The sequence below is a fragment of the Pseudomonas sp. FW305-25 genome, assembly GCF_017351415.1.
GTDB lineage: Bacteria > Pseudomonadota > Gammaproteobacteria > Pseudomonadales > Pseudomonadaceae > Aquipseudomonas > Aquipseudomonas chlororaphis.
Genome location: NZ_JACNDE010000002.1, coordinates 56,810 through 114,266, shown reverse-complemented (window position 1 = coordinate 114,266; position 57,457 = coordinate 56,810). Strand labels below are relative to the sequence as shown.

Annotated in this window: 45 protein-coding genes and 1 pseudogene (2 of these 46 cut by a window edge); 20 read left to right on the top strand and 26 right to left on the bottom strand. The window is 63.9% G+C overall.

All coding sequences use genetic code 11. The features are described from left to right. The 13 genes from J4E58_RS02870 to J4E58_RS02810 all read right to left on the bottom strand — a co-directional run. On the bottom strand, positions 1-558 hold the start of the coding sequence (locus J4E58_RS02870; RefSeq protein WP_087089800.1) for a sodium:proton antiporter. It extends 618 nt beyond the left edge of the window; the window shows 558 of its 1,176 coding nt (coding positions 1-558); it begins with the start codon at positions 556-558; its stop codon lies beyond the left edge, outside the window. Beyond that, entirely contained in the window at positions 555-2,894 is a 2,340-nt protein-coding gene (locus J4E58_RS02865; RefSeq protein WP_087089802.1) for an MMPL family transporter, read from the bottom strand. The genes J4E58_RS02870 and J4E58_RS02865 overlap by 4 nt, the downstream gene beginning before the upstream one ends. After that, positions 2,878-3,570 carry an outer membrane lipoprotein carrier protein LolA gene (locus J4E58_RS02860; protein ID WP_087089804.1) on the bottom strand — a complete coding sequence of 231 codons (693 nt, stop codon included), beginning with the start codon at positions 3,568-3,570 and terminating at the stop codon, positions 2,878-2,880. The genes J4E58_RS02865 and J4E58_RS02860 overlap by 17 nt, the downstream gene beginning before the upstream one ends. Beyond that, positions 3,567-3,992 (bottom strand): thioesterase family protein, encoded by a 426-nt coding sequence (locus J4E58_RS02855; protein WP_087089806.1) that lies wholly within the window; start codon positions 3,990-3,992, stop codon positions 3,567-3,569. Before J4E58_RS02855 ends, J4E58_RS02860 begins: the two co-directional genes overlap by 4 nt. Continuing rightward, positions 3,985-5,529 carry a histidine ammonia-lyase gene (hutH, locus tag J4E58_RS02850; protein ID WP_087089808.1) on the bottom strand — a complete coding sequence of 515 codons (1,545 nt, stop codon included), beginning with the start codon at positions 5,527-5,529 and terminating at the stop codon, positions 3,985-3,987. The genes J4E58_RS02855 and hutH overlap by 8 nt, the downstream gene beginning before the upstream one ends. Next, positions 5,510-6,463, bottom strand: a complete 954-nt coding sequence (locus J4E58_RS02845; RefSeq protein ID WP_009041845.1) for a glycosyl transferase — start codon at positions 6,461-6,463, stop codon at positions 5,510-5,512. Before J4E58_RS02845 ends, hutH begins: the two co-directional genes overlap by 20 nt. Then, positions 6,460-7,194, bottom strand: a complete 735-nt coding sequence (locus tag J4E58_RS02840; protein WP_087089810.1) for a glycosyltransferase family 2 protein — start codon at positions 7,192-7,194, stop codon at positions 6,460-6,462. Before J4E58_RS02840 ends, J4E58_RS02845 begins: the two co-directional genes overlap by 4 nt. 98 nt (positions 7,195-7,292) lie before the next feature. Continuing rightward, on the bottom strand, positions 7,293-8,972 hold the full coding sequence (locus J4E58_RS02835; RefSeq protein WP_087089812.1) for an acyl-CoA synthetase family protein: 1,680 nt from the start codon (positions 8,970-8,972) through the stop codon (positions 7,293-7,295). Next, on the bottom strand, positions 8,969-9,514 hold the full coding sequence (locus J4E58_RS02830) for a hypothetical protein (protein ID WP_007926837.1): 546 nt from the start codon (positions 9,512-9,514) through the stop codon (positions 8,969-8,971). The genes J4E58_RS02835 and J4E58_RS02830 overlap by 4 nt, the downstream gene beginning before the upstream one ends. Further along, positions 9,511-9,765 (bottom strand): acyl carrier protein, encoded by a 255-nt coding sequence (locus tag J4E58_RS02825; protein ID WP_007926835.1) that lies wholly within the window; start codon positions 9,763-9,765, stop codon positions 9,511-9,513. The genes J4E58_RS02830 and J4E58_RS02825 overlap by 4 nt, the downstream gene beginning before the upstream one ends. Before the next feature lie 9 nt (positions 9,766-9,774). Beyond that, positions 9,775-10,035, bottom strand: a complete 261-nt coding sequence (locus J4E58_RS02820; protein WP_007926834.1) for a phosphopantetheine-binding protein — start codon at positions 10,033-10,035, stop codon at positions 9,775-9,777. Further along, positions 10,010-10,825, bottom strand: coding sequence for a 1-acyl-sn-glycerol-3-phosphate acyltransferase (locus tag J4E58_RS02815; protein WP_087089814.1), 816 nt, complete (start codon positions 10,823-10,825; stop codon positions 10,010-10,012). Before J4E58_RS02815 ends, J4E58_RS02820 begins: the two co-directional genes overlap by 26 nt. Further along, positions 10,801-11,532, bottom strand: a complete 732-nt coding sequence (locus J4E58_RS02810; RefSeq protein ID WP_087089817.1) for a beta-ketoacyl synthase chain length factor — start codon at positions 11,530-11,532, stop codon at positions 10,801-10,803. The genes J4E58_RS02815 and J4E58_RS02810 overlap by 25 nt, the downstream gene beginning before the upstream one ends. A 334-nt stretch (positions 11,533-11,866) precedes the next feature. Between J4E58_RS02810 and J4E58_RS02805 the strand changes: the two genes are divergently transcribed. Beyond that, positions 11,867-12,637: a ParA family protein gene (locus tag J4E58_RS02805; RefSeq protein ID WP_007926828.1), complete on the top strand. Its 771-nt coding sequence runs from the start codon at positions 11,867-11,869 to the stop codon at positions 12,635-12,637. A 125-nt stretch (positions 12,638-12,762) separates the two neighbouring features. Here J4E58_RS02805 and trxC read toward each other — a convergent pair whose 3' ends face one another. Further along, the gene (gene trxC / locus J4E58_RS02800) at positions 12,763-13,197 is read right to left on the bottom strand and encodes a thioredoxin TrxC (protein WP_007926827.1); all 435 of its coding nucleotides are present in this window, start codon (positions 13,195-13,197) and stop codon (positions 12,763-12,765) included. Between the two features lie 227 nt (positions 13,198-13,424). Here trxC and J4E58_RS02795 point away from each other — a divergent pair, with 227 nt between their 5' ends. After that, on the top strand, positions 13,425-13,721 hold the full coding sequence (locus J4E58_RS02795; protein ID WP_023970158.1) for a type II toxin-antitoxin system HigB family toxin: 297 nt from the start codon (positions 13,425-13,427) through the stop codon (positions 13,719-13,721). Next, positions 13,718-14,119, top strand: coding sequence for a type II toxin-antitoxin system HigA family antitoxin (locus tag J4E58_RS02790; RefSeq protein ID WP_007926825.1), 402 nt, complete (start codon positions 13,718-13,720; stop codon positions 14,117-14,119). The genes J4E58_RS02795 and J4E58_RS02790 overlap by 4 nt, the downstream gene beginning before the upstream one ends. Before the next feature lie 4 nt (positions 14,120-14,123). Here the strand turns inward: J4E58_RS02790 and selO are convergent, their stop codons facing one another. The 5 genes and pseudogenes from selO to J4E58_RS32165 form a co-directional block, all read right to left on the bottom strand. Beyond that, positions 14,124-15,587 (bottom strand): protein adenylyltransferase SelO, encoded by a 1,464-nt coding sequence (gene selO, locus J4E58_RS02785; RefSeq protein WP_087089819.1) that lies wholly within the window; start codon positions 15,585-15,587, stop codon positions 14,124-14,126. 48 nt (positions 15,588-15,635) lie between these two features. Beyond that, entirely contained in the window at positions 15,636-18,983 is a 3,348-nt protein-coding gene (mscK, locus tag J4E58_RS02780) for a mechanosensitive channel MscK (RefSeq protein WP_007926823.1), read from the bottom strand. Between the two features lie 35 nt (positions 18,984-19,018). Beyond that, positions 19,019-20,761, bottom strand: a complete 1,743-nt coding sequence (locus tag J4E58_RS02775) for a potassium/proton antiporter (protein WP_007926822.1) — start codon at positions 20,759-20,761, stop codon at positions 19,019-19,021. A gap of 211 nt (positions 20,762-20,972) precedes the next feature. Beyond that, complete coding sequence (locus J4E58_RS32170) at positions 20,973-21,836, bottom strand: methyl-accepting chemotaxis protein (RefSeq protein ID WP_371925236.1); 864 nt, start codon at positions 21,834-21,836, stop codon at positions 20,973-20,975. Beyond that, a pseudogene (locus tag J4E58_RS32165) lies at positions 21,828-22,583 on the bottom strand (MCP four helix bundle domain-containing protein); the annotation flags it as partial. The pseudogene J4E58_RS32165 and the gene J4E58_RS32170, both read right to left, overlap by 9 nt. A 295-nt stretch (positions 22,584-22,878) precedes the next feature. On the opposite strand from J4E58_RS32165, the gene J4E58_RS02765 reads away from it, so the two are divergent. Both J4E58_RS02765 and J4E58_RS02760 read left to right on the top strand, forming a co-directional pair. Further along, entirely contained in the window at positions 22,879-23,109 is a 231-nt protein-coding gene (locus J4E58_RS02765; RefSeq protein WP_007926810.1) for a hypothetical protein, read from the top strand. Beyond that, a complete protein-coding gene (locus tag J4E58_RS02760) occupies positions 23,106-23,408 on the top strand; it encodes a cell division protein ZapA (RefSeq protein ID WP_009041856.1) in 303 nt (100 codons plus the stop codon). Before J4E58_RS02765 ends, J4E58_RS02760 begins: the two co-directional genes overlap by 4 nt. Positions 23,409-23,509: 101 nt before the next feature. Here the strand turns inward: J4E58_RS02760 and J4E58_RS02755 are convergent, their stop codons facing one another. The 3 genes from J4E58_RS02755 to putA are packed head-to-tail and all read right to left on the bottom strand — an operon-like array spanning position 23,510 to position 29,541. Then, a complete protein-coding gene (locus J4E58_RS02755; protein WP_087089823.1) occupies positions 23,510-25,312 on the bottom strand; it encodes an acyl-CoA dehydrogenase in 1,803 nt (600 codons plus the stop codon). A gap of 15 nt (positions 25,313-25,327) precedes the next feature. Continuing rightward, on the bottom strand, positions 25,328-25,570 hold the full coding sequence (locus tag J4E58_RS02750; protein ID WP_087089825.1) for a hypothetical protein: 243 nt from the start codon (positions 25,568-25,570) through the stop codon (positions 25,328-25,330). A gap of 17 nt (positions 25,571-25,587) precedes the next feature. Then, on the bottom strand, positions 25,588-29,541 hold the full coding sequence (gene putA, locus J4E58_RS02745; protein ID WP_087089827.1) for a trifunctional transcriptional regulator/proline dehydrogenase/L-glutamate gamma-semialdehyde dehydrogenase: 3,954 nt from the start codon (positions 29,539-29,541) through the stop codon (positions 25,588-25,590). Between the two features lie 461 nt (positions 29,542-30,002). Here putA and putP point away from each other — a divergent pair, with 461 nt between their 5' ends. Beyond that, positions 30,003-31,487: a sodium/proline symporter PutP gene (putP, locus tag J4E58_RS02740; protein ID WP_009041859.1), complete on the top strand. Its 1,485-nt coding sequence runs from the start codon at positions 30,003-30,005 to the stop codon at positions 31,485-31,487. Between the two features lie 160 nt (positions 31,488-31,647). Then, positions 31,648-32,484 (top strand): 23S rRNA (adenine(2030)-N(6))-methyltransferase RlmJ, encoded by an 837-nt coding sequence (locus J4E58_RS02735; RefSeq protein ID WP_007926805.1) that lies wholly within the window; start codon positions 31,648-31,650, stop codon positions 32,482-32,484. Positions 32,485-32,555: 71 nt separating this feature from the next. On the opposite strand, the gene msrA is transcribed toward J4E58_RS02735, so the two are convergent. The 4 genes from msrA to aceE form a co-directional block, all read right to left on the bottom strand. After that, on the bottom strand, positions 32,556-33,203 hold the full coding sequence (gene msrA / locus J4E58_RS02730; protein ID WP_087089829.1) for a peptide-methionine (S)-S-oxide reductase MsrA: 648 nt from the start codon (positions 33,201-33,203) through the stop codon (positions 32,556-32,558). Positions 33,204-33,276: 73 nt separating this feature from the next. After that, positions 33,277-35,970, bottom strand: coding sequence for a bifunctional diguanylate cyclase/phosphodiesterase (locus tag J4E58_RS02725; protein ID WP_087089831.1), 2,694 nt, complete (start codon positions 35,968-35,970; stop codon positions 33,277-33,279). Positions 35,971-36,280: 310 nt separating this feature from the next. Continuing rightward, positions 36,281-38,227, bottom strand: a complete 1,947-nt coding sequence (gene aceF, locus J4E58_RS02720; RefSeq protein WP_087089833.1) for a dihydrolipoyllysine-residue acetyltransferase — start codon at positions 38,225-38,227, stop codon at positions 36,281-36,283. 11 nt (positions 38,228-38,238) lie between these two features. Beyond that, a complete protein-coding gene (gene aceE / locus J4E58_RS02715; protein WP_007926801.1) occupies positions 38,239-40,884 on the bottom strand; it encodes a pyruvate dehydrogenase (acetyl-transferring), homodimeric type in 2,646 nt (881 codons plus the stop codon). Positions 40,885-41,265: 381 nt separating this feature from the next. Here aceE and glnE point away from each other — a divergent pair, with 381 nt between their 5' ends. The 13 genes from glnE to J4E58_RS02650 all read left to right on the top strand — a co-directional run. Further along, entirely contained in the window at positions 41,266-44,205 is a 2,940-nt protein-coding gene (glnE, locus tag J4E58_RS02710) for a bifunctional [glutamate--ammonia ligase]-adenylyl-L-tyrosine phosphorylase/[glutamate--ammonia-ligase] adenylyltransferase (protein WP_087089835.1), read from the top strand. 140 nt (positions 44,206-44,345) lie between these two features. Then, positions 44,346-45,380, top strand: coding sequence for a lipopolysaccharide heptosyltransferase II (gene waaF, locus J4E58_RS02705; protein ID WP_007926799.1), 1,035 nt, complete (start codon positions 44,346-44,348; stop codon positions 45,378-45,380). Continuing rightward, positions 45,381-46,442, top strand: a complete 1,062-nt coding sequence (gene waaC, locus J4E58_RS02700) for a lipopolysaccharide heptosyltransferase I (RefSeq protein ID WP_053259389.1) — start codon at positions 45,381-45,383, stop codon at positions 46,440-46,442. Continuing rightward, on the top strand, positions 46,442-47,563 hold the full coding sequence (locus J4E58_RS02695; RefSeq protein WP_009041865.1) for a glycosyltransferase family 4 protein: 1,122 nt from the start codon (positions 46,442-46,444) through the stop codon (positions 47,561-47,563). Before waaC ends, J4E58_RS02695 begins: the two co-directional genes overlap by 1 nt. Then, positions 47,563-48,369 carry a lipopolysaccharide core heptose(I) kinase RfaP gene (gene rfaP, locus J4E58_RS02690; protein WP_053259391.1) on the top strand — a complete coding sequence of 269 codons (807 nt, stop codon included), beginning with the start codon at positions 47,563-47,565 and terminating at the stop codon, positions 48,367-48,369. The genes J4E58_RS02695 and rfaP overlap by 1 nt, the downstream gene beginning before the upstream one ends. Next, positions 48,369-49,103 carry a lipopolysaccharide kinase InaA family protein gene (locus tag J4E58_RS02685; protein ID WP_007926795.1) on the top strand — a complete coding sequence of 245 codons (735 nt, stop codon included), beginning with the start codon at positions 48,369-48,371 and terminating at the stop codon, positions 49,101-49,103. The genes rfaP and J4E58_RS02685 overlap by 1 nt, the downstream gene beginning before the upstream one ends. Then, complete coding sequence (locus J4E58_RS02680) at positions 49,100-49,852, top strand: lipopolysaccharide kinase InaA family protein (RefSeq protein WP_007926794.1); 753 nt, start codon at positions 49,100-49,102, stop codon at positions 49,850-49,852. The genes J4E58_RS02685 and J4E58_RS02680 overlap by 4 nt, the downstream gene beginning before the upstream one ends. Further along, a complete protein-coding gene (locus tag J4E58_RS02675) occupies positions 49,852-51,306 on the top strand; it encodes a lipopolysaccharide kinase InaA family protein (RefSeq protein WP_087089837.1) in 1,455 nt (484 codons plus the stop codon). Before J4E58_RS02680 ends, J4E58_RS02675 begins: the two co-directional genes overlap by 1 nt. A gap of 169 nt (positions 51,307-51,475) precedes the next feature. Beyond that, positions 51,476-53,233 carry a carbamoyltransferase gene (locus J4E58_RS02670; protein ID WP_007922192.1) on the top strand — a complete coding sequence of 586 codons (1,758 nt, stop codon included), beginning with the start codon at positions 51,476-51,478 and terminating at the stop codon, positions 53,231-53,233. Further along, positions 53,217-54,347 carry a glycosyltransferase gene (locus J4E58_RS02665; RefSeq protein WP_087089839.1) on the top strand — a complete coding sequence of 377 codons (1,131 nt, stop codon included), beginning with the start codon at positions 53,217-53,219 and terminating at the stop codon, positions 54,345-54,347. The genes J4E58_RS02670 and J4E58_RS02665 overlap by 17 nt, the downstream gene beginning before the upstream one ends. Continuing rightward, complete coding sequence (locus J4E58_RS02660) at positions 54,347-55,243, top strand: antimicrobial resistance protein Mig-14 (protein WP_087089841.1); 897 nt, start codon at positions 54,347-54,349, stop codon at positions 55,241-55,243. Before J4E58_RS02665 ends, J4E58_RS02660 begins: the two co-directional genes overlap by 1 nt. Further along, positions 55,240-56,646: a PIG-L deacetylase family protein gene (locus J4E58_RS02655; protein WP_087089843.1), complete on the top strand. Its 1,407-nt coding sequence runs from the start codon at positions 55,240-55,242 to the stop codon at positions 56,644-56,646. The genes J4E58_RS02660 and J4E58_RS02655 overlap by 4 nt, the downstream gene beginning before the upstream one ends. Positions 56,647-56,730: 84 nt before the next feature. Continuing rightward, positions 56,731-57,457 carry the 5' portion of a glycosyltransferase gene (locus tag J4E58_RS02650; RefSeq protein WP_087089845.1) on the top strand. It continues 230 nt past the right edge of the window, so the window shows 727 of its 957 coding nt (coding positions 1-727); the start codon lies at positions 56,731-56,733; the stop codon falls past the right edge of the window.

The following is a 57,457-nucleotide window of genomic DNA, read 5'->3' as shown; positions in this document are numbered from 1 at the left end:
TGGTAGCAGCAGGCTGCTCAGGTGCAGGCTGCCCTGGGCGATGCCGAACAGGGTCCAGCAACTGAGGTCGATGAGGATCGCGGTCTGTACCAGGCGCCGGGTGGCCAGTGGCGGGTAGTCGATGTGCCGCAGGTACAGGTACAGCACCGGAATCGCAGTAATGGCGAACAGCAGGCCGACCGCCAGGGAGCTCAGCCAGGGTTGCGCCGGCAACAGCCAGACCGCCGTGGCCAGGCCGCAGGCGAAGGGAATGGCGAAGCTCGGCAGGGCGATCTTCAGGCTCTGGCGGTCCAGGCGCAGGTCGATCACGTCGCTGAGGATATGCCCCAGCAGCAGGGCGAAACTCAAGCCGTAGAGGTTCTTCAGCCAGGTCGGCGAGACCAGTTGGGCGCCACTCAGCTGCCAGTGCGGTTCGATCCAGAACAGCATCAGCAGCGGCAGGCCGAAGGTCGCCAGCAGCAACTGGCTGACGATCGGGATCAGGCCAAAACGGCTGCCGATACGGGTGGCGAGCGCGAACAGCAGCAGCGCCATGAGCCAGAACAGGGAGGTCATCACAGGACGGGCTCCGTAACGGGCTGGCGATGGCGCTGGCGACCGGCCCAGGGCGCCAGGATAAAACTGAAGGCCAGGCCCAGGCTCACCGACAAGCCGAAGTTGCTGACCGCCGGGGTGCTGGAAATCGCCAGCAGGCCGAACGACAGCCAGGTGGTCAGCGCTGCAAGTAAGGTGCCGAGCAGGCTCACGGCGGCCCCGCCGACCTGTTCACGCATGAGGATGGCGTAGTCGACGCTGATGGCGGTCACCAGCAACAGGCCGAACAGGCTGAACAGGGTCAGCGGTTGCCCCAGCCAGCCCAGGCTGGCGAGGCTGCACAGGGCCGCCAGCAGCGGCAGGGCGACCAGGCGCAGGGCGCCGCCGAGGCCGAACGGCAGGATCAGCAGCAAGACGATCAGCCCGCAGGAAGCGAGCTTGAGCTCGGCGGCGCTGACCTGGGTGGCGGCGAACACTTGGTTCAGGTCGCCCAGGCGGTCTACCAGTTGTACCCCCGGCAGATCCTGCGCCTGTATCCGCAGCAACTGCGGGTTGTTCAGCCCCTGCAGGCTGACCATCGCCGCCACGCCGTTATCGGTGGGGCCTAGCCACAGGGTGCGGTAAGGCTCGGCCAGCGGGCCTTGCAGGGCCGCGTCGATGTCTTCGCTGGGCAGCGCGCGCAATTGCGCGAGTTCCGCGTTCAGGGCCGCCACCGGGACTCCGAGATCCAGCAGCGGCTGCCAGTGTCGCGGCAGCGCGTCCAGGGCCTGGCGCAGGCGCTGTTGCTCGCTGGGCAGGCTCACCAGCTGGTTGAGCGACAGGTAGCCCTGGAGTTTCTCCAGGTTGACCAGTTGCTCCAGGCGCTCGCTCAGGGCGCCGAGGCGTTCGAACAGCTGTGGCTGATCGGCGCCGCGCACCAGGAAGAACTGGCTGGTGGGCTGGTAGCCGGTGATCCGCGCGATGGCCTGGGCTTCGCTCTGCAGTTGTGGCGGCGCGCCGATCCACTGGCGGATATCGTTTTTGCTCTCGAGCTGCCACAGGCCGCCGGCGCAGAAGGCGATCACCAGCGCCAGCAGCCAGGGGCTGGACACGCGCTTGAGCAACTGGGTGCGCAGGTTCAGCAGCCACTCGGCCACGCGCAGCGGCCATTGCGCCGGTTGCAGCTCGACGCCGCGCAGCAGCGCCGGCAACAGGCACACCGCGCTCAGGTAAGCACCCAGCAGCCCGGCGGCGGAGAACACGGCGATCTGGGTCAGGGCCGGGAACGGTGTCCAGGCCAATGCCAGGTAGCCGATGCAACTGGTGGCCAGGCTCAGGCTCAGCCCTGGCAGGGTCAGGCGCAGCGCCGGCCAGCTGTGCCAGGGACGCAGGCTCCAGCTCTTGGACAGGTAGTGCAGCGGGTAGTCGACGGCGACGCCGATCAGGCTCGAGCCCAGCACCAGGGTCATCACGTGCATATGGCCGAAGAGGGCGACGCAGGCCACCGCGCCGAACAGCATGCCCACCAGCACCGGCACGAACGCCAGCAACACCCGCCAGCGCCGGAAGGCCAGCAACAGCAGCAGGAGGATGCCGACGGTAGCACCGCCGCCGACCCAGGTGATCTCGCGGGAGGCCTGTTGCTGGCCGTTGGCGGCGTAGAGCAGGCCGCTGGCGGCCAGCAACTGGACGTCGGCCTCGGCGGCCTGTTCGCGGCTGTGCTGGAGCAGGGTCGCCACCTGCAGCGGCAGTTGCATGTCGAAGGCGTTGCCGGTGGTGCGCGCCCGCAGCAGCACCCAGTTCTTGCCGTCGGCCTCGGCGACCAGGGTGCCGCTGCCGATGTCCAGTTGTACCGAGCCACGTTGCGGCTGGCTGTTCTGGATGCGTCCGGTCAGGCCCAGCCAGTCGTCCTGGCTCGGGACCAGGCTGAAACTGCTGAAGGGGTCGAACAGCGCCTGGACGCGTTGCTGGATAAAGGCGTCGGGGTGCTCGATCAACTGCTGGCGGTCGGCGGCGCCAAGCATTGCCAGGCGCCCTTGCAGCAATTGCGTGCGCAGCGCCGGCAGGTCGGCCTGCAGGTTCCACTGGACCTTCTCGAACAGCCCGCTGGCCTGCCATTGCTCACCCAGGCGCTGGGCCATGGCGATGGCCTGCTGGCGCTCGGCGTGACCCACCAGCACCAGCATTTCGCGGTTCAGCGGCTCCTGCATGCGCTGCTCGGCCTTGAGCTCCAGGGCATCGGGGTCGGTGCCCGGCACCAGCTCCATGAGGTTGGCCGACAGCGGCGCGCCATGACGCCATTGCCAGCCGGCCAGGGCCAGCACGGCCACCAGCAGGAGCAGGAACAGCCGCGGCCACCAGCGTTCACTCGGCAAAGTCATGTTGCTCCGCGTCGCTCAAAGGCTGGTTGCTGATGCTGTCGTGCATTTTCAGCACGGTGCTGTCGCCCTGGGTTTCCAGCAGCTCGATGCGCTGCACCAGTTCGCCACCGTCGATGTTGATCTGGTTGAACACCTGCTTGAGCAGCAGCGAACGTGGGGTCAGGGTCAGTTTCCAGGCCTTGGCGTCGCCGGCCAGGGCCAGCTCGAAGTCCCGTTGCAGGCCGCTGCTGTCGCCTTGCAGCACGGCGAGGAACAGGCGGTTCTGTTCGGCCCCGGCGCTCTTGTTCGGCAACATTTGCCAGCCGCTGCCGTCCCGGCGGGCGATGCCTTGGCCGGTGATGCGGTAGTCCTGTTGCAGCGGTGTTTTCAGCAGCCACAGCAGGCCATGGTTTTTCGCCAGGACGAAGCTGCCCCTGCTGGTCAGCGGTTGGGGCAGGGCGCGCAGGTGTTTCTCCTGGACGAAGCTGCCGTGGATCACCTCGGGCTTGGCCAGCTGGTCGCTGAGCTGTTGCAGGTCGAAGGCATTGGCCAGGCCCGGCATCCCCAACAGCACGAACACTGTAGGAGCGAGCTTGCTCGCGAAAGAACGCAGAGCACCGCGGGGTGACAGGTAACGTGCGTAATGATTGACGATTTTCGCGAGCAAGCTCGCTCCTACAGGAAGTGGACGCGTCATGGCAGCGATCTCTCGACGGCATCGGTGAACACCTTGGGCGAGGCCAGTTGCATCTCGCGGCTGGCGATCTCCACCGCCACCTGCACCGAGCTGGCGCGGGTCAGGCGTTCGCCGGTTTCCAGGTCGCTGATCAGGTAGTTGATCTTCAGGCGGTTTTCCCACTCCACCAGGCTGGCGCGGACATTGAGCTTCTGCCCGAACACCGCGCCGCGCACATAACGCAGTTGCAGGTCGATCACCGGCCAGGCGTAGCCGGAATCGCGCATCTGCTGGTAGTTGTGGCCGAGCTTGTCGAGCAGGGCGCAGCGCGCCACTTCCAGGTACTTCACGTAATGCCCGTGCCAGACCACATGCATGGTGTCGACGTCGAAAAACGGCACCTGGATCTCAGTGTCCGCGTGCAGCACGCCCCGACTACGCATGCAGCCTCCAGTGTTGCTCGGCAATGCGTTGCAGGCACAGGCGCAGTTCGCCTTCCAGGGCGCGGTCCTCGATCACCGGCGGGAAGTCCTTGGCCAGCTCTTGGTGCATGGCGGCCAGGGCCGGCGGCAATGGCCGTGCATCCTCGGCCCGGCCACGCAGCCAGACGCCCTGGTTGGCGGCCAGCAGGGTAGCGGCGGCGACCTGTTCGGTCAGCTCCAGCACGCGGATCGCATCGCGGGCGGCGATGGTGCCCATGCTCACCTTGTCCTGGTTATGGCATTCGGTGGAGCGCGAGAACACGCTGGCCGGCATGGTGTTTTTCAGCGCTTCGGCGGTCCAGGCGCTGGTGCCGATCTGCACCGCCTTGAAGCCGTGGTTGATCATGGCGCGGTCCGCCGGGGCGCCGGACAGGTTGCTCGGCAGGCCGTGGTTGTAGCGCTCGTCCACCAGCAGCGCGAGCTGGCGGTCCAGCAGGTCGGCGACGTTGGCCACCAGGTTCTTCAGGCTGTCCATGGCGAAGGCGATATGCCCGCCGTAGAAGTGCCCGCCGTGCAGCACGCGTTCGGCTTCGGCGTCGATGATCGGGTTGTCGTTGGCGCTGTTCAGCTCGGTTTCGATGAAGCCGCGCAGCCAGCCCAGGCTGTCGGCCAGCACGCCCAGCACATGGGGCGCGCAACGCAGCGAGTAGCGGTCCTGCAGGCGGTGCAACGGCGCGGTCGGCGCGTCGATGGCCAGGTCCTGGCGCAGCCAGGCGGCGACTTGCATCTGCCCCGGGTGCGGCTTGGCGGCGAACAGGCGCTCGTCGAAGTGCTCCGGGTTGCCCTGCAGGGCGACCACGTTCAGCGCGGTGATGCGCGTGGCCAGTCGCAGCAGGTAGTCGGCGCGGGCGAAGGCCAGGCAGGCCAGGCCGGTCATCACCGCGGTGCCGTTCATCAGCGCCAGGGCTTCTTTCGGGCGCAGCACCAGCGGCTCCCAGCCCAGCTCGCGGTGCACCTCGGCCGAGGTCCGGCGCTCGCCGCGGAACATCACCTCACGCTCGCCGGACAGGGTCGCGGCCACGTAGGACAACGGCGTCAGGTCGCCGCTGGCGCCCACCGAGCCCTCTTCGGGGATCAGCGGCAGGATGTCGTGTTCGAGGAACGCCTGCAGGCGCTCCAGCAGTTCCACGCGCACTCCGGACACGCCATGGCACAGCGACTGCAAGCGCGCCGCCAGTACCGCGCGGGTGGCTTGCGCGTCCAGCAGCTTGCCCAGGCCACAACCGTGGAAGGTGTACAGATGACGGGGCAGCGCCTCGACGTGCTGCAGCGGCACCGCGACCACACAGGAGTCGCCGTAGCCGGTGGTCACGCCGTAGATCACGCCTTCCTTGTCCAGCAGCGAATCGAGGAATTGCGCGCCCTTGGCGATGCGCTGGCGGAATGCGCTGTCGCCTTGCAGTCGGGTCGGCGCCTGACGGTTGGCCAGGGCCAGCACGTCTTCGATGCGCAAAGGGAGTTCGCCGAAGGTTACCGGCTCAAGCGGATGCGTCGTCATCGGTCTTCCAGAAAGGGTAAAAGTTGAACCATTGTTGGGGCGCTTCGAGGCAGTACTGGCCCAGGCGCTCGGCGTAGCGGGCAGTCCACTGGGCGATGACCTGTTCGCGGTCGCTGCGCTTCCACGCCACGGCCTCGGTGAAGGGTTCGAGGAACACTCGATAGCGGCCATTGTTCTTCAGGCACAGCAGCAGGTTGACCGGGCATTTCAGCAGGCCCGCCAGCAGCCACGGCCCTTGTGGGAAAGGGGCCGGATGGCCGAGGAAATCCACCCGCACGTTGCGCCCGCCATGCAGCGGTACACGGTCGCCGGCAATCGCCAGCCATTCGCCGCGATCCAGGCGCTGGCTCAGTTGCAGCATGACCGCCGGATCCAGCTCGCTGACCTGGACCAGCCGCAGGTTGGTGGCCCCGGCCTCGCCCAGCAGGCGATTGAAACGCTCGGCGTGCTTGGTGTGCACCAGCACGTTCATGGTGACCTTTTCGCCCAGCTCGGCCAGGGCGCGGCAGACTTCCAGGTTGCCCAGGTGCGCGCCCACCAGCATCTGTCCGCGGGTGCCGCGCAACTGGTCGCGCAGCCGGGCCGGGTCGACGATCTCGATCTGTTCCAGGCGCAGCTTGCCGTTCCACACGTCGAGCTTGTCCAGCAGGGAGTCGGCGAATGCCATGAACTGGCCGAATACCCGCCAGTGGCTGGGACGCAGTTCGGCCTTGCCGCTCCAGTCGGCCAGGCGCTGCTGGTACAACCAGGCGCTGCGGCGGGCACCGCGGCCGAACAGGAAGAAATAGAACACGATGATGTACAGCACCGGGCTCAACACCCGGCGGCCGAGCACGCGCACGCCGAAGGCGGTGAGTTTCATCAGCCAGAAGCTGCCGCGCTCTTTGTGCTCGGCCCAATGTTGCTTGTCCTGCTTGTCGTGTAGCGCCGTCATGCTTGCCACCGTCGCCAGAGGATCAGCGGCGCGCGCAGCAACATGCCGAAGAACAGCCGGGCGTGCATGCTGGAAATCAGCAGGTTGTCGTGGAACAGGCGAAAGTGCGACAGGCCATCCGCCGGGTAACGGACCTGGGTCGGCAACCAGCGCATCGGCTGGTTGCGCCAGGACAGGCGCACCAGGATATCGGTGTCGAAATCCATGCGCTGGCCGATCTTCACCGAGTCGATCAGCGCCAGGACGGGCGGCAGGGGGTAGACCCGGAAGCCGCACATGGAGTCGGGGATCTGCAACGACAGGGTATTGATCCAGACCCAGACGTGGGTCAGGTAGCGCGCGTAAAAACGGCCCTTGGGCACGCTGGCGTCGTACTGTGGATAACCGCAGACCAGCGCTTCGGGGTGGGTGCGGGAGGTGGCGATAAAGTTATCCACATCGCGCAGGTCGTGCTGGCCGTCGGCGTCCACTTGCAGGGCGTGGCTGAAACCCAGGCGCGAGGCTTCGCGCAGCCCGGCCATGACCGCGCCGCCCTTGCCCTGGTTGACCGCGAGCTTGACCAGGAACACCTGTTCGCGCTCGGCCAGCTGTTCCAGCACGGCGGCGCAGGCCGGGCTGCTGGCGTCGTCCACCAGCACGCAGGGCAGGCCGCTGGCGAGCAGGGCCTCGACCACCGTCGGCACGGCGGCTTCATGGTTGTAGACCGGGATCACGGCGCAGGGGTTATGCATGGGGGTTGCCTCCCAGGCATCCACTGCGCGGCCGATCGCAGCCTTCGGCAGCGGCTACAAGAAGCCGCTGGGGGCTGCGCTTGCCTGGGCTCAATAACTTATCCACAGGCGTTCTCCAGCAGGATGCGGCCGCTGGAGCAGGCGGCGCTGTCATTGCGATAGGCGAAGTAGAGTTTGCCGCGCTCATGATCGAAGCGCAGGTGCAATTGCACCTGGTCGCCGGGGCGCACCAGTTGCTGGAACTTCAGTACTTCCATGCCGGCAAAGCGCCCCGGCAGATCGAGCAACTGCTGGCCCAGGGCCAATGCCCAGTCCACCTGGACCACGCCCGGCAGCACCGGGGTCTGGGGGAAGTGGCCACTGAAGTAGGCCAGGTCCGGTGGGATCGCCAGTTGCAGGCTCCATTCGCCGTCGGCCTCGAGCTGTTCCAGCACTTCCGGCGCCCGTGGGCGCGGGGCCAGCAGCAGGGCTTCGATGTCGGCCTGGGGCAGCTTGCCCTGACTGTTCAGGGGCAACTGGCGCAGCAGGCGCCAGCGGCGCGGGAGCGCCAGGGCCTCGCAATGCTGGCTCAGGTGCTGGCGCAGCGCTTGCGTGAGGGCCCGACGACCCTGATTGCGCAAGGCGTGCAGGCCTTGTTCGCTGAGGACCAGCAGCGCGCCGAGGGAAGCGCGGTTTTCCCGGACCACCCCAAGGCGCGCTTCGGCGACCCAGGCATGCTCGGCCAGGGCCTGTTCCAGCATCGGCAGGGAAATACGTTTTTCTTCCAGCTTGACGATCCGGTCCAGGCGCCCGAGCAGCTCGAAACGCCCATCGGCGGCGATGCGCGCGGCATCGGCGGTGTGTTCGATATGCCCGGCCGGCAGGTAGGGCGAAGCGATCAGCAAGGCGCCGTCGCTGTCCTGGCTCAGCTCGACTCCGGCGAAGGCTTGCCACAGGCTGTCGCCCTGGCGCCAGGCGATGCCGCCGGTTTCCGAGCTGCCGAGGATCTCCGTTGGCCATTGTCCAAGACGCTGGTGCAGGCCTTGCGCGGCGTCGGCAGGCAGTGCGCCGCCGGAGGAAAACACCCGGCGCACCGGGCTCAGGGCCGGCCAGTCGAGGTTGTCGCCCATGCGCTTGAGCAATGCCGGGCTGGCGACCCAGGCAAAGGCCGGGTGTTCGCGGCTGGCGCGCTGCAGGTCTTCCGGGAACGGCAGTTGCCGACGCACGAAGGTGCGCCCGGCGCAGAGCGGCCAGAGCACACGGAACAGCAGGCCGTAGATATGTTGGGTGGCGACGCTGCCGATGATGCAGGCCTGGCCCAATCCCTCGCCCCACAGTTGCTCCAGGGCCTCGACTTCGTTGGCCAGCTGGCGCAGGGATTTGTCGATGCGCTTGGGTTCGCCGCTGGAGCCGGAGGTACACAGGCTCAGGCGGCAGCCGTCGAGATCGAGTTCGGCGGCGGGCAATGGTGGCGAGTCGAAGTCGGCCAAGTGGGCATCGCCCGGCTGGTCGGTCAGCCACAGATCGACCTGGGTCGCCCAGCGTTGCCGGGTCTGCGGTTGCAGGTCGGCGGGCAGCAGTACGCTGACCCCGGCGCGCCAGGCGCCGAGCAGGGCGATGGCCAGTTCGGCGGCATCTTCCAGGTGCAGGGCCAGGCGCTGTACGCCCCTGGCCTGCAAGCCCGCGGCCAGGTTCAGGGCCTGGTGCCGCAGGTGGCTGTGATCGAGTGCCGGTTCGACCGTGACGGCCCGTTCCGGCAGCGACTTGAGCAGCAGCTGCTCAAGCTTTATCCAATTCATGCGCGGCCTCGTACGCGTTGTCGTAACAGCCATTCAATGGCAAACAGCAAACCCATCAACCCGTAGGAGATCAGGCCGTTGTACAACGTCCACCAGCTCAGCGGCGCCCATAGGGTCAGGGCCGCGGCGAGCAATCCGTTACAGAGGAAAAACACACTCCAGGCGACAGTCACCTGGCGGGTATAGCGAATCGCCTTTTCCGGCAGCGCAGGCTCGCTGAGGCGGGCCAGGCGTTCAGCCACCGGCGGGCCGTATTTCAGGCTCAGGCCGAACAGCGTGAGCATGAAGCCGCTGATCAGCACCGGGTACCAGCGCAGTAACAACGGGTTATCGAACAGCGCCAGTAGCAGGCAGAAGGCCAGGGCGGCGCCCGCCATCCACAGGCTGCCGGGACGCCGTTCGCCGGTCAGGGCCCGGGCCAGCCACAGGCCGCCGAGCAACAGGCCGAACTGCCATGGCGCGAAATGCTCCATGCCGAAATACACCGCAAAGGGATACAACAGGCCCGCCAGCAGCAGGCCAAGGCCGATCAGCCGGCTCATGCGGCCGGCTGGACCAGACGGTATACCGCCTCGACCACGTCATTGACGGTACGCACCGACTTGAATTCCTCGGCGGCGATTTTCTTGCCGGTCTTGCGCTTGATGTGATCGATCAGGTCGACGGCGTCGATGCTGTCGATTTCCAGGTCTTGATACAGGTTGGATTCCAGGCTTACGCGTTCCGGTTCCAGTTCGAAGAGTTCCACCAGGGCATCACGCAGGGTGTTGAAGATGTCGTCACGAGTTTGCATGGTCCGGTCTCAAGCTGCCTGTTTTGCAGTGACGAACGCCGCAAGGCTCGCCACGTTGGTGAAGTGATTGCGGGTGTCCTTGGCGTCGGCGTCGATCTTGATGCCGTAGCGTTTCTGGATCGCCAGGCCCAGCTCCAGGGCGTCGACCGAGTCCAGGCCCAGGCCTTCACCGAAGAGCGTCTGCTCGTTGCCGATGTCTTGCACGCTGATGTCTTCGAGGCCCAGGGCGTCGATGATCAGCATTTTAATTTCCTGGTGCAGATCGCTCATCTTCGGCGAGCTCCTTAATGAAGTAGTGATGCAAATAATCGTTGAGCTTGCGCGAGGCCTGCGGTGCGGGGCCTTGGGCGGCAAAGGCATACGGGTCTATATCGGCTCCGACGCGAAAACTGAAGTGCACGCGGCGCATCGGGATGCGATACCAGGGTTCGGCCTTGGTCAGGGTGGTCGGGCTGACCTTGATCACCACCGGGGTGATGATTCTCGCACCCCGCAAGGCGATTGCCGCGCCCCCCCGATGAAAGGCCGGCGCCTGGCCCGGCGGGGTTCGGGTGCCCTCGGGGAAGATCACCAGGGTCTGGCCGTTGCGCAGGGCTTCGCCGGCGGCGTCGAGCATGTCCATGCTGCCGTCGTTGCTGATGTATTCGGCTTCGCGTATCGGGCCGCGAGTGAACGGGTTCTGCCACAGGCTCTGCTTGACCACACAGTTGGCGTTGCGCACCAGGCCGATGAGAAAGACCACGTCGATCAGCGACGGGTGGTTGGCGATGATCATTTGTCCGGGGCGGCCGAGCTTTTGTGCGCCTTCGACTTCATAGGTCAGCACGCCGCTGCGGGCCATGAAACGGATGAACAGCCAGAACAGCCGGCCGATGGTGCGACGCGCGCGCTGGCGGTGTGCTTCGGCGTCGCCGGACAGGCAGGCGAGCAGCGGGAAAATCACCAGGCGCAGGCACAGGCCGCCCAGGCCGAACAAGGCAAAGCTTGCTGCGGTGGCGACCAGGCGCCAGTAGTAGGCGTCGCGGGGCTTTGTATTTACAGGTTGCGTTGCCAGTTCCATACACGGTTCTTCCAGGCATGTTGGCAGGAGGTCTGCTCGCCGAGCAGGGTACGCAAGAGATTCAGGGCATGGGGCCACTCGGCGCGCGGCGCTCCCTCGGTGGCGGTGCCGAGCGTCAGTTGCCACTCTTTGCCGGGGGTCAGCAACAGGCCGACCGCATAGGGGAAGGGCACATCGTCGATCCAGGTGGCATAGGCGGCGGGCGGCTGCTCTTCGGTGACCACCAGCAGCACCGCCGGGGCGCCTTCCTCAAGCAGCGCCGCGGCCTCTAGCATGCCGTGTTCGAGGCCGTCGCCGGCGGCGGCGAGGGCGGTCATTTCGCTGGTTTCGCCACGCATGATCGACCACAGGCCGATCACCGCGTTGTGCACCGAGAGGCTGAACTGGGTCGGGGACAACGGCTGGTCGGCCGCCAGGTCGCTGAGGATGTCGAAGGTGCGCGGCGTTTCGCCATGCCGGGAAATAAAGACCAACGGTAGCTGTTCCAGGCCTTCGGCCAGCGGCCAGCCCACGCTGAAGGCCATGCGGGCCAGGCGGCTGAGGCGCCGGCGCTGCATGGCCGGTAGAAACGACACGTCCGGGGCCGCATCACTGCTCTGGAGCACGACCGGTTGTCGGCTCCAGGCCTGCCAATCGTCCACGCTTTCGAGCCCAGGGGCCCACGCGCGCCATTGGGCGATGTTGAAGTTGATCACTTGAAAAATCATCCCGCCCCTGCGGGCTTACTTGACGTGGTCAGGCGTTTCGATCGCAGACTCACCTGCCACGGAGCTACAGCCGAGTGGCGCGCATTATCCCGGTGTGACTGGCTTGTAGCAAACATTGGTTATGTTTCGCTCAGTGAAAATGACCCGCTCGACAGCACAAAAGTGTCATTTGGCCATTATCGAATGGTACAGGTCGGGAGCGCGGGGGCTTTACAAGAAAGTCTAGGCTGATTCTGGCCACTGGAACTGGTTTGGCGGTCCGCCGTCAGCGAGGTAGCGAAGCGGCGGTACTGGCTACTACACTCGGTGATCTTTGATGCAGGGAGGTTCTGACATGCGGCGCGTGGTGTTCAATCAGAAAGGGGGAGTCGGCAAGTCGAGCATTGCCTGCAATCTGGCGGCCGTAAGCGCCAGCGAGGGGTATCGCACACTGCTGGTGGACCTGGATGCCCAGGCCAACTCCACTCAATACCTCACCGGCCTGACCGGCGACGACATCCCCATGGGGATCGCCGACTTCTTCAAGCAGACCCTGTCTTCCGGACCGTTCTCGAAGAAGAATCAGGTCGATATCTACGAAACGCCGTTCGACAACCTGCATGTGGTGACGGCCACCGCCGAGTTGGCGGATCTGCAGCCCAAGCTTGAGGCGAAGCACAAGATCAACAAGCTGCGCAAACTGCTGGACGAGTTGGCCGAGGACTACGACCGGATCTACCTGGACACCCCGCCGGCCTTGAACTTCTATGCGGTTTCGGCGCTGATTGCCGCCGATCGCGTATTGATTCCCTTCGACTGCGACAGCTTTTCCCGCCAGGCGCTGTACGGCCTGCTGGCGGAAATCGAAGAACTCAAGGACGACCATAACGAGGATTTGCAGGTAGAGGGTATCGTGGTCAACCAGTTCCAGGCCCGCGCCAGCCTGCCCCAGCAAATGCTTGATGAGCTGATCGCCGAGGGCCTGCCGGTATTGCCGGTGTACCTGGCCAGTTCGGTGCGCATGCGCGAATCCCACCAGGCCAGCCTGCCGCTGATCCACCTCGACCCCCGGCACAAGCTGACCCAGCAGTTCGTCGACCTGCACAACCTGCTGGAAAGCGCCTGACCTTCTTCCGTAGGAGCGGGGCCTGCCCGCGATGAGTATCTGACATTCAACATCGTCGTCGGCTGTCAGACCGTTATCGCGGGCAAGCCTCGCTCCTACAGTTCAAGGCGATTTCGAAATAGCGGTCAGATGCCCTGGCTGCGCAGCCAGCTCATCAGTTGCGGTAACGGGAAGGCGCCACTCTGGCGTGCCACTTCCCGTCCGTTCTTGAACAGAATCAGGCTCGGAATCGAGCGAATTCCCAACTGCGCCGACAATTGCTGGTTGGCCTCGCTGTCGAGCTTGGCCAGCCGGCACTTGCCTGCCAATTGCGCCGCCGCCTGCTCGAACACCGGCGCGAAGGATTTGCACGGCCCGCACCAATCCGCCCAGACATCCACCAGCAACGGCAGGTCGCCCTTGATCTGGCTGGCGTAGTCGCCTTGTTTCAGTTCGAAAGGCTGGTTCAGCAACACTTGGCCTTTGCAGCGTCCGCATTTGGGCTGATCGCCCAGGCGCTCGGCGGGGATGCGGTTCAACCCATTGCAATGGGGGCAGGGGATCAGCAGTGGATCGGACATGAGGGGGGGCTCCAGGGTAAGTGGCCAATAGCTCCGATCTGGAGGCTGTGGGCCGGTTTATCAAGCTGTTGCATGCGCTCATACATCTTTGCGCGGCAACCGTCGGCTCGGTTCTAGGCTGGAGAGAGGCGGTGCTCCGTGCCATTGGTCCGAGAGCATTTATAGCAACTTGCGATAAGTTGTCTCACCCTCTAGGCTGCCATAGCAGTATGCGATAAGGACTTTGCATGCGTGTAATCACGGCTAAACGAATTTGGGATGCCAAGGAAAAATGGCCACACTCGGCCAAGGCGTTGGATGATTGGTATCGCGCGCTTAAACGCAATCGGCTTGCGGATTTTGCCGCGATGAAGGCGATGTTTCCGGCGGTGGACAAGGTCGGGCCGCTGCATGTGTTCGATATCGGTGGCAACAAGATACGGCTGATTGCATTGGTCCGTTATACGACGCAAAAGCTCTATATCCGCCATGTGTTGGACCACCGTGAATATGACCGGGGTAAGTGGAAGGAGGATCGAGGATGAGTGCATTGATCGAGCAAGTGGCCGAACACTGGCAGTTCGTTGCGCCATTGCTGCGCAAGCCGAAAACCGAGGCGGATTACGACAGGCTGGTTCAGGCCCTTGACGAGTTGCTGGATCTGACAGGGGAAGACGAGGCCCATCCTCTCAACAGCCTGGTGGACATCATCGGGGACTGGATCGAAGCCTACGATCTTGAACATCGCCCGATGCCTGTCGCCAGCGGAGTAGATGTGTTGCGCTACATGATGCGCGAACACGGCCTGACCCAGAGCGACCTGCCCGGTGTCGGTGCGCAGTCGGTAGTCTCGGAGATCCTGAGCGGCAAGCGTCAGCTCAACCTGCGGCAGATCCGCTGGTTGGCCGAACGTTTCAAGGTCTCGATGGAAACCTTTATCTGACCTCTCAGGACGAGCAACTGATTTCCAGGTGCTTGCCCCATTCGGGCGGTCGTTCGGCGTAGCTGTCCATGCCGGCCTGTTGTTCGAACGGCTTGCTCAGCACCGCGTGCAGGCGGCGCACCTCGGAGTAATCCCCTTGTTCGGCGGCGTCGATAGCCTTTTGTGCCAGGTAATTGCGCAGGATGTACAGCGGGTTGACCGCGTGCATGCGTTCCCGGCGCAGCTCCTGACCCTGGACCGGATCACGGGCGACCCGGGCCTTGTACAGATCGGCCCAGGCATCGAAGCCCTGGCGGTCGACGAAGTCGTCGCGCAGCCGGGCCACGGCCAATTCAGCTGATTCATCCCCCAGGCGGCGGAAGAACAGGCTGTAGTCCACGCCGCTGCCTTGCATCAGTTGCAGCAGCCGTTCCACCAGTTTCTGATCCTCGTCTTCGGCGCTGGTCAGGCCGAGGCGGCGGCGCATCAGGTCCAGGTAATGGGCCTGGAACAGCGGCAGGAACAGGCCGAGGGTTTCCCGCAGGGCCTCGACACTGATGAAGGGCGTCAGCGCCTGGGCCAGGGCGCTGAGGTTCCACTGGCCGATCGGCACCTGGTTGCTGAACGAGTAGCGCCCCTGGTCATCGGAATGGTTGCAGATGAAATGCGCATCGAAATCGTCGAGGAAGGCGAACGGCCCGAAGTCGAAGGTCACGCCGAGGATCGACATGTTGTCGGTGTTCATCACCCCGTGGCAGAAACCGTAGGCCTGCCATTTGGCGATCAGTTCGGCATTGCGCTCGACCACTTCGCGGAACATCGCCAGGTAGGGTTCGGGCTGCTCCAGGCACTCGGGAAAGTGCATCGCCAGCACGTGCTCGCCCAGCTGTTTCTGCTGCTCGGGGCGTTTTGTGTAATAGAAGTATTCGAAGTGGCCGAAGCGGACATGGCTGGGTGACATGCGCAGCAGCATCGCCGCGCGCTCCTGCTTCTCGCGCCAGACCGGGGTGTCGGAGCCGATCACGCACAGCGCCCGGGTGGTTGGAATACCCAGGGCGTGCAGCGCCTCGGAAGCCAGGAACTCGCGGATCGACGAACGCAGTACGGCGCGGCCATCGCCCATGCGCGAGTAGGGGGTCTGGCCGGCGCCCTTGAGGTGCAGGTCCCAGTGCTCGCCGGCGGCGTTGTACACCTCGCCCAGCAGCAAGCCGCGACCATCGCCCAACTGAGGGTTGTAGGAGCCGAACTGATGCCCGGAATAGACCATCGCCCGGGGCTCGGCTTCGGCCCACAGTTTGTGCCCGCCAAACAGTTCGGCGAACACCGGGCTTTGCGCGTCCTCGGGGTCCAGGTCCAGCAACGCCATGGCCGCCGGGCTGGCCACCACCAGGCGTGGGCGGTCAATCGGCTCGGGCAGTACATGGGTTGAGAACGCATCGCCCAGGCGGGCGAAGCGATTGTCGAAGGTCAGTTCGTCGAGGGCTTTCAACGGCCATCTCCAGCAGAGTGTCCGAGCATTCTGCTAGGGATAGCGCCCTTAGTCGAGCCTGCTGGGGGGCGGTTCCTGCAGCGGTTTGCCGTCGGGCAGCGGGACTATGGTCTTGGTCTCCGGCTCGATGGGCACCATCTTGTATTCCTGGCCATGGAGGTTCTTCAGGTAGACCTCCATCTGGCGGAACGAGATGTTGATGTGCTGCTTCTTGAACTCGCGGTTGATGAAGCGGTTGACCTCGTCGAGCACCGGGTTGCGGTCCCCCAGCTCGCGCACGTGCATACGCAATTCGTGGTCCAGGGTGCTTTCGCCGAAGTTGAGGAAGTACACATGGGGCTCGGGTTCTTTCAGTACCCGCGGGTTATCGCGGGCCGCCTTGAGCAGCAGTTCCTTGACCAGGTCCAGGTCCGAGCCGTAGTCGACGCCGAGCTTGAGGGTCACCCGGGTGACGGTGTCGGTCAGCGACCAGTTGATCAGTTGCCCGGTGATGAAGGTCTGGTTCGGGACGATGATGTCCTTGCGATCGAAGTCGGTGATGGTGGTGGCGCGGATGCGGATCCTGCTCACCGTGCCCGACAGGTTGCCGATGGTGATGGTGTCGCCGATGCGCACCGGCCGCTCGAACAGGATGATGATGCCGGAGATGAAGTTGGCGAAGATCGCCTGCATGCCGAAGCCCAGGCCCACCGACAGCGCAGCCACCAGCCACTGCAACTTGTCCCAGCTGACGCCGAGGGTCGACAGGGTCGAGACGAAGCCGACGCCGGCAATCACATAGGACAGCAGCGTGGTGGTCGCGTAGGCGCTGCCCTGGGCCAGGTTCAGCCTGGACAGCACCAGCACCTCCAGCAGCCCCGGCAGGTTGCGCGCCAGGGCGAAGGTGATGCCGACGATGATCAGCGCGCCGAGCATGTCGCCGATGCTGATGGGCACCATGCTCATGTTGGCGCCGGTGCCGCTGGTGTATTCGTAGAGGGTGATGTTGTCCAGGTAGGAGAACACGCTGATCAGGTCCGACCAGACCCAGTACAGCCCGGCCATGAAACCACCGAGCAGGGCCAGGCGGATCAGGCGCAGGGATTGTTCGTTGACCTTCTCGATGTCCAGGGTCGGCTCTTCGACTGCTTCGCCGTCGCCGCTTTCCTTGGCGGCCTGGCGTTTGGCCAGGGCCCGCTGGTAGGCCAGGCGCCGGGCGGCGACGCCCAGTCCGCGGACAAAAGTGGCTTCGATCACCAGCCAGAACATCAGCAGGTACAGGGTATTGATCAGGCGGTCGCTGAGCTTCAGCGCGGTGTAGTAGTAGCCGAAGCACACGGCGATGAACAAGGCGATCGGCAGCGCGGTGAACAGCACCGCCACCGCCTTGCGGAACAGCGAGGCGTTCTGGTGCGTCGGGCTGCTCAGCAGCAGGCGGCTGAGCAGCCAGGCCATCAGGGCGTAGCAGGTCAGGACCACGGCGATGCCGAGCACGTCATCGGCCAGTGCCGCCGGTTGATGTTCGGCCACGGCGACCACGGCCACCAGGGCCATGACCACCAGCCCGAGGCGGCGGATCCAGCCCTGGAGGAATTCGACCTGGGGCTTTTCCCAGCGAAAGTGCAGTTCCGCCACGCCGCCGGGGGCGAGGATCCGGTAGGCGGTATAGAACACCAGCCAGGCCTGGGCCATCTGCAACAGCGCTGCGCCGAGGTTGGCGTTCTGTCCGCGGGCGTCGATCTGCAAGGCCAGGCCGCACAGCGCCAGGCCGAGGGCGACCGGCATCGCCAGCAGGATGTTGACCAGGATCGCCTGCGGCGTGTGCCATTGGCTGTCGCGCTTGAAGTGACCGATGTCCTTGTGAACCTTGGTCAGGCGCTGGTACAGGTTCTTGCGCCGCCACAGCAGGGCCGCGATCAGGAGCAGCAATGGCAGGAACAGCAGCGGCCGTTGCGCCAGGCCGTCGGCCAGCTCGCTCAGGCTGGACGACCAGGGCAGGGTGGTGACCTGTTTCTCCAGGCGCAGCGGCACAGCTTGCAGCCATTCGCCGTCCAGCGGCTTGTTGCTGGGAATCCAGAACATCTGTTCGTCGAGGGTCGCGCGCAGGCTTTGCGAGGTGCTCAGCAGCTGCTTCTGATTGAGCTGCAGGGTGATGGATTCGTTGAGTAGGGCGCTTAGCTCGCGGCTCAGGCGTTCCAGCAGGTCGGCACGGGTGATGGCCAGGTCCAGCAGGGTTTTGCGCAGCTGCGGGGTGATTTGCTCGGACGGCTGGGTCGCCAGCAGGTTGTTGACATAGCTGCTGGGGCTGCTGATCAGTTCGCGTTGCTGGTTGACCTCGAACTGATACAGGCGGATGTCGGCGATCTGGTCCGCCAGGTCGCGGTCGAGCCGCAGGTGCGGCAGCGCCTGCTTCTGTTTATAGAGGATCTTCGACAGCAGCAGGCTGCCCTTGAGCACGCTGATCTGCTCGTCCAGCGCGGCATCGCTCTGGGTCACGCTGTCGAGTTGCTGCTTGGTCTGCAGGTTCTGCTGGGTCAGCTCATTGAGGCGGTCGGTGCTTTTGAGCAGATAGTCGGAGAGCTTCAGGTTGGCCGCGCTTTCGGTGGCCAGGAGGCTGCTGCTGCCGGCCTTTTGCGCTTCGATCGATTGCTGGGTGACGGTTTCCTGGGACTGGGCCAGGCGCTTCTGGTTGATCAGGGTCTGCAGGTCCTGGATTTCCTGCTCCAGGCGCGCGGTCTTTTCCATCAGCAGGTCATGCTGGCTGTTGCCCAGGTCCTGCAACTGGCTGTTGCCGGCCAGCTCCTGGCGGCGCAACGGGATCAGCGCGTTGATGGCCGCCAGTTCGGCATTGAGCTGATTGCGCTGGTCGGCGTTGATCGGCTTGCCGGAGTCCTTGCCGTTCTTGAGGATCGTATTGATCTGCTGGGTGCGGGTCTGGCTGCTGCTGATCTCGGCCTGGGCGCGTTCGGGGCGGGTCTGCGCGGTAATGGCCAGGCTGTTGGCCTCGGCCAGGGCTTTCTGCATGTCGCCCTGCTGGGTGGTGCGTTCGGTCAGCAGTTGTTCGAGCTGCGACACCGGCAGGTTGGCGTAGCGCTGGGCCACCGGCACCACCTTGGTGGCTTTCAGGCGGGTCAGCTCGCGCTGGTTTTCGCTGGTCTGGCGCGGTGCATTGCTCAGTTGCTGCTTGAGGTCGTTCAGGCGCTGCTCGTAATCCTGCTTGTTCGACAGCTGGGTCAGCGTCTGTTGCAGCACCGCTTGCAGGGCCTTTTGATCGGCCTCCGGCAATTTGCGCTCGGCGATTTTATCCAGGCTCTGCTGGACGGACTCGGCACTGGGCGGCTCGGCCGCTTGCAGTGTGCCGACAGAAAGGCTCAGGCCCAGCAGGGCAATGGCGAAAAGGGTACGCAGGGTTGGCATAGAGACCGGTCAAGCTGGATGAGAAGTTAGGCAGTTTAGAGGAAGAGTCCGGGGCCCGGGCGACTTCCTTCGGGGAATCTGACGCCCACTTTGCTGATCTTGTTCCCCTCCATCACGGCAACCGTCCAGATGGTGTTGTTCCATTCCACCTGGTCGCCTACCACTGGAGCACCCCCCACTTTCTGGGTGATGAAGCGGCTCAGCGGCATGTCCGGATCGAGCCCTTCGAGTTTCAGCCCGTACAGCGCCGAAACCGCGCCCAGCTGGGCGTCGCCTTCGAGAACGAAGTCGCCGAAGAAGCGCAGATCGAGGCCTCGTTGCGGTGCCTGGCTGAATAGTTTTCCAAGGGCCGGCAGGTTGTGTTCATGGCCGATGACGCAGAGCAAATCATCGGCTTCCAGCACCGTACTACCCGACGGATGGAGCAGTTGCTGGTGACGAAACAGGGCGGCGATACGGGTGCCTTCGGGCATTTTCAGCTCGCGCAACGCCGCGCCGATGCACCATTTTTCCGCGCCGAGGCGGTAGACGAACAGCTCCCATTCGCTGGTGACATGCACCTCCAGGGCGGCGCGGGAGATCGGCGCGGGCTCCGGTGGCACCGTGACTTTCAGCAGCTTGGCGACCCACGGCAGGCTGGTGCCTTGCACCAGCAGGGACACCAGCACGATAAAGAAGGCCAGGTTGAAGTACAGCTGGGCTTCGGGCAGCCCGGCCATCAACGGGAACACTGCGAGAATGATCGGTACCGCGCCGCGCAGGCCGACCCAGGAAATAAAGGCTTTCTCGCGGCCGTGGAAGGCCTTGAACGGCAGCAGGCCGACCATCACCGACAGCGGACGGGCGAACAGGATCATCCACAGCGCCAGGCCCAGCGCCGGCAGGGCGATGGGCAGCAGGTCGTGGGGCGTGACCAGCAGGCCCAGCACCAGGAACATGCCGATCTGCGACAGCCAGGCCATGCCGTCGAGCATATGCAGGATGCCATGCCGGCTGCGCACCGGGCGGTTGCCGATCACCAGGCCGCACAGGTACACCGCGAGGAAGCCGCTGCCGTGCAGGGCGTTGGTCAGGGCGAAGACCACCAGGCCGCCGGCGATCACCAGGATCGGGTACAGGCCGGTGGCCAGGTTGATGCGGTTCACCAGTTGCAGCATCAGCCAGCCGCCGCTCAGGCCGATCAGGCCGCCGATGCCGAACTCGCGCAGCAGATGCCCCAACAGGCTCCAGTGCAGGCCGGTCTGGCCGCTGGCGAGCATGTCGATCAGGGTCACGGTGAGGAACACCGCCATCGGATCGTTACTGCCCGACTCGATCTCCAGGCTGGCGGTGACCCGTTCGTTCAGGCCCTTGCCGCCCAGCAGCGAGAACACCGCCGCGGCGTCGGTGGAGCCGACGATGGCGCCGATCAGCAGGCCCTGGATCAGGTTCAGGTCGAACAGCCAGGCGGCCGCCATGCCGGTCAGGCCGGTGGTGATCATCACGCCGACGGTGGCCAGCGACAAGGCGGGCCACAACGCCACACGGAAGCTCGAGACCCGGGTGCGCAGGCCGCCGTCGAGGAGGATCACCGCGAGTGCGAGGTTGCCCACCAGGTAGGCGGTCGGGTAGTTGTTGAAAATGATGCCGCCACCGTCGACGCCGGCGGCCATGCCCACGGCCAGGATGATCACCAGGATCGGGATGCCGAGGCGGGACGAAAGGGAACTCACCAGAATGCTCGCACCTACCAGCAACGCGCCGATCAAGAACAGGCTGTTGATGGTCGTCGCATTCAAAGGCAGTACTCCAGAAGCAGAAAGGCGGGCACAAACTGACCATGCAGTCTGCGTGCCAGCGATTCTAACCTGTTGAAATACGATGCTGTCAAAAAGCTTTTGCGCCTGTTTACAGGCGGCGGAAAAGCGTCGCCTGGCGCCGGCCACCGACGGACTTCATGGCGTTCCGCAGTGGCTGGCGCAGGTGGCGATCAGCGCGATTGGCCGGGCATTACAGGGTGAATCGCGCCACCATGCCGTTCAGGTCCACGGCCAGGCGTGACAGCTCGTGGCTGGCATCGCTGGTCTGGTTGGCGCCGGTGGCCGATTGCACCGACAGGTCGCGGATGTTCACCAGGTTGCGGTCCACTTCGCGGGCCACCAGGGCCTGTTCCTCGGCGGCGCTGGCGATGACCAGGTTGCGCTCGTTGATTTCGTTGACCGCGGTGTTGATGGTGTCCAGGGCACCGCCGGCGCCGCGGGCGATGCTCAGGGTCGAGTCGGCGCGCTCGGTGCTGGTGCGCATCGACTCGACGGCGTGCTCGGTGCCGCTCTGGATGCTGCCGATCATGCGTTCGATTTCGCTGGTGGACTGCTGGGTACGGTGGGCCAGGGCACGCACTTCATCGGCGACCACGGCGAACCCGCGTCCGGCATCGCCGGCCCGGGCGGCTTCTATCGCGGCGTTCAAGGCCAGCAGGTTGGTCTGGTCGGCCAGGCCGCGGATCACGTCCAGCACCTTGCCGATGTCGCGCGATTCCTCGGCCAGTTCGCTGATCCTGTTGGCCGAACTCTGCACTTCGCTGCTCATCAGCTCTATGGCGCTGACGGTCTCGCGCACCAGGTTGCGGCCTTCGCTGGCCGACTGGGTGGCGTCGTTCGAAGCCTCGGCGGTGCTCACGGCGTTGCGCGCGACTTCTTCGACGGCGCAGGTCATCTCGTTCACGGCGGTGGCGGCCTGCTCGATTTCGTTGTTCTGCTGGGTCAGGCCGCGGGCACTTTCGTCGGTGACGCTGTTCAGTTCTTCCGCGGCGGAAGCCAACTGGCTGGCGGAGCCGGAAATATGCAACAGGGTCTGGCGCAGTTTTTCCTGCATGCTCGCCATGGCCTGCAGCAGGCGTCCGGGTTCGTCGCACCCGTTGACCCGGATGCTTTGGGTGAGGTCGCCTTCGGCGATGTGTTCCGCGGCATGCAAGGCGCTGGCGATGGGTTGGGTAATGCTGCGGGTCAGCAACCAGGCAAACACCACGGTCAGGGTGGTGGACAGGATCAGCAGGGCGACTACCAGGTTGAATGCCGAAGCGTATTCCTCGGCGGCCTGCTCGTTGGCGGCCTTGGAGCGCTGGCTGTTGATCTGTACCAGCAGGTTCAGAACCTTGTTGATCTGCTGCGAGTTCTTCATCAACTCGTTGTTCAGCATCTCTTGCAGCTCACCCAGCTGGTTGTTGCGCGACAGCTCTTTGATGCGCTCTTCGAGCTTGCGGTATTCGGCCAGCAGCTTGAGGTAGTGGTCGTAGGCCTCGCTTTCCTCCGGGCTGCTGACCAGCTTTTCATAGGTGGTGCGGATTTTTTCGATCTGCTGGTTGCCGAGTTCGAGCGACTCGCGGGTCTTGGCCTGCACCTCGGGGCCGCGGTTGATCACCAGGCGATAGGACAGCACTTGCAGGCGCAGCATCTGCTGGGTGAACTCATCGATGCTCTGGATGCTGGGCATGTTGTCGGTGGAAATGGTGACGGTCGCCGCGCGAATCTTGCTCATCTGGTTCAGGGCGAAGATGCCCAGGAACAGCATCAGGCAGCCGATGAATGCAAAGCCGAGAAATGCCCTCGGTGCAATGTTCATGTTGCGAAGAGACATGGGGATCTACCTCGAGAATGCGCAATCCATGCCGCGGTGGTTGATAGGGCTCCCCAGACCTATCGCGCGGAAAAATGGATTCTTGAAGCAGGAGCGAGAGTTTCAGAAAGATCTGATGAGCGACGAAGTGTCAGGAACCAGATGGGGGAATGACAGTCTTTAAAGTTCGCAGGCAAGGTCACCCGCCAGGCAAATCAAGGCGTTGCGCCGGGAAAATCTGGCATCCAGGGTGACTTTTCTTTATCGTACGCGCCCTTTGAAAAATGCTCGGAAAATCAAAATGTTGGAAGCATCCCTAAGTCAATTGGAACAGCTTGTCAGTGATCTGGTGCAACAGAACCAGGAGCTGTCGGGCACGAACGAAACCCTCAAGGCAGAACTGGCCCAGGCCAAGGATGAGAACGAAAGCCTGCAACTGAGCCTGATGGAACAGGAAGAGAAACAAGGCGCCACCGCGGCCCGCATCCAGGCCCTGGTCGAGCGCGTCAGCGCCGGTCCTGTCAGCGCATGAGGCAGGGTGCCGACGGGGTAAAAGTCGTCTCGATTCTCGGCGAGGACTACTCGATCAAGGCGCCGGCCGGGGAAGAGCAGACCCTGCTGGATGCCGCGTTGATGTTGAAGGCCACCCTGGCCGAGACCAAGAAGAAATACCCGACGCTGATCGGTGACCGCTTGCTGGTGTTGGCGGCGATGAACCTGTGCTCCCAGCAGCTCGAGATGCAAAAGCGTCATCAGCAGGAGCTCGACCGTTACCAAGAGCAAGTCAGCGCCACGGTCGAAGTGATCTCCAAGACCATCAGCCAGAACTGATGGGTTTACCCACAACCTGCAACGCCGTTGCGGTTGTGTCGGACTGATTGTTTTCGCGAGCAGCCGGGCGGCGCTCGATTGCTCGCGATGCTTTTAGCGCTTCAGAACCACTCGTCCTGCATGCCCAGGCAGGTATCGTCCCGCGCCTCCAGCAATGCCAGCTCGTGATGACAGGCCGGCACTTCCCAGGTCAGGAAGTAACGCGCCGCCTGCAGCTTGCCCTTGTAGAAACCCACATCCGCCGGGCTGCCCTTGGCCAGGCCTTCCTGCGCGCGGATCGCCTGTTCCAGCCAGCGCCAGCCGATCACCGTATGACCGAAGGCTTTCAGGTACAGCGCCGAGTTGGCCAGGCTGCTGTTGACCTTGCCCTGGGCGAGGTCGCTGAGCAGGCCCAGGGTCACGCCTTGCAGGCGCGCCACCAGCTTTTCCAGCGGTTGGCGCAGTGCCGTCAGGGCGTCGTGGGCCTGGGCCCGCTCGCTGGTATCGGCGATCAGCCGGATCAGTTGCTTCAGGCCCGCGCCGCCGTTCTGCGCCAGCTTGCGCCCCAGGAGGTCCAGTGACTGGATGCCGTGGGTGCCTTCATGGATCGGGTTCAGGCGGTTGTCGCGGTAGTACTGTTCCACCGGGTATTCGCGGGTGTAGCCATGGCCGCCGAGGATCTGGATCGCCAGTTCGTTGGCCTTCAGGCAGAACTCCGAGGGCCAGGATTTGACGATGGGCGTCAGCAGGTCCAGCAGTTCGTGGGCTTGCTTGCGCTGGTCTTCGCTGGTCAGGGTGGTGGTGTCGTCGAACAGCCGCGCGGCGTACAGGCCCAGGTCGAAAGCGCCTTCGACATAGGCCTTCTGGGTCAGCAGCATGCGCTTGACGTCGGCGTGCTGGATGATCGACACCGGCGCAGTAGTCGGGTCCTTGCTGTCCGGCAGGCGACCCTGCGGGCGTTCGCGGGCGTATTCCAGGGAGTACAGGTAGCCGGCGTAGCCAAGCATCACCGCGCCCATGCCGACGCCGATCCGCGCCTCGTTCATCATCTGGAACATGTAGCTCAGGCCGTGGTGCGGCTTGCCCACCAGGTAGCCGACACACTCCCCGTTATCGCCGAAGTTCAGCGCCGTGGAGGTGGTGCCGCGCCAGCCCATCTTGTGGAACAGCCCGGCCAGCAGCACGTCGTTGCGCGGGCCCAGGCTGCCGTCGTCGTTGACCAGGAACTTGGGCACGATGAACAGCGAGATGCCTTTCACCCCGGCCGGTGCGTCCGGCAGCTTGGCCAGCACCATGTGTACGATGTTTTCCGACAGCGGGTGATCGCCGCCGGAGATGAAGATCTTGTTGCCCTTGAGCCGGTAGGTGCCGTCCGCCGCCGGTTCGGCGCGGGTGCGGATATCCGCCAGCGACGAGCCGGCATGGGGTTCGGTCAGGGCCATGGTGCCGAAGAAGCGCCCGTCGATCATCGGCTGCAGGAAGCGCTGCTTTTGCTCGTCGGTGCCGAAGCTTTCGATCAGGTTGGCCGCGCCCATGGTCAGGAAGGGGTAGGACGTGGAGGCTGCGTTGGCCGCCTGGAAGTGCGCGAAGCAGGCTTGGGACAACAGCGTCGGCAACTGCATGCCGCCGGCCTCGAAGCTGCGCGCGGCGTTGAGGAAGCCGGCTTCGAGAAAGGCATCGACCGCGGGTTTGACTTCCGGAATCAGGATCGCCTTGCCGTCTTCATAACGCGGCTCGTTTTCGTCGCCCTTGCGGTTGTGCGGGGCAAAGAATTTCTCGGCGATGCTGCGCGCGGTGCCGAGGGCGGCGTCGAAGGTTTCCCGGTTGTGCTCGGCGAATCGCTCGCGCTGGGTCAGGCCCTCGGCATCGAGGACTTCATACAGCTCGAAAGCCAGATTGCGGGAACTGAGCAACGTCTCGGACATGGCGGCCTACCTGCTTTATAGGGAATGCGCCGAGTCTAGGCGGGTGAATAAACGCTGAACAGCAAGATTGATGCGGGTGATAAAGATGCCAAACAGGCACAGCCCCTGTAGCCGCTGCCGAAGGCTGCGATCGGTCGGAACGGCCGTAGCGATTTCATTGTCGCCGAAGTCCCTGCGGGACTTATCGCAGCCTGCGGCAGCGGCTACAGGGATTGCATCGGGAAAAAAAAGGGCGCCGGTGAGGGCGCCCTTTTTCATGCCGCTGACTATCGGCTTCAGCCGATGGTCATCAGGCTGGCGTTACCGCCGGCCGCCGCGGTGTTGACGCTCAAGGCGCGCTCGATCACCAGGCGTTCCAGGGCAATCGAGGTTTCGCCTTGCGACAGGCCGTGAACCCCGACGATGGCGCCGGCACGCTTGGCCACTTGCTGGCAGACCGCGCGCAGCTGGTCGGAGTCGCCGTGATGCAGGACCGCATCGAACACCACGTCGTCCTTGGTCCAGTCGGCCACGCGCTGGATGCGCGCTTGCACCTCCGCAGGCAGGCGGGCGTAGAGCGCCTTGCCCGGTTCGCCTTCCGGCCAGACCGCCGAACCACCCACGGCCAGGACCGCAGCCAGTTGAGTCAGCAGGTCGCCTTCGACTTCCGCCAGGCACAGCACGTGTTCACGCGGCAGGATGGCATAGCTGTTGCGTTCGCCGGTCGGGCCCGCCAGCACGCGGGTGACACCGCTCTGCGACTGCGCCGCGAACTGTACGCACAGGGCGCTGAGGTCCGCCAGCTTGTTGCTGTCGGCCCAGGCTTGCAGGGCGTTCAGCGGCTTGCTCATGGCATCACGCAGGCGCACGTCCGGGGCGTTCAGGGCATCGCCACGGGCGAACGACTGCTCGATGGCGTCGGTCGGACGGGTCGACAGCAGGCGGTACAGGTACAGCGGGCCGCCGGCTTTCGGGCCAGTGCCCGACAGGCCTTCGCCGCCGAATGGCTGCACGCCGACCACGGCACCGACGATGTTGCGGTTGACGTAGACGTTACCGGCGTTGACGTTGTCGATCACCTTGGCGATGGTCTCGTCGATGCGGGTGTGCACGCCCAGGGTCAGGCCGTAGCCGGAAGCGTTGATCTGCGCGATCAGCTGGTCGATGTCCTTGCGCTTGTAGCGCACCACGTGCAGCACCGGGCCGAAGATCTCCCGTTGCAGCTCGTCGAAGCTTTCCAGCTCGATCAAAGTCGGCATCACGAAGGTGCCGCGCTTGACCTCTTCGCCATCGGCGATCGCCACCTGATACACGTTGCGACCTTTGTCGCGCATGGCCTGGATGTGTTTCTCGATGCCAGCCTTGGCTTCGGCGTCGATCACCGGGCCGATGTCCACGGACAGGCGCTCCGGGTTGCCCAGGCGACTTTCCGCCATGGCGCCCTTGAGCATTTCGATCACGCGGTCGGCGGAGTCTTCCTGCAGGCACAGCACGCGCAGGGCCGAGCAACGCTGGCCGGCGCTGTCGAAGGCCGAGGAGACGACGTCGATCACCACTTGTTCGGTCAGGGCCGAGGAGTCGACGATCATCGCGTTCTGGCCACCGGTTTCGGCGATCAGCGGGATCGGCCGGCCCTGGGCGTCCAGGCGGCCGGCGACGTTGCGTTGCAGCAGGCGCGCGACTTCGGTGGAGCCAGTGAACATCACACCCTTGACCCGATCGTCGCCGACCAGACGGGCACCGACGGTTTCGCCACGGCCCGGCAGCAGTTGCAGCACGCCTTCCGGAATGCCGGCTTCGAGCATCAGGCGCACGGCCTGCGCAGCGACCAGTGGCGTCTGTTCGGCCGGCTTGGCCAGTACCGGGTTACCGGCGGCCAGGGCGGCGGCGACCTGGCCGCTGAAGATCGCCAGCGGGAAGTTCCACGGGCTGATGCAGACCACCGGGCCCAGTGGGCGGTGCGCGTCGTTGCTGAAATCGTTGCGAGCCTGTACCGCGTAGTAGCGCAGGAAGTCCACGGCTTCACGCACTTCGGCGATGGCGTTGGCGAAAGTCTTGCCGGCTTCGCGGGCCAGCAGGCCCATCAGCGGCTGGATCTCGCCTTCCATCAGGTCGGCGGCGCGTTCGAGGATCGCGGCGCGCTCGGCCGGTGGCGTGGCCTGCCAGATCGGCGCGGCGTTCAGCGCGCACTGGATGGCGTTGTCGACGTCTTCGACCGTGGCTTCCTGTACGTGGCCGACCACATCGCGGTGATCGGACGGGTTCAAGACCGGCGCCGGGGTTTCGCTGCTGGAAGCGCAACCGAGCATCGGCGCGGCTTTCCAGTGGTTGTGGGCGGTGGCCAGCAGGGCGCAGGACAACGACGCCAGGCGGTGTTCGTTGGCCATGTCGATGCCGGCGGAGTTGGCGCGCTCGCTGCCGTACAGGTCGCGCGGCAATGGAATGCGCGGATGCGGCAGGCCGAAGCCGCCTTCCAGGGTCGCCATCTGCTCGATCTGGCTGACCGGATCGGCCACCAGTTCCTGGATGGAGATCGACTGGTCGGCGATGCGGTTGACGAACGAGGTGTTGGCGCCGTTTTCCAGCAGGCGGCGGACCAGGTAGGCCAGCAGGGTTTCGTGGGTGCCGACCGGGGCGTACACGCGGCACGGACGGTTCAGCTTGCCATCGGCAACCTTGCCTACCACCTGTTCGTACAGCGGTTCGCCCATACCGTGCAGGCACTGGAACTCGTACTGGCCCGGGTAATAGTTCTGACCGGCGATGTGGTAGATGGCCGACAGGGTGTGGGCGTTGTGGGTGGCGAACTGCGGGTAGATGACTTCCGGTACCGACAGCAGCTTGCGGGCGCAGGCGATATAGGACACGTCGGTGTACACCTTGCGGGTGTAGACGGGATAGCCTTCCAGGCCTTCGACCTGGGCGCGCTTGATCTCGCTGTCCCAGTAGGCGCCTTTCACCAGGCGGATCATCAGGCGGTGACGGCTGCGGCGCGCCAGGTCGATCACATAGTCGATCACGTACGGGCAGCGCTTCTGGTAGGCCTGGATCACGAAGCCGATGCCGTTCCAGCCGGTCAGCTGCGGTTCGAAGCACAGGCGCTCGAGCAGATCCAGCGACAGCTCCAGGCGGTCGGCTTCTTCGGCGTCGATGTTCAGGCCGATGTCGTATTGCTTGGCCAGCAGGGTCAGCGACAGCAGGCGCGGGTACAGCTCGTCCATCACGCGCTCGTACTGGGCGCGGCTGTAGCGAGGGTGCAGGGCCGAGAGCTTGATCGAGATGCCCGGGCCTTCATAGATGCCACGACCGTGGGACGCCTTGCCGATCGAATGGATGGCCTGCTCGTAGGACGCCAGGTATTTCTGCGCGTCGTGCTCGGTCAGTGCTGCTTCGCCAAGCATGTCGTAGGAGTAACGGAAGCCCTTGGCTTCGAACTTGCTCGCATTGGCCAGGGCTTCGGCGATGGTTTCGCCGGTGACGAACTGCTCGCCCATCAGGCGCATGGCCATGTCGACGCCCTTGCGGATCATCGGTTCGCCGCTCTTGCCGATGATGCGGCTCAGGGACGAGGTCAGGCCGGCTTCGTTATGGGTGGCGACCAGCTTGCCGGTCAGCAGCAGGCCCCAGGTGGCGGCGTTGACGAACAGCGACGGGCTGTTGCCCAGGTGCGGCTGCCAGTTACCGGTGCTGATCTTGTCGCGGATCAGCGCGTCACGGGTGCCTTTGTCCGGAATCCGCAGCAGGGCTTCGGCCAGGCACATCAGGGCCACGCCTTCCTGGGACGACAGGGAGAATTCCTGCAGCAGGCCCTGGACGATACCGGCACGGCCGCCGGCGCTCTTCTGGTTGCGCAGTTTTTCGGCGATGGTCGCGGCCAGCTTGTTAGTGGCTTCGGCCATGGTGGCCGGCAGGCGCGCCTGTTCCAGCAGCATCGGCACCACTTCCGGTTCCGGGCGGCGGTAGGCGGCGGTGATCGAGGCGCGCAGCACCGATTGCGGCAGGATGCTTTCGGCGAATTCGAGGAAGCACTGGTGAGCGTGGTCGGTCTGCACTTCGCCAGCGTCATCGCCGTCGGTGCGGGTCGAACCGCTCAGCTCGGTCAGGGTTGCACCACCCTCGAGTTTTTCCAGGTAATTGAAAATTGCCTGCTTGATCAGCCAGTGCGGCGTGCGATCGATCGAGGTTGCGGCAGCCTTCAGGCGTTCGCGGGTCGGGTCGTCGAGTTTGACCCCAAGGGTGGTGGTAGCCATATTTTTATCCTCATGTTTACCACGGTTGCGTGGCATCAGCTGGCGGCAAGATTAGCCGTGAGCCGAGAGAGGTGCAACCGGGTGCAACCTGTTTTTTATCGGAATAATAGGCAGCTCATCAGGAATTAATTTCCGGTCCCTGGGCGGCGCTTCCGCTTGGTGCTTTTAATTCTGTCGCGATGTGTTTTTGCTCCAAAAAGGAGCAAAAACGGGGCGTTCGCCGGAAAAATCGCTTGGGTGCAACTTATTCTCGCGAAACAGGTTGCACCTTCTTTGAGTTGTTGAATAGCATTCGCGCCCAAGGTGCAACCGGCCCTCGCGACCGGTTCATCGGCTGATGGCTTTCCTGGGGAAACATCAGTCATAAATGCGCGGAGTACCCAACCGTCTCTCAAACGTAGTCGTTTGAGAGCGGTGGTGCTGACCGCCGCTACATAAAAACAAAGCCAGGGCGTAACTCAATGAGTGCAAGCAATCCAACCTTGATCACGTTCGTGATCTACATCGCAGCTATGGTGCTGATCGGCTTCATGGCCTATCGCTCTACCAACAACCTTTCTGACTACATCCTCGGTGGCCGCAGCCTGGGTAGCGTGGTGACCGCGCTTTCCGCTGGTGCTTCCGACATGAGCGGCTGGTTGCTGATGGGCCTGCCGGGCGCCATCTACATGTCCGGCCTGTCCGAGAGCTGGATCGCCATCGGCCTGATCGTCGGTGCCTACCTGAACTGGCTGTTCGTCGCCGGTCGTCTGCGAGTACAAACCGAACACAACGGCGATGCATTGACGCTGCCGGACTATTTCTCCAGCCGCTTCGAGGACAAGAGCGGGCTGCTGCGGATCATCTCCGCGATCGTGATCCTGGTGTTCTTCACCATTTACTGCGCTTCCGGCATCGTCGCCGGTGCCCGTCTGTTCGAAAGCACCTTCGGCATGCCTTACGAGACCGCCCTGTGGGCCGGTGCCGCGGCGACCATCGCCTACACCTTCGTCGGTGGTTTCCTGGCGGTGAGCTGGACCGACACCGTACAAGCCACCCTGATGATCTTCGCCCTGCTGCTGACGCCGATTATCGTGCTGCTGGCCACCGGCGGCGTCGACACCACCTTCCTGGCGATCGAAGCCCAGGACCCAAGCAACTTCGACATGCTGAAAAACACCACCTTCATCGGCATCATCTCGCTGATGGGCTGGGGCCTGGGCTACTTCGGCCAGCCGCACATCCTGGCGCGCTTCATGGCCGCGGATTCGGTCAAGTCGATCGCCAACGCACGTCGCATCTCCATGACCTGGATGATCCTGTGCCTGGGCGGCACCGTGGCCGTGGGCTTCTTCGGTATCGCCTACTTCTCGGCGCACCCGGAAGTGGCCGGTCCCGTGACCGAGAACCACGAGCGTGTGTTCATCGAACTGGCCAAGCTGCTGTTCAACCCATGGATCGCCGGTGTGCTGCTGTCGGCCATCCTGGCGGCGGTGATGAGTACCCTGAGCTGCCAGTTGCTGGTGTGCTCCAGTGCCCTGACCGAAGACTTCTACAAAGCTTTCCTGCGTAAACATGCTTCCCAGCTGGAGCTGGTGTGGGTCGGTCGCGCCATGGTGCTGCTGGTTGCCCTGGTCGCCATCGCCATGGCCGCCAACCCGGAAAACCGCGTATTGGGCCTGGTCAGTTACGCCTGGGCCGGTTTCGGCGCGGCCTTCGGTCCTGTGGTGCTGATCTCGGTACTGTGGAAAGGCATGACTCGCGACGGCGCGCTGGCCGGCATCATCGTCGGCGCCGTGACCGTGATCCTGTGGAAGCACTTCAATGTGCTGGGCCTGTACGAAATCATCCCGGGCTTTATCTTCGCCAGCCTGGCCATCCTGCTGGTGAGCAAGATGAGCGCGCCGAGCGCCGGCATGGTCCAGCGTTTCGAGGCCGCCGAGAAAGACTACAAGCTCAACCACTGATCGGGAGTCGCTGAGACGCTAACCCTGCAGTGATTCGAAAAGCCCGCATTCCCTGGGATGCGGGCTTTTTTATGGGCGTGCCTGCGCCGTGGAAGCTCCCGACACGACCTGACGCCGGCCGTGGCACAGGGTAAACTTCGCCCCCTGCGCAGGAGCAACCATGAACTATCGTCACGCCTTCCACGCCGGCAACCACGCCGACGTCTTCAAACACCTGACCCTGACCCGCCTCATCGCCCTGATGTCGCGCAAGGAGCAGCCGTTCGCCTACCTCGACAGTCATGCCGGCATCGGCCTGTACGACCTCCAGGGCGATCAGGCCAACCGCACCGGCGAGTACCTGGAAGGCATCGCGCGCCTGTGGGGCGAGCAGGACCTGCCAGCGCTGACCGCCGACTACATGGCGGTGCTGCACAAAATGAACCCCGATGGCGAACTGCGTTATTACCCGGGCTCGCCCGAGCTGGCGCGGCGCCTGACCCGTTCCCAGGACCGGGTGCTGCTCAACGAGAAGCATCCGGAAGACGGGTTGCTGCTCAAGGAAAACATGAAGGGCGATCGCCGGGTGGCGGTCCACCTGGGCGAGGGCTGGCATGTGGCGCGGGCGCTGCTGCCGGTGGCCGAGAAGCGCGCGGTGATGCTGATCGACCCGCCGTTCGAACAGCTCGACGAGATGCAGCGTTGCGCCGCGTCGCTGAAAGAAGCCATCGGCCGGATGCGCCAGACGGTGGCGGCCATCTGGTACCCGGTCAAGGATCAGCGGGCGCTGCGCCGCTTTTACCAGGACCTGGCCGGTACCGGCGCGCCGAAGCTGTTGCGTGTGGAACTGCTGGTGCATCCGCTGGATACGCCTAACAGCCTGAATGGCTCGGGCCTGGCGATTGCCAACCCGCCGTGGGGGCTGGAAGAGGAGTTGCGCGAGCTGCTGCCGTGGCTGGCGCAGAAACTGGGCCAGACCCAGGGCGGCTGGCAGATGGATTGGCTGATCGCCGAATAATGGGGGGAGCTACAAGCTACAAGCTGCAAGCTACAAGCTGAAGCAGGACAGCTTGCAGCTTGCCGCTGCTTTCAGATCGGGCAGGTCACGCCTGTGCCGCCGATCCCGCAGTAGCCTTCCGGGTTCTTCGCCAGGTATTGCTGGTGGTAGGCCTCGGCGTAGTAGAAGGTCGGGGCTTCTTCGATTTCCGTGGTGATGGCGCCCAGCCCGGCCTTGGTCAGCTCGGCCTGGAACACTTTTTCGCTGGCCTTGGCCTGCTCCAGTTGGATCGGGTTGGTGGCATAGATTACCGAGCGGTACTGGGTGCCGATGTCGTTGCCCTGGCGCATGCCCTGGGTCGGGTTGTGCAGTTCCCAGAACATCGCCAGCAGTTCCTGATAGCTGACTTTCTCCGGCTCGTAGACCACCAGCACCACTTCGCTATGGCCGGTCAGGCCCGAGCAGACTTCTTCGTAGGTCGGGTTCGGGGTAAAGCCGCCGGCGTAGCCCACCGACGTGCTGAACACGCCCTCGCGCTGCCAGAACTTGCGTTCCGCGCCCCAGAAGCAACCCAGGCCGAAGATGGCGAACTCCACGTTGCCCGGGAATGGGCCCAGCAGCGGGTTGCCGTTGACGAAGTGTTCGGCTGGCACGGTCATTGGGGTTTCGCGGCCAGGCAGGGCTTGTTCTTTGGTAGGTAGCACGTTTTTGTTCACCAGAATTTCCGAGCGCAGAACCATGATCAGTCCTCTCAGTCAGGGTGGGATTGAGTAATTAACCAGACACGCAGTTTGCCCGAGTGTTACAGCGCTGTCAGGCGATTGGGCCGCGCGGATAACGTTTGAGCTTGTCGATCAGCTCCGAGCCGGGGATCGGCCGGTCGAACAGGTAGCCCTGGCCGACATCGCAGCGGTGGCGACGCAGGAAGGACAGCTGCTCCGCGGTTTCGATGCCCTCGGCCACCACCTGGATTTTCAGGTTGTGGGCCATGGCGATCACCGCCGAGGTGATTTCCATGTCGTCCTGGTTGGCGGGGATTTCGTGGATGAAGCTGCGATCGATCTTGATGATGTCGATCGGGAATTTCTTCAAGTAGCTCAGCGACGAATAGCCGGTGCCGAAGTCGTCCATGGCCAGGGTCAGGCCGAGCTTTTTCAGCTGGTCGAGTTGCTGGTGGGTGTCTTCGGTGGCTTCCAGCAGCAGGCCTTCGGTCAGTTCCAGCTCCAGCAGCGAGGCGGGCAGCTGTTCTTCCTTGAGGATGCTGGCGATGGAGGCCACCAGGTCCGGGTCGGAAAACTGCTTGGGCGACAGGTTGATCGCCACCTGCAGATTGCCCAGGCCAGCGGCGGTGAGCTGCTTGCTCATGCGACAGGCCTGGCGCGCGATCCATTTGCCGATCGGGATGATCAGGCCGGTCTCTTCGGCGACGCTGATGAACTGGTCCGGGCGGATCATGCCCTTTTCCGGATGGTTCCAGCGCAGCAGCGCCTCCAGGCCCAGCAGGCGTCCGCTGCGCAGGCACAGCTTGGGCTGGTAGAACACGTCCAGCTCGTTCTGGGTCAGGGCGCGGCGCAGGTTGTTTTCCACGAACAGCTTGTAGCTGGCTTCGGCGTTCAGGGCCTCGGTAAATACCTGCACCTGATGTTTGCCGTTGGCCTTGGCCTTGTGCAGCGCCAGGCCGGCGTTGCGCATCAGGGTCTGCGGGTCGCGGCCGTGCAGCGGTGCGCAGGCCAGGCCCACGGAGCCGGTGACGCTGATGAGTTGGTTGTCGACGAACATCGGCTTGTCGAGGGTCATCAACAGCTGGCTGGCGATCTGTTGGCCGGCCTCCAGGTCGGTATCGTCCAGCAGCACGGCGAATTCGTTACTGGCGAAGCGCGCCAGGCTGCCGCTCGGGCTCAGGCTGTTACGCAGGCGCCGGGCCAGGCTGATCAGCAGCTTGTCGCCGGTCTGGTGGCCGAGGCTGTCGTTGATCCGCTTGAAGTTGTCGATGTCCACCAGCAGCAGGCTGATGGGGCTGTCGCTGTCGCGGGCGAAGCGTTCGTCGAGGTTGCGGATGAAGGCGGGGCGGTTGCCCAGGTTGGTCAGGTTGTCGGTGTAGGCCAGGCGCTCGATGCGTTGCTGGGCCAGCTTGGTCTGGGTGATGTCTTCGTAGATGCCTATGTAGTGGGTCAGTTCGCGGTTGTCGCCATAGACCTTGGAGATCGACAGCTGGCCCCAGTACGGCTCCAGGTTCTTGCGCCGGCTCTTGAACTCGCCCTGCCAGCTGTTGCTCTTGGCCAGGCTGGAGGGCGCGTCGAACAGCAGTTCGCTGAGGTTCTCCAGCGCCGGCAGTTCCGCCAGCCGATGGCCGTGGACTTCCTCGGTGCTGTACTGGGTGATTGCAGTGAAGCTCGGGTTGACGTACTCCACCACGCCGTCGCAATTGACCAGCAGAAAGGCATTGGCGCTTTGCTCGACCGCGCGCTGGAACAGGTGCAGGGCGCTGGTGGCGGTACGGCGGTTGTGGTTGTTGATGACCTGGGCGAACTGGTCGGCCAGCTCGCCGGCAAAGGCGATTTCATCGGATTGCCAGGCGCGGGTGTTACCCACTTGTTCCAGGCACAGCACGCCGACCACCTGGCCGTCGATGCGGATACTGGCGTCGAGCATGGCGTTGATATTGCGCGGGCGCAGGCTCTCGGCCATTTCCCGGGTGCGCGGGTCGCGCATGGCATTGTGCGCATCGATGGCCCGGCTGGTGTGCAGGGCTTCGAGGTAGTCGGGGAAGTCGCTGGCGTCGATCGTCTCCGGCAGGATGTATTCCTGCAGGTCGCGGTGATACACGCAGATGGGCACCAGCATCTGGCCTTCGAGGTTCCAGATACTGGCGTAGTCGATCTCGTAGATGTTGCAGGCGCTGCGGGTGATCAGCTCGGCGGCTTCCAGCAGGGAGTTGTTGGCGCTATAGCGCTGGCGGGCCAGGAGCAGGATCAGGTCTTGCTGGGCGCGCACCCGTTCGAGGTGCTGGAGTTGTTCCTGCTGGGCGCGCTGATTGAGTTCCAGGGCGATTTGCAGGCGACTGTTCTGGGTTTCCAGGTCGGGCGCGGAGAGCGGCTGATCGTTGTCGAGCAGGCCGTCGACCACCAGAAAATAGCCACGCAGCAGGTGTCGATTGTGTTGTTTGTAGGCTTCGCCGAGTTCCAGCAGGCTGAGTGAGCCTTTGGCGGTGTGCAGGGTGTAGCGAATCAGGTAATGCGGGCTGTGGGTCAGTTGCTGCTGGATCGCATCGTGCAGCTGATAACGGGCTTCCGGTTCCATCAGGCTGGCATAGGGCGAGCCGACCAGGGCGCAGAGCTCGACGGCGGGCAGGCCGAATTGGCGTTCACAGTTTGGATCGAGAAACAGTAGGGCCCAGCTCGCTTCATTCAGCCGTTCGAAACGCAGCATGCCGAGCCGCGAGGGCACGGGCAACTGCGTCACTACCTCGGCCACCATACGGCTGGCGGCATCGGGTTGGCTTTTCATGGGGAAACTCGCTTGGTAAATGCTGATCGCGCCGGGCTCGCGCCCTCTTTACTGTTGCCTGCGGCAAGGTTGCATCATGCGGCACTGACTGACAAGTGAGATGAAGGCTAAGTGCTATAAGAATCTATCGGCAGAACGGAAGATTTCTGAAAGCTAATCTTTCCTGGTGTTTTACCGGGCTTTGGCGGCTGGTTACAGCGATTTTTCGGCAAAAAAAAGCCCCGCCAAATCGACGGGGTTGAGGTACGAGCGTGGCGCTCGAAAAGGGTGCAACGGCCGGCTTCCCCATGACAGGGAAGCCGGCCGAGTCTTACAGCAGGATGGTGCGGATATCCGCCAGCAGATCGCTCAGACGTTTGGTGAAGCGTGCGGCAGCGGCGCCGTTGATCACGCGGTGATCGTAGGACAGCGACAGCGGCAGCATCAGCTTCGGCTGGAAGGCTTTGCCGTCCCAGACTGGCTGGATGGTGGCCTTGGAAACGCCGAGGATCGCCACTTCCGGTGCGTTGACGATCGGCGTGAAGCCGGTGCCGCCAATGTGACCGAGGCTGGAGATGGTGAAGCAGGCGCCCTGCATGTCGTCCGCCGAGAGCTTCTTGGTCCGGGCCTTTTCAGCCAGGGAAGCAGCTTCGGCAGCCAGTTGCAGTAGGCTCTTCTGATCGACGTTCTTGATCACCGGTACCAGCAGGCCATCCGGGGTGTCGACCGCGAAGCCGATGTTCACGTACTTCTTGCGGATGATCGCTTTACCGCTAGGCGCCAGCGAACTGTTGAAGTCCGGCAGTTCCTTGAGCAGGTGCGCGCAGGATTTCAGCAGTAGCGGCAGGATGGTCAGCTTGACGCCGGCCTTCTCTGCAACGGCTTTCTGGGCGATCCGGAAGGCTTCCAGCTCGGTGATATCGGCCGAGTCGAACTGGGTGACGTGAGGCACGTTCAGCCAGCTGCGATGCAGGTTCGATGCGCCAGCCTGCATCAGGCGGGTCATCGGCACTTCTTCGATCTCGCCGAAGCGGCTGAAGTCCACCACCGGAATCGGCGGGATGCCCGCGCCACCGGTTGCGCCGCCAGCAGCTGGCGCTTCCTTGGCCTTTTGCATCATCGCTTTGACGTAAACCTGCACGTCTTCCTTGAGGATGCGACCGTGCGGACCGCTGGCGCCAACAGCGCTCAGCTCGACGCCGAACTCGCGGGCCAGTTGGCGCACTGCAGGACCTGCGTGAACTTTGGCGCCAGGCTTGGCAGGTGCAGCGGCCGGTGCGGCAGCAGGTGCAGCGGCAGCCGGAGCAGCAGCGGCAGGTGCCGGAGCGCTTGGCGCAGCCGCGGCAGCTGGAGCCGGGGCAGCAGCAGGTGCCGCGCCTTTGACTTTCAGCTTGAGGATCAGGTCGCCGGTGCCGACTTCGTCGTCCAGCTTGATAGCAACGCTTTCCACGATGCCGGCGGCAGGCGATGGGATTTCCATGCTGGCCTTGTCGGATTCCAGGGTGATCAGCGACTGGTCGGCTTCAACGCTGTCGCCAGCCTTGACCAGCACTTCGATGATCTTGGCCTTGCCGGCCGAACCGATGTCAGGGACGTGGATGTCCTGGACGCTGTCGGCCACTGGGGCAGCCGGAGCTGCTGCAGGAGCAGGCGCAGCGGCAGGTGCCGGAGCAGCCGCCTGGGCCGGAGCAGCCGCAGCAGGGGCCGCAGCACCTGCCACTTCCAGATCCAGGATCAGGTCGCCGGTGCCGACTTCGTCGTTGAGCTTGACGCTGATGGCCTTGACCACGCCAGCGGCAGGCGACGGGATTTCCATGCTGGCCTTGTCGGATTCCAGGGTGATCAACGATTGATCAGCCTCGACCTTGTCGCCGACCTTGACCTGGATCTCGATGATCTGGGCCTTGCCCGACGAACCGATGTCCGGCACGTGCACTTGCTGAACCGAAGCGGCAGCAGGAGCAGCTGGCGCGGCAGCCGGTTTGGCCTCGGCTTTGGCAGCCGGTGCAGCGGCAGGCGCAGGCGCAGGAGCCGCTTGCGCGGCACCCTCGACTTCCAGTTCCAGCAGCTCGTCGCCTTCTTTCAGGCGATCGCCCAGCTTCACTTTCAGGCTCTTGATGACGCCGGCTTTGGGTGCCGGAACTTCCATACTCGCCTTGTCCGATTCCAGCGTCAGGATGCTCTGGTCGGCTTCGATACGGTCGCCGACCTTCACAAACAGTTCGATTACTTCACCTTCACCGCTGCCGATGTCAGGTACGCGAATGAGTTCGCTCACAAAAAATCTCCTCAGCAGTCCAGTGGGTTGCGTTTTTCCGGGTTGATACCGAACTTGGTGATGGCCTCGGCCACGACCTTAGGTTCGATGTCACCACGGTCAGCCAAGGCTTCCAGGGCTGCCAACACCACGAAATGACGGTCGACTTCGAAGAAGTGACGCAGCTTCTTGCGGCTGTCACTGCGGCCGAAACCGTCGGTGCCCAGGACTTTGAATTCCTTGGACGGGACCCACTGACGAATCTGTTCGGCGAACAGCTTCATGTAGTCGGTAGAGGCGATGACCGGGCCCTTGCGGCCGCTCAGGCACTCTTCGACATAGCTCAGCTTAGGCTTCTGGCCCGGGTGCAGACGGTTGCTGCGCTCGACTGCCAGGCCATCGCGACGCAGTTCGTTGAAGCTGGTAACGCTCCAGACGTCCGCGCCCACGTTGAATTCTTCACGCAGGATCTTCGCCGCTTCACGGACTTCGCGCAGGATGGTGCCGGAGCCCATCAGCTGTACGTGGTGCGCCGCTTCGCGGGTGTCTTCCTCGAGCAGGTACATGCCCTTGATGATGCCTTCCTCGACACCGGCCGGCATGGCTGGCTGCTGGTAGGACTCGTTCATCACGGTGATGTAGTAGAAGACGTCCTGTTGCTCTTCGGTCATCTTCTTCATGCCGTCCTGGATGATCACCGCCAGCTCGTAGCCATAGGTCGGATCGAAGGTGCGGCAGTTCGGGATGGTGCCCGCCAGCATGTGGCTGTGACCGTCTTCGTGCTGCAGGCCTTCACCGTTGAGGGTGGTACGGCCGGCAGTACCGCCGATCAGGAAACCACGGGTACGGCTGTCGCCAGCGGCCCAGGCCAGGTCGCCGATACGCTGGAAGCCGAACATCGAATAGAAGATGTAGAACGGCAGCATCGGCTGGTTGTGGCTGGAGTACGAAGTACCGGCCGCGATGAAGGAGCTCATGGCGCCCGCTTCGTTGATGCCTTCCTCGAGGATCTGGCCCTTCTTGTCTTCGCGGTAGAACATCACCTGGTCTTTATCGACTGGCTCGTAGAGCTGGCCGACGGACGAGTAGATGCCCAACTGACGGAACATGCCTTCCATACCGAAGGTACGGGCTTCGTCGGGGATGATCGGCACGATGCGCTGGCCGATTTCCTTGTCCTTGACCAACTGCGCGAGGATCCGCACGAAGGCCATGGTGGTGGAAATTTCGCGGTCGCCCGAACCGTCGAGGATGGCCTTGAGGGTATCCAGTGGCGGGGTCGGGATGTTGAAGCTCTTGGCGCGACGCTGAGGCACGAAACCGCCCAGCGCGGCACGACGCTCGCTCAGGTAGCGGGCTTCGGCACTGCCTTCTTCCGGCTTGAAGAACGGCAGGTTTTCGATCTCTTCGTCCTTGACCGGAATGTCGAAGCGGTCGCGGAACAACTTCAGGCTGTCGACATCGACTTTCTTGGTGTTGTGCGCGGTGTTCTTCGCTTCGCCGGCGCCGGTGCCATAACCCTTGATGGTCTTGGCCAGGATGACGGTCGGTTGCTCTTTGTGGTTGACCGCTTCGTGGTAGGCCGCATAGACCTTGTACGGGTCGTGGCCGCCACGGTTGAGTTTCCAGATTTCGTCGTCGGACAGGTCTTCGACCATCGCCTTGAGTTCTGGCGTGTTGAAGAAGTGCTCACGTACGAAGGCGCCGTCTTTGGCCTTGTAGTTCTGGTACTCGCCGTCGATGACTTCGTCCATGCGGCGTTGCAGGATGCCGTCGGTGTCCTTGGCCAGCAGTGGGTCCCAGAAACGGCCCCAGATGACCTTGTTCACATTCCACTGGGCGCCACGGAATACGCCTTCGAGTTCCTGGATGATCTTGCCGTTGCCGCGAACCGGGCCGTCGAGGCGCTGCAGGTTGCAGTTGATGACGAAGATCAGGTTGTCCAGCTTCTCGCGGCCGGCCAGGGAGATCGCGCCCAGGGATTCCGGCTCGTCGCACTCGCCGTCGCCCATGAAGCACCAGACTTTCTGCTTGCCCGGCTGGATGAAACCGCGGGCTTCCAGGTACTTCATGAAGCGCGCCTGGTAGATCGCCTGGATCGGACCCAGACCCATGGAGACGGTCGGGAACTGCCAGAAATCAGGCATCAGCCATGGGTGCGGGTAGGAGGACAGGCCGTTGCCATCCACTTCCTGACGGAAGTTGTTCATCTGGTCTTCGCTGATGCGGCCTTCCATGAAAGCGCGAGCGTAGACGCCAGGGGAGGCGTGGCCCTGGAAGTAGATCAGGTCGCCGCCATGTTCTTCGGTTGGCGCCTGGAAGAAGTAGTTGAAGCCGATGTCATACAGCGTCGCACTGGAAGCGAAGCTGGAGATGTGACCGCCCAGGTCAGAATCTTTCAGGTTCGTACGCATGACCATGGCCAACGCGTTCCAACGTACCAGCGAGCGAATGCGGCGTTCCATGAACAGGTCGCCAGGCATGCGTGCTTCGTGGGTGACGGGAATCGTGTTGCGGTACGGCGTGGTGATGGCGTAGGGCAGTTGCGAGCCGCTGCGGGTCGCGAGTTCGCCCATACGGGTCATCAGGTAGTGAGCACGGTCTTCGCCTTCTTTGTCGAGAACCGATTCCAGGGCGTCCAGCCATTCCTGGGTTTCGACGGGATCGAGGTCTTGCATGGCTTGCTCCAGGGCGGAAAGGCTTCCAGAATCGGTTGCCTGAGTTTGCGACTGGCCTTGTGGGCAGACGATAAAATTCTTGGATTGCCGGAGGTTGATACGGCGGCGTGTAGTTTTACTACAAATCGTCGGCCATTTCAGCCTTTCGAATGTATAGACGAGTAGTAAAACTACAGAAGATTGGCTTGTGGCCTCCTGCTGCGTTGTGAGAATAATCGTTACTGTTGGTCGATTTCCAACACCAATGGGTAAGAATTTGATGCTGGCTGCCAAAATAATAAAAAATTCAGCTATTTCTAACTTTTGTTCGACAGTCCTTCAAGGGCCGCGCCCGCAGAATTTGCCCCGACCGCCCCTTTCTACGCCGATCAAGGATAGCCCATGAGCCTGCCCGCGCTTGCCGAACTCCCAGCGACTCTCCTGCCTTTTGTCAGCCGTGCGGAGCAGTCGTTCCGTAGTGCCGTGTCGACCCTGGACGACGATCACGGGCTCGCCGCCTGGACCCCCGAGCGCTGGGCCGAGTTCGCCCGGGTGAGCGCCGCCAGCGACTTTTTCATTGAACAGAGCCTTCGTGACCCTTTGATGTTGCTGGAGCTGGTGCGCGGCGGTGAGCTCGACCGCGGCTTCGGCCCGGGCGAGCTATGCGCGCAGATCGCCGCGGCGGTGCAGCAGGCCACCAGCGAAGACGAGCTGGGGCGGGTGCTGCGGCGTCAGCGCAATCGTCATCAGGTGCGGATCATCTGGCGCGACCTGACACGCCAGGCGGATCTGGTGCAGACCTGTCGCGACCTCTCGGACATGGCCGACGCCTGCATCGACCAGGCCTATCAATGGTTGTACCAGCGCCACTGCGAGCAGTTTGGTGTTCCCACCGGCCGGCGCAGCGGCGAGCCGCAGCAGATGGTCATCCTCGGCATGGGCAAGCTGGGCGCCGTCGAGCTGAACCTGTCGTCCGACATCGACCTGATCTTCGCCTACCCCGAAGGCGGGGAGACCGTGGGCGTGAAGCGTGCGCTGGATAACCAGGAGTTTTTCATCCGCCTGGGGCAGCGCCTGATCAAGGCGCTGGACCCGATGACCGTCGACGGTTTCGTGTTCCGCGTCGACATGCGCCTGCGGCCCTACGGTTCGGCGGGCGCCCTGGTGCTGAGCTTCAATGCGCTGGAGCAGTACTACCAGGATCAGGGCCGCGACTGGGAGCGCTACGCGATGATCAAGGCGCGGGTGGTGGCGGGTGACCAGATCGCCGGCGCGCAGTTGCTCGACATGCTGCGGCCCTTTGTCTATCGGCGTTACCTGGACTTCTCGGCGATCGAAGCGCTGCGCACCATGAAGCAGCTGATCCAGCAGGAAGTGCGGCGCAAGGGCATGGCCGACAATATCAAGCTGGGCTCCGGCGGGATTCGTGAAGTCGAGTTCATCGCCCAGGCTTTCCAGCTGATCCACGGCGGGCGCGACCTGAGCCTGCAGCAGCGTCCTCTATTAAAGGTGCTGACCACCCTGGAGGGGCAGGGTTACCTGCCGCCCGCGGTGATCGCCGAGCTGCGTGAAGGTTACGAATTCCTGCGTTACACCGAGCACGCGATCCAGGCGATCGCCGACCGGCAGACGCAGATGCTGCCGGACAATCCACAGGACCAGGCGCGTATTGCCTTCATGCTGGGTTTTACCGACTGGGCGGCGTTCCATGAGCGACTGATGTATTGGCGCGGTCGGGTGGAATGGCACTTCCGTCAGGTGATCGCCGACCCGGATGAAGACGAAGGCAGCGAATGCGAAGTGGTGGTCGGCGGTGAATGGCTGCCGCTCTGGGAAGAAGCCCAGGACGAAGAAGCCGCCTGCCGGCAGTTGCAGGAAGGCGGTTTCAATGACTCGCCCAAGGCGCTCAGGGCGCTGGCCGGCCTGCGTGGCAGCCCGCAATTGCGGGCCATGCAGCGTTTGGGGCGCGAGCGTCTCGACGCCTTTATTCCCCGCCTGCTGGCCCAGGCGGTAGAGCATGCCGATCCGGACCTGGTGCTGGAGCGGGTGTTGCCGCTGGTCGAGGCGGTAGCGCGGCGTTCCGCCTACTTGGTGCTGCTCACCGAGAATCCCGGGGCCTTGCGCCGCCTGCTGACCCTGTGTGCCGCCAGCCCGTGGATCGCCGAACAGATCACTCGCTTCCCGCTGCTGCTCGATGAATTGCTCAACGAAGGCCGGCTGTTCAAGCCGCCACTGGCGCCGGAGCTGGCCGCCGAGCTGCGCGAACGCCTGACGCGCATCCCCGAGGACGACCTGGAGCAGCAGATGGAAGCGCTGCGCCACTTCAAGCTGGCTCACCGCCTGCGGGTGGCAGCCTCGGAAATCGCCGGCAGCCTGCCACTGATGAAGGTCAGCGATTACCTGACCTGGCTGGCCGAGGCGATCCTCGAACAGGTGCTGGCCCTGGCCTGGCGCCAGACCGTGGCCAAATACGGCGCTCCGCAGCGCACCGATGGCACCTTGTGCGATCCCGGCTTCATTATTGTCGGTTACGGGAAAGTCGGCGGCCTGGAACTCGGGCATGGTTCCGACCTGGACCTGGTGTTTATCCATGACGGCGATCCGCAGGCGGAAACCGATGGGCCGAAACCGATCGACGGCGCGCAGTTCTTCACCCGCCTGGGCCAGCGGATCATTCACCTGCTGACCACCCAGACCAACTCCGGCCAGCTGTACGAAGTGGACATGCGTCTGCGGCCGTCCGGGGCGTCGGGCTTGCTGGTGAGTTCGTTGGGGGCTTTCGCCCGTTATCAGGAGAACGAGGCCTGGACCTGGGAGCATCAGGCGCTGGTGCGCGCCCGGGTGCTGGTGGGTAGCCAGGATGTCGGCCAGGCCTTCGAGAAAGTGCGGGCGGCGGTGCTGGGTCGTGCCCGTGACCTGCCCAAGTTGCAGCAGGAGGTCAGCGAGATGCGGGCCAAGATGCGCGACAACCTGGGGACCAGGGCGACGGCTGCCGGAACCGCGGCAAATGCCTTCGAGGCCACGGCGCCGTTCGACCTCAAGCAGGACGCCGGTGGTATCGTCGACATCGAATTTATGGTGCAATACGCGGCCCTGGCGTGGTCGCAAGAGCACCCGTCATTGCTGCGCTACACCGACAATATCCGCATTCTGGAGGGTCTGGAGGAAGTCGGGCTGATGCCCGCGACCGATGCCAGTCTGTTGCGTGAGGTCTATAAGGCCTACCGCTCCGCGGCTCACCGCCAGGCCTTGCAGAACGAGGCCGGGGTCATCGCTGGCGACCAGTTCGCCAGCGAGCGACGGGAGGTATTGCGGATTTGGCGCGAGCTGGGGCTAAGCTAGGCAGCGTGCGCTGCGTTGCCACAAATGTATCCGGCGAGCCAGGTTGCGGCTCGTCCACAATGAGCTGGCGGTGAATGCCGCAGGGCTGGATTCTCGAGGCGGGGAGGCGTAAGCCTCCCCGGTTCGTTTTTGGAAACCACATGAATATTCTGATCGTTGGGCCCAGTTGGGTCGGTGACATGGTGATGGCGCAGACACTCTTCCAGTGTCTGAAACAGCGCCATCCTCAATGCGAGATCGACGTGCTGGCCCCCGAGTGGAGCCGGCCGATCCTGGAGCGCATGCCGCAAGTGCGGCGGGCCTTGAGCTTCCCGCTCGGCCACGGCGTGCTGGAACTGGCGACTCGTCGGCGCATCGGCAAATCCCTGGTCGGCCAGTACGACCAGGCCATCCTGCTGCCCAACTCGCTGAAGTCGGCGCTGGTGCCGTTTTTTGCCGGCATCGCGCAACGCACCGGCTGGCGTGGCGAGTTCCGCTACGGCCTGCTCAATGACGTGCGCACGCTGGACAAAGAACGTTATCCGCTGATGATCGAGCGCTTCATGGCCCTGGCTTACGAGCCGGGCGCCGAGCTGCCCAAGCCGTATCCGCGTCCCGACCTGCAGATCGATCCGGCCAGCCGCGAAGCGGCGCTGGCCAAGTTCGGCCTGACCCTGGACCGCCCGGTGCTGGCGCTATGTCCGGGTGCCGAGTTCGGCGAAGCCAAGCGCTGGCCGTCCGAGCATTACGCCAAGGTTGCCGAGCTGAAGATCCGCGAGGGCTGGCAGGTCTGGCTGTTCGGTTCGAAGAACGATCACGTGGTCGGCGAAGACATTCGCGCCCGGCTGATTCCTGGGCTGCGCGAAGAGTCGGTCAACCTCTGCGGCGGCACCTCCCTGGCCGAGGCCATCGACCTGTTGTCCTGCGCCGATTCCGTGGTGTCCAACGACTCCGGGCTGATGCACGTGGCGGCGGCGCTGAATCGCCCGCTGGTGGCGGTGTACGGCTCGACATCGCCGGGGTTCACCCCGCCTCTGGCCGACCAGGTCGAGGTCGTGCGCCTGGGCATCGAGTGCAGCCCGTGCTTCGATCGCACCTGCCGCTTTGGCCATTACAACTGCCTGCGCCAGCTGCTGCCCGACTCGGTGGACCAGGCCTTGCAGCGGTTGCAAGGCACCGCGGTCGAGGTTCGGTAAGTGCGGGTACTGTTGATCAAGACCTCTTCCCTGGGTGACGTGATTCATGCGCTGCCGGCGCTGACCGATGCGGCGCGGGCGATCCCGGGGATCAAGTTCGACTGGGTGGTGGAAGAGGGGTTCGCGGAAATCCCGACCTGGCACCCGGCTGTGGATAAAGTGATCCCGGTGGCGATTCGCCGCTGGCGCAAGAACATCTGGCAGACCATCAAGAGTGGCGAGTGGCGGCGCTTCAAGCAAAGCGTGCGTGCCACCAAGTACGATCTGGTGATCGACGCCCAGGGCTTGCTGAAAAGCGCCTGGCTGACGCGCTACGTCAAGGCGCCGGTGGCCGGCCTGGACAAGCAGTCGGCACGCGAACCCCTGGCGGCGCGTTTCTATTCGCGGCGCCTGGCCGTCGCCCGCGGCCAGCATGCCGTGGAGCGCGTGCGCCAGCTGTTCGCCGTGGCGCTGGGGTATGACTTGCCCCAGGGCCTGGGCGATTACGGCCTGAACGTCGAGAAACTGGTGGAGTTGCCGCGGCCCAAGCCGTTCGTGGTGTTCCTGCACGGCACCACCTGGGACACCAAGCACTGGCCGCAAGCCTATTGGCGCGAGCTGGCCGAACGCATGGGCCAGTTGGGCGTCGAGGTCAAGTTGCCGTGGGGCAACCCGGCGGAGAAGGCCCGGGCCGAGCGTATTGCCCAGGGCCTGAGTAACGCCACGGTGCTGCCGAAGCTGAACCTGGCGGGCGTCGCCAAGGTGCTGGCGCAAGCCCGGGCCTGCGTCGCGGTGGATACCGGGCTTGGCCATCTCGCCGCGGCGCTGGATGTGCCGACCATTTCCCTGTTCGGCCCGACCAACCCGGGCCTGACCGGTGCCTATGGCAAGGCGCAGATCCATATGGCCAGCGACTTCCCCTGCGCGCCGTGCCTGCAGAAAAAATGCACCTATCAACCGACGGCTGAAGATCAGCGGCGGTTCGACCTGAAACGCGAGTGGCCGCTGTGCTTCACGCGTCTGAATCCTGAGCGTGTCGCCAGCCGGCTGAGCAGGTTGTTACTGGCTGAGGAGCTGCGCTGATGCAATTGGCTTTTGTCCTTTATAAATACTTCCCGTTCGGCGGTCTGCAACGGGACTTCATGCGCATCGCCCTGGAGTGCCAGAAACGCGGGCACCAGATTCGCGTCTATACGCTGATCTGGGAAGGCGATGTGCCGCCGGGTTTCGAGGTGCTGGTGGCGCCGGTCAAGGCGTTCTTCAACCATCGCCGTAACGAGAAGCTCAGCGCCTGGATGGAGGCCGACCTGGCCAAGCGTCCGGTGGACCGCCTGATCGGCTTCAACAAGATGCCCGGCCTGGACGTGTACTACGCCGCCGACGGCTGCTTCGAAGACAAGGCGCAGAATCTGCGTCACTCGCTGTACCGCCGCTGGGGCCGCTACCGGCACTTCGCCGAATACGAACGCGCGGTGTTCGCCCGGGACGCCAAGACCGAAGTGCTGATGATTTCCGAGGTCCAGCAGCCGCTGTTCATCAAGCATTACGACACCCCGGTGGAGCGTTTCCACCTGCTGCCGCCAGGCATCGCCCAGGACCGTCGCGCGCCGGCCAACGCGGCCGAGATCCGCGCCGAATTCCGTCGTGAGTTCGCCCTGAAAGACGATGACTTGCTGCTGGTGCAGATCGGCTCCGGGTTCAAGACCAAGGGCGTGGATCGCAGCCTCAAGGCCGTGGCCGCCTTGCCGCCGGAACTGAAGAAACGCACCCGGCTATTTGTAATTGGCCAGGACGACCCCAAAGTATTCCAATTGCAGAGCGCGGCATTGGGCCTGGGCGAGCATGTGCAGTTCCTCAAGGGGCGCAGCGATATCCCGCGTTTCCTGCTGGGCGCCGACCTGTTGATCCATCCGGCGTACAACGAAAACACCGGCACCGTGTTGCTGGAAGCGCTGGTGGCCGGCTTGCCGGTGCTGGTCAGCGCGGTCTGCGGTTATGCCCATTACATCGCCGAGGCCGACAGCGGCCTGGTACTGGACGAGCCACTGGAGCAGGGACAGCTCAATCAATACCTGAACACCATGTTGACCGACGACGCTGCACGCGCGACCTGGAGCCGTAACGGCCTGGCGTTCGCCGAGACGGCCGACCTCTATAGCATGCCGCAGCACGCTGCGGATGTGATTCTGGCGGAGCAACACTGATGAAGTTGATTCTTGCCGAACCGTTCAAGACCCTTTGGGCCGGACGCGATGCGTTCGCCGAAGTCGAGCGTCTGGACGGCCAGGTCTACCGTGAACTGGAAGCCCGCCGTACCTTGCGTACCGAGGTGGCTGGCGAAGGGTTCTTCGTAAAGATTCACCGCGGTATCGGTTGGGGCGAGATCTTCAAGAACCTGCTCACCGTCAAGCTGCCGGTGCTCGGCGCGGGCCAGGAATGGCAGGCCATTCAGCGCCTGCAGGAAGCCGGCGTGCCGACCATGACCGCCGTGGCCTATGGCGAACGCGGCAGCAACCCGGCCAACCAGCATTCGTTCATCGTCACCGAGGAGCTGGCGCCGACCATCAGCCTCGAAGACTTCAGCATCGACTGGGTCAAGCAGCCGCCGCAGCCCAGGCTCAAGCGCGCGCTGATCGCCGAAGTGGCACGCATGACCGGCATGATGCACCGCGCCGGGGTCAACCATCGCGACTGCTACATCTGCCACTTCCTGCTGCACACCGACAAGCCGGTGACGCCGGATGACTTCAAGCTCTCGGTGATCGACCTGCACCGCGCCCAGACCCGCCCGGCCATCACCCGGCGCTGGCGCGACAAGGACCTGGCGGCGCTGTATTTCTCGGCACTGGATATCGGCCTGACCCGGCGCGACAAGTTGCGCTTCCTCAAGGGCTATTTCCAGCAGCCGCTGCGTCAGATCCTGAGCGATGAAGCGCCTCTGCTGGCCTGGCTGGAGGGCAAGGCCAACAAGCTGTACGCACGCAAGCAGCGGTACGGAGATGCGCTCTGATGGCGGGTTGGAACCTTGAACCTGGGTATCGGGAGCTGGCGCAGGACTTCGGCAGTCTGGATGCGGTCTTTGCCCTCGAGGGCGAGCACCTGACTCGCGACCCGTTGTCGGAGGTCATCCGGGTCGAGCGCAACGGCATCAACTATTACGTGAAGCGCTACACCGGCGCCGGCAAGAACCTGCGGCGCTATCTGGGCAAGCCGCGGGTCAAGTCCGAGTGGCAGAACCTCAAGCGTTTCGCCAAGTGGGGCATTCCCACGGCGGAGGTGGTGGCCTGGGGCCTGGAGCGCCGTGGCCTGGCTTACGACCGGGGGGCGATGATCACCCGCGAGCTGCCACGCACCGAAGACCTGTCGGTCCTGGCCGAGCGCAACGACCCGCTGCTGGCCGATCGGGCCTGGGTGGACCGGGTCAGCCAGCAGCTGGCGCGCTACACGCGGATCATGCATGAGCATCGCTTCACCCATAACGACTTGAAGTGGCGCAACCTGCTGATCGACGATGAGGTCCGGCTGTACCTGATCGATTGCCCCAATGGCGATTTCTGGCGCGGTTTCTGGCTCAAGTACCGGATCACCAAGGACCTGGCGTGCCTGGACAAGGTGGCCAAGTATCATTTGTCCGCCACCCAGCGCCTGCGCTTCTATTTGCAGTACCGCCAGCGCACCCGGCTGAATGCCGCGGACAAGTGCCGCATCCGGCATGTGCTGAGATTTTTCGAGGGACGCGAATGACCGATTTCCTGGCGGCTCAGGACCGTGCGTTGCTGGAGCGCCACGGCCTCGACAGCTTCGACGCGTTGTGGGCCAAGCAACTTGAGGCGGTGGACGAGCCTAACACCGATGGTGGGGGTTGGAGCAGCGTGTATCGCCTCGACCTGGAAGGCCACGGCTACTACCTCAAGCGCCAGAGCAACTACCTGACGCGGACCCTGCACCGGCCGTTCGGCGAGCCGAGTTTCGCCCGCGAGTTTCGCAATATCAGCCGCTACCAGCAGTTGGGCATTCCAGCGCTGCAGGCGGCCTTCTTTGGCGAGCGCAAGGTGGCAGGCGAAACCCGGGCGATCCTGCTGACCCGGGCGCTGGATGGCTGGAACGACCTGGATTCGCTACTGCAACAATGGGCGCAGCTCAGCCCGGACCAGCACGCGGCGATCCTGCGGGCCTGCGGCCTGCTGGCGCGCCAGTTGCACGCGGTGCGCCAGGTGCACGGCTGCTTTTATCCCAAGCATATTTTCCTGCGGGCCACCGGCGACGGTTACCAGGCGCAATTGATCGACCTGGAAAAGACCCGTCCGCTGTTGTTCGGCCAGCGTGACCGGGTCAAGGACCTGGAGCCGTTGTTGCGTCGCGCCCCGGTCTGGAGTGAGAGCGATGTGCGCGCCTTGCTTGCGACCTATCTGGATCAGCCGCGGGACAGCTCGCTGGTCGATGCCTGGCTGAACCGCCTGAGTGCGCGCCGCAGCCACAAGGAGACTCGTTGATGCGTCTGTCCGAACTTGAACGGGCCGGCCGCGCGCCAAGCCTGCCGTTGAGCCTGGAGCTGGCCGACGCTGCCGGGCCGGCCACGCTGCAGTTGCTCAGCCTGTTGCGGGTGCTACCGGGGCAGCGCTACGTCGGCGCCGGTGTATGGCGCGGGCGTCCGGTGCTGGCCAAGTTACTGGTGGGCGCCAAGGCGGCGCGGCATTTCCAGCGTGAGCTGCAAGGCGTGCGCTTGCTTGAAGAGCAGGGCATGACCACGCCGTTGCTGCTGGCAGACGGCCTGAAGGAAGGCGAGGGCGGCTGGCTGCTGTTCGAGTTCCTGGAAGGTTCCGAGAGCCTGGGCGATGCCTGGAAACAAGTGGAATCGTTGCCAGCGTTGGCCGATGAGCAGCAGGCGGTACTCGCCGAGGCCCTGGCCGCTATCGCCGAATTGCACGGCAAGGGCCTGTGGCAGGAGGACCTGCATCTGGACAATCTGCTGCGTCATCAGGGCAAGCTGTACCTGATCGACGGCGCCGGGATCTGCGTGGAGCAGGCGGGCAAACCGCTATCCCGGCAGAAAGTCCTGGAAAACCTCGGGATGTTTTTCGCCCAGTTGCCCAAGAGCCTGGAGCCCTTCACCGAAGAGCTGCTGGTGCATTACCTGCTGAACAATGCCGAGCATGCCTTGCCGCTGGAAGCCTTGCAGAAGCAGGTGGATAAGGTGCGCAGCTGGCGCTTGAAGGATTTCCTCAACAAGGTCGGTCGCGAGTGCACCCTGTTCAGCGTGCTGCGCGGGCCCTTCGCCTTGCGGGCGATTCGGCGCGAGGAAGAGGCGGCAATGCTGCCGGTGCTGGAGCAGGCCGACGCGCTGCTGGACCGGGGGCACCTGTACAAGACCGGTGGCGCTGCCAGCGTCGGCCGGGTCGAAGTGGCGGGCCGCACCCTGGTGGTCAAGCGCTACAACATCAAGGGTTTTGCCCATTGGCTCAAGCGCTTCTGGCGCCCCAGCCGGGCCTGGCATTCGTGGCAGGAGGGCAATCGCCTGGCATTCCTCGGCATTGCCACGCCCAAGCCGCTGGCCTTGCTGGAGAAGCGTTTTCTCTGGCTGCGCAGCCGGGCCTATCTGGTGACCGAATACCTGGCTGGGCCGGACATCATCGAACGCTTCGCGCCCTATATCGACAGCGGCGCGGCTCCGGAAGCGGAGTTGCAGGCGCTGGACCGGCTGTTTGCCGAGTTGATCCGCGAACGCATCAGCCATGGCGACTTCAAGGGGCACAACCTGTTCTGGCAAGAGGACCGCTGGGCGCTGATCGACCTGGACTCGATGTGCCAGCATCACAGCCTCGGCAGCTTCGCCCCGGCCTACGCCCGCGACCGTGCGCGCTTCATGCGTAACTGGCCAGAAAGCAGCGCGCTGTATCAGGTCATCGACCAGCGCCTGCCTAAAACCGCCGAACCTTTCGCCGGCTGACACCTGTAGCCGCTGCCGCGGCCTGCGGCATCGGCGACGAATCCCGAGGATCATCCCGCGGCAGGTTTACGCTATAATCCCGCCCTTTAGCTGTTTCTCGCCCGTGGCGGGGAGCACATTAATTCCAGGCGCACGTCGCCTGCATGCAGACTTAAGAGGCTAGACCCCTGTGGCATTGACGATTCTTGGCCTGTCCGGCGCCCTTAGCCATGATCCTTCCGCAGCGCTGTACATCGACGGCAAGCTGGTGGCGGCGGCTGAAGAAGAGCGCTTCGTACGCGATAAACATGCAAAGAACCGCATGCCCTACGAATCGGCGAAGTTCTGTCTGGAACAGGCCGGCATCAAGCCTTCCGACGTTGACGTGGTGGCGATCCCGTTCGCCCCGATCAGCCTGTTCGGCAAGGCCCGCTGGCACTACGCCAAGCGTTACTGGTACGCCCCGGACCGCGCCCTCGACGCGATCCTGATGGGCAACCGCCGCTACAAGCGTTATCGCAACAAGATCGTCTGGTGCCTCGAGCAACTGGGCTTCGATCCGAAGAAGATCAAGATCGAGCCGGTCGAGCACCACCTGGCTCACGCTTCCAGCGCCTACCACTGCTCCGGCTTCAAGGAGAAGACCGCGATCCTCGGGATCGACGGCAAGGGCGAGTACGCCACGACTTTCTTCGGCTACGGCGAAAACGGCAAGATCCACAAGATCAAGGAATTTTTCGATCCGGACTCCCTCGGCGGCCTGTACGGCGCGATCACCGAGTTCCTCGGCTTCGAAATGCTCGACGGCGAGTTCAAGGTCATGGGCATGGCGCCGTACGGCGATGCCAGCAAGTACGACTTCTCCCGCCTGGCCAGCTTTGAAAACGGCGAACTGGTGATCAACACCGATTACGCCAACGTCATCGGCCTGCGCCGCTACAAAGAAAAGGGCAAGGGTTTCTACTTCTCGCCGAAGCTGATCGAGTGGCTGGGTCCGAAGCGCGAAGGCGACATCGCCGACGAGCCGTACATCCACTACGCGGCTAGCATGCAGGCGCTGTTCGAGAAGCTGGCGCTGCAGATGATCGACCACTACCTGGGCGACATCCTCAAGGAAACCGGCAAGCTGGCCTTTGCCGGCGGCTGTGCGCTGAACGTCAAGCTGAACCAGAAGATCATCGCCCGTCCGGAAGTCAAAGAGCTGTTCGTGCAGCCGGCGTCCGGCGATGCCGGTACCGCGGTCGGTGCCGCGGCCTATGTTTCCCACGCTCGCGGCGTGCCGGTGGAGAAGATGGAACACGTCTATCTCGGCCCGTCCTACAGCAACGAAGACGTGATCGCCGCCTGTGCCCGCCACCCGAACAAGCCGGCCTGGCGCCAGATCGACAACACCCCCGAGCGTATCGCCAAGATCATGGTCGACGGCAACCCGGTGGCCTGGTTCCAGGGTCGCATGGAGTTCGGTCCTCGCGCCCTGGGCGGTCGTTCGATCATCGGTTGCCCGAGCGCCACCGGCGTAGCCGACCGCATCAACGAGCAGATCAAGTTCCGCGAGCGCTGGAGGCCTTTCTGCCCGTCGATGCTCGACACCGTCGGTCCGCAGATGATCAAGGTCGATCACCCGGCGCCATTCATGACCTTCACCTTCGAAGTGGCGGAAGAGTGGAAGACCCGTGTGCCGGAAGTGGTCCACGAAGACGGCACTTCCCGGGCCCAGGTGCTCAAGCGCGAATACAACCCGCGCTACTACGACATGATGAAGGCCCTGGAAGTCCTGACCGGCAACGGCGTGTCGCTGAACACCTCGCTCAATCGCCGTGGCGAGCCGATGATCTGCTCGCCGACCGACGCCCTGAACATGTTCTTCGGCTCCGATCTGCAGTACCTGATCATGGAAGACATCCTGGTAGTCAAAGACGGCGTGGATCCTTATGACACGCTCGGCTGAGCGTCATGTCCTGCAGTTCTGCCACGGCTATGACGGGCCGTTCCTGGACTGTGCCCGGCAATATGCCAGCCTGTTCGCGGGCAGCGGCTATCGCGTGACCACGGTGTTCCTCACCGGGGTTGCCGATGCCGAGGTGGCCGATGCCTGTGCCAGCGACGAAGTGCTGTTCATGGAATACAGCTCCAAGGCCATTCGTGGCCTGAAGCTGGGGGCGATACGCGACTTGCGCAAGATTGCCGCGTCGCGCAACTTCAGCTTCTGCATCGCCCACCGTTTCAAGCCGATCTACATCGCATTGCTGGGCACCGCGTTGCCGGTGATCGGCGTGCATCACGCGTTTGGCGATTACCAGCGCGGCAGTCGCCGCCTGTTCGCCAGCCTGTTCCGCAAGCGCCTGAGCCTGCTCGGCGTGTCCGACGCGGTGCGCGATGACATGCGCAGTTGCCTGCCACAATGGCCGGCGGCGCGGATTCAGACGCTGTACAACCGGATCGACGTCGAAGCCTTGCAGGCGACCCAGTTGTCCAAGGCCGAAGCGCGCCAGGAGCTGGGGCTGTCGCCTTCCGCCTGGATCGTCGGCAATGTCGGGCGTCTGCACCCGGACAAGGACCAGGCCACCCTGCTGCGCGGGTTTGCCGCGGCATTGCCGGGGCTGCCTCGGGAAAGCCAGCTGGCGATTCTCGGTAGCGGGCGTCTGGAGCAGAACCTCAAGGACCTTTCCCGCGAGCTGGGCATTGCCGACCGCGTGCTGTTCCTCGGCCAGGTCACAGAAGCCCGGCGTTATTTCCGTGCTTTCGATGCCTTTGCCCTGAGCTCCGACCACGAGCCATTCGGCATGGTGCTGCTGGAGGCCATGGCCGCTGGCGTGCCTTTGCTGGCGACGGCCTGTGGCGGTGCCAAGGAAGTGGTCGAAGGCGTCGGTATCCTGTTCCCGCTGGGCGATGCCGAGCATATGGCCCAGGGCCTGCAACACCTGGCCGGGATGGATGAGAACCAGCGCTTGCTGTGCGCCGAGCTGATGTTCGAGCGCCTGCGCGAGCGCTTCTCCGACCGTGCTGTACGCGACGCTTTCTGGCGTCTGCCGCAAGTTACCGATCTGACCGCGAGGCCCTGATGCTCAATCGATTCCAAGGCTGGCGCGAGCGTGGCTGGTCGGTCGTCGACGCCTCGACTTATGCCGCCGCCTGGCAGCGTTTTGGCGGCAGCGTCGCCACCCACCCACTGGTGGTGGAGCGCCTGGCGAACCTGGCGGGCATCCCGGTCCGCTACCTGGCCTGGGAACAGGCCGGTGAACTGCGGGCGGCGATTCCGACCTGGGGGCGCGATCTGGCGCTGTCCAAGGACGTGCTCAAGCGCCGTGGCAAGAAAGGCCTGTTCGACCTGGGCAACGCCGAGTTGATCCTGCCGGCGGCGCCTGAGACCCAGGCCCCGCTGCGTCATCGCGGTCGTTATCTGTCGGCCTTGAACCAGGGCCGGTTCAGCACCCTCAAGCCCCAGGCCGAGCAATTGGCCATGGCCCGCACGCCTGAAGAGCTGTCGAAGAAGTTCCGCTACAACCAGCGCCGCGAACTGCGCCTGCTGGAAGAGGCGGGCGGCGTGGTGCGCCCGGTCAGCGAGTTCTCCAGCCAGGAGCTGGCGGCCATCTACTGCGATCTGTTCCAGCGGCGCTGGGGGTTCCCGGCCACCGGTGCCGAGCGCATGGCCGAAGTCATCGAGTTGCTGCGCGAGCTGCTGATCGGCTCGGTGATTTTCCTCAACGATGCGCCGATCGCCATTCAGCTGGTGTACCGGGTCGAAGCGCCGGAGTGGATCAGCGTCGAATACATCAACGGTGGCGTCGATCCTGAAACCCGTGAGTTCAGCCCTGGCAGCGTGTTGAGTTTCCTCAATACGCAAAGTGCCTGGGAACAGGCACGGGCCATCGACAAGCCGCTGCGTTTCTCCTTCGGTCGCGCCGATCGCGAATACAAGGATCGCTGGTGCAACCCCGTTCCGGTGTTCACGGTATGAATCAGCCGCAGAGTCGCAAGCAACAGTTGCTCAAACGCCATCGCCGGCAGAAGCGCCTGGGCCTGCTGATCGGCCTGCTGGTGCTGGTGGCCATCGGTGTGCTGGTGGCCTGGTGGCTGCCGCTGCTGCTCGCGGTGCTGGCCTGGGTGGCCCATGAGGCCTGGTTCGCCGACCACCTGTTTTATTCGCCCCGGGACGATTATCAGTACAGCTTTCCGTTCGGCACCGAGCAGCCCAAGGTCCACCTGGACCAGCAGCGCTTGGTGCTGGACCAGGCGATCGACCTGGCGGGGGACGAAACCCTGATCCTAGCGGTAAAGGTCAGCAGCAGCTGGCTGGGGCGCTTTTTCGACCCTTGCCTCTCCTTGGCGGGGCAGGATCGGCAGACGTTCGAGCGTGGCGTGAACGGCCTGCGTTATCTCAATCTCAGTGGGCTGGCACGACCTCTGGCCAGCGGCGAGCTGCAATTGCGCGGGCGTTTCTGCCGGGTGCACGGCGAGCCGCTGTTGTCGGTGTTCCGCGAGCCGGACTATCGCCACCAGCGGGTGATGGTCATCGCACCCCACGCCGACGATGCCGAACTGGCGGCCTTCGGCCTGTACAGCCAGGCCGACGAAACCTGGATCGTCACGCTGACCGCGGGCGAGATCGAGGCCGAGCATTACCAGCGGATGGGCATGAACGCTGCCGATGCGGCGCGGATCAAGGGTCGGCTGCGGGCCTGGGACAGCATTGCGGTGCCGCGTTGGGCCGGGGTCGCCGAGGAACGTTGTGTGCAGCTGGGGTATTTCTGCCTGCAACTGCCGGCCATGCAGGCGGCGCCGAACCGGCCTGTGGCGTCCCGCGAGGCCGAGCTGTCGGATATCCGCCTGTTCCGCCAGTTCAACCCGTTCCCGCTGCCGGCGGATGCCGATGGCGCGCCGACCTGGAACAATCTCTTGGCCGACCTGCGGGCGCTGCTGCTCAAGGCCCGCCCCGAGGTGATAGTGCTGCCGCATCCGACACTCGACCCGCACCCGGACCACATCTGCGCCCAGCAGGCGGTATTGGAAGCGTTGCAGGGGCTGGAGTGGCAGCCGACCACCTTGCTCGGTTATGCCAACCATTTGCATGACAACGACCGCTGGCCGATGGGCGATTCAGGGGCGGGCATTGCTCTGCCGCCGGTGTTCGACCCGGCCCAGGTGCTCAGGCCCTGCAGCTTGCAGCTATCGATCGAGCAGCAACGGGACAAGGCGATGGCCCTGGGCATGATGCACGACCTGCAGCCGCGAGCGCCGTTCAAGCGCCGGCTGCGTCGGGTCTTGCAGCGTGTATTGGCCGGTCGCGCCGGTTCGCTTTATGGCGAGAACGAGTTTTTCCGCAAGGCGGTACGCCGGCATGAGCTGTTCTGGCGTTTGTAAATTGATATTGCATGACACCCTTTTGCCTGTCGGCCAGGGTAGTTTCGCTCTTTTGTCGGGTTGCTCACGGCTGCAAGGAAGATGATGAAGGTTCTATTTCTGGTGCAGAAAGAACAGCGGGCCATTCTGGACCGTCTGTACGAAGGCGTTGCCGCCCATTGCGAATGCGACTTGCGGTGGTTGAGCAGTGACGAGCAGCGCAACCTGCGTGGCTATTTCCGCCGTGAGGTGGATGTATCGTGCTACGACCGTATCGTGTTCTTCCTGCGTTTCAAGCAGGAAATCCGCCAGGCGAGCTTTATCCGCAGCATTCCCAACCTGGTGATCCTCGAGCACGACGCCTACCAGAACTACATCCCTTGCAAGTACACCGGCAAGTTCAGCGCGCACTACCGCCGCCTGCCGTGGGCGCGGGTGATCAGTTCGGGCTTCATGGTCAGCGAGCGCTTGCGCGAGGAAGGTTTCGACGCGGTATTCGTGCCCAAGGGCTACGACCAGACCCTGCTGCAGGATCAGGGGCGCGAGCGGGATATCGAACTGGCATTCGTCGGCAGCACCAACAGCGTGGCCTACAGCGGGCGCAAGGCGCTGCTCGATGAGCTCGGCCAGGTCGAACCCTTGGTGGTGACGCGGACCAAGTCGGGCGAAGAGTATTGCGACACCCTCAACCGCATCCGCTTTTTCGTTAGTGCCGACGTCGGCATGGGCGAATACATGATCAAGAATTTCGAGGCCATGGCCTGTGGCTGTGTGTTGCTGGCATTCGACCAGGGTGAGGCGGAAAACCGCGCGCTGGGCTTGCAGGACCTGC

Excerpts from the sequence above, each read along its gene's own strand:
- J4E58_RS02815 (WP_087089814.1), bottom strand. The coding sequence starts at position 10,825 with ATGGAACTGGCAACGCAACCTGTAAATACAAAGCCCCGCGACGCCTAC.
- aceE (WP_007926801.1), bottom strand. The coding sequence starts at position 40,884 with ATGCAAGACCTCGATCCCGTCGAAACCCAGGAATGGCTGGACGCCCTG.
- J4E58_RS02805 (WP_007926828.1), top strand. The coding sequence starts at position 11,867 with ATGCGGCGCGTGGTGTTCAATCAGAAAGGGGGAGTCGGCAAGTCGAGC.
- J4E58_RS02840 (WP_087089810.1), bottom strand. The coding sequence starts at position 7,194 with ATGCATAACCCCTGCGCCGTGATCCCGGTCTACAACCATGAAGCCGCC.
- mscK (WP_007926823.1), bottom strand. The coding sequence starts at position 18,983 with ATGCCAACCCTGCGTACCCTTTTCGCCATTGCCCTGCTGGGCCTGAGC.
- J4E58_RS02735 (WP_007926805.1), top strand. The coding sequence starts at position 31,648 with ATGAACTATCGTCACGCCTTCCACGCCGGCAACCACGCCGACGTCTTC.
- J4E58_RS02855 (WP_087089806.1), bottom strand. The coding sequence starts at position 3,992 with ATGCGTAGTCGGGGCGTGCTGCACGCGGACACTGAGATCCAGGTGCCG.
- putP (WP_009041859.1), top strand. The coding sequence starts at position 30,003 with ATGAGTGCAAGCAATCCAACCTTGATCACGTTCGTGATCTACATCGCA.
- J4E58_RS02760 (WP_009041856.1), top strand. The coding sequence starts at position 23,106 with ATGAGGCAGGGTGCCGACGGGGTAAAAGTCGTCTCGATTCTCGGCGAG.
- waaF (WP_007926799.1), top strand. The coding sequence starts at position 44,346 with ATGAATATTCTGATCGTTGGGCCCAGTTGGGTCGGTGACATGGTGATG.
- J4E58_RS02790 (WP_007926825.1), top strand. The coding sequence starts at position 13,718 with ATGAGTGCATTGATCGAGCAAGTGGCCGAACACTGGCAGTTCGTTGCG.
- glnE (WP_087089835.1), top strand. The coding sequence starts at position 41,266 with ATGAGCCTGCCCGCGCTTGCCGAACTCCCAGCGACTCTCCTGCCTTTT.
- putA (WP_087089827.1), bottom strand. The coding sequence starts at position 29,541 with ATGGCTACCACCACCCTTGGGGTCAAACTCGACGACCCGACCCGCGAA.
- J4E58_RS02825 (WP_007926835.1), bottom strand. The coding sequence starts at position 9,765 with ATGCAAACTCGTGACGACATCTTCAACACCCTGCGTGATGCCCTGGTG.
- J4E58_RS02660 (WP_087089841.1), top strand. The coding sequence starts at position 54,347 with ATGCTCAATCGATTCCAAGGCTGGCGCGAGCGTGGCTGGTCGGTCGTC.
- J4E58_RS02655 (WP_087089843.1), top strand. The coding sequence starts at position 55,240 with ATGAATCAGCCGCAGAGTCGCAAGCAACAGTTGCTCAAACGCCATCGC.
- J4E58_RS02695 (WP_009041865.1), top strand. The coding sequence starts at position 46,442 with ATGCAATTGGCTTTTGTCCTTTATAAATACTTCCCGTTCGGCGGTCTG.
- rfaP (WP_053259391.1), top strand. The coding sequence starts at position 47,563 with ATGAAGTTGATTCTTGCCGAACCGTTCAAGACCCTTTGGGCCGGACGC.
- J4E58_RS02860 (WP_087089804.1), bottom strand. The coding sequence starts at position 3,570 with ATGACGCGTCCACTTCCTGTAGGAGCGAGCTTGCTCGCGAAAATCGTC.
- J4E58_RS32170 (WP_371925236.1), bottom strand. The coding sequence starts at position 21,836 with ATGCAGGAAAAACTGCGCCAGACCCTGTTGCATATTTCCGGCTCCGCC.
- J4E58_RS02680 (WP_007926794.1), top strand. The coding sequence starts at position 49,100 with ATGACCGATTTCCTGGCGGCTCAGGACCGTGCGTTGCTGGAGCGCCAC.
- J4E58_RS02810 (WP_087089817.1), bottom strand. The coding sequence starts at position 11,532 with ATGATTTTTCAAGTGATCAACTTCAACATCGCCCAATGGCGCGCGTGG.
- hutH (WP_087089808.1), bottom strand. The coding sequence starts at position 5,529 with ATGACGACGCATCCGCTTGAGCCGGTAACCTTCGGCGAACTCCCTTTG.
- J4E58_RS02665 (WP_087089839.1), top strand. The coding sequence starts at position 53,217 with ATGACACGCTCGGCTGAGCGTCATGTCCTGCAGTTCTGCCACGGCTAT.
- J4E58_RS02725 (WP_087089831.1), bottom strand. The coding sequence starts at position 35,970 with ATGAAAAGCCAACCCGATGCCGCCAGCCGTATGGTGGCCGAGGTAGTG.
- trxC (WP_007926827.1), bottom strand. The coding sequence starts at position 13,197 with ATGTCCGATCCACTGCTGATCCCCTGCCCCCATTGCAATGGGTTGAAC.
- J4E58_RS02750 (WP_087089825.1), bottom strand. The coding sequence starts at position 25,570 with ATGAAAAAGGGCGCCCTCACCGGCGCCCTTTTTTTTCCCGATGCAATC.
- J4E58_RS02765 (WP_007926810.1), top strand. The coding sequence starts at position 22,879 with ATGTTGGAAGCATCCCTAAGTCAATTGGAACAGCTTGTCAGTGATCTG.
- J4E58_RS02830 (WP_007926837.1), bottom strand. The coding sequence starts at position 9,514 with ATGAGCCGGCTGATCGGCCTTGGCCTGCTGCTGGCGGGCCTGTTGTAT.
- J4E58_RS02865 (WP_087089802.1), bottom strand. The coding sequence starts at position 2,894 with ATGACTTTGCCGAGTGAACGCTGGTGGCCGCGGCTGTTCCTGCTCCTG.
- J4E58_RS02675 (WP_087089837.1), top strand. The coding sequence starts at position 49,852 with ATGCGTCTGTCCGAACTTGAACGGGCCGGCCGCGCGCCAAGCCTGCCG.
- J4E58_RS02835 (WP_087089812.1), bottom strand. The coding sequence starts at position 8,972 with ATGAATTGGATAAAGCTTGAGCAGCTGCTGCTCAAGTCGCTGCCGGAA.
- J4E58_RS02685 (WP_007926795.1), top strand. The coding sequence starts at position 48,369 with ATGGCGGGTTGGAACCTTGAACCTGGGTATCGGGAGCTGGCGCAGGAC.
- J4E58_RS02795 (WP_023970158.1), top strand. The coding sequence starts at position 13,425 with ATGCGTGTAATCACGGCTAAACGAATTTGGGATGCCAAGGAAAAATGG.
- J4E58_RS02755 (WP_087089823.1), bottom strand. The coding sequence starts at position 25,312 with ATGTCCGAGACGTTGCTCAGTTCCCGCAATCTGGCTTTCGAGCTGTAT.
- msrA (WP_087089829.1), bottom strand. The coding sequence starts at position 33,203 with ATGGTTCTGCGCTCGGAAATTCTGGTGAACAAAAACGTGCTACCTACC.
- J4E58_RS02845 (WP_009041845.1), bottom strand. The coding sequence starts at position 6,463 with ATGACGGCGCTACACGACAAGCAGGACAAGCAACATTGGGCCGAGCAC.
- J4E58_RS02820 (WP_007926834.1), bottom strand. The coding sequence starts at position 10,035 with ATGAGCGATCTGCACCAGGAAATTAAAATGCTGATCATCGACGCCCTG.